The sequence below is a fragment of the Streptomyces sp. 378 genome (assembly GCF_030124145.1).
GTDB lineage: Bacteria > Actinomycetota > Actinomycetes > Streptomycetales > Streptomycetaceae > Streptomyces.
The window spans coordinates 1-47,655 of record NZ_JASKMS010000045.1 but is presented as its reverse complement, the minus strand read 5'-3'; the positions used below and the strand labels follow the sequence as shown (position 1 = coordinate 47,655).

Annotated in this window: 35 protein-coding genes and 6 pseudogenes; 15 read left to right on the top strand and 26 right to left on the bottom strand. The window is 69.6% G+C overall.

What is annotated here, in order from left to right:
* Positions 1 to 101: 101 nt before the first annotated feature.
* A pseudogene (locus tag QNO09_RS36870) lies at positions 102 to 318 on the top strand (TIM-barrel domain-containing protein); the annotation flags it as partial.
* 116 nt (positions 319 to 434) lie between these two features.
* On the opposite strand, the gene QNO09_RS36865 reads toward QNO09_RS36870, so the two are convergent.
* From QNO09_RS36865 to QNO09_RS36815, 11 genes and pseudogenes are all read right to left on the bottom strand, one after another.
* Positions 435 to 1,586 carry an Mrp/NBP35 family ATP-binding protein gene (locus QNO09_RS36865; protein WP_283974592.1) on the bottom strand — a complete coding sequence of 384 codons (1,152 nt, stop codon included), beginning with the start codon at positions 1,584 to 1,586 and terminating at the stop codon, positions 435 to 437.
* Positions 1,587 to 1,643: 57 nt separating this feature from the next.
* Positions 1,644 to 2,711 carry a 2-oxoacid:ferredoxin oxidoreductase subunit beta gene (locus QNO09_RS36860; RefSeq protein WP_283974591.1) on the bottom strand — a complete coding sequence of 356 codons (1,068 nt, stop codon included), beginning with the start codon at positions 2,709 to 2,711 and terminating at the stop codon, positions 1,644 to 1,646.
* Entirely contained in the window at positions 2,708 to 4,648 is a 1,941-nt protein-coding gene (locus tag QNO09_RS36855; protein ID WP_283974590.1) for a 2-oxoacid:acceptor oxidoreductase subunit alpha, read from the bottom strand. The genes QNO09_RS36860 and QNO09_RS36855 overlap by 4 nt, the downstream gene beginning before the upstream one ends.
* Positions 4,645 to 4,983, bottom strand: a complete 339-nt coding sequence (gene fdxA, locus QNO09_RS36850) for a ferredoxin (protein ID WP_283974589.1) — start codon at positions 4,981 to 4,983, stop codon at positions 4,645 to 4,647. The genes QNO09_RS36855 and fdxA overlap by 4 nt, the downstream gene beginning before the upstream one ends.
* Before the next feature lie 61 nt (positions 4,984 to 5,044).
* Entirely contained in the window at positions 5,045 to 5,818 is a 774-nt protein-coding gene (locus tag QNO09_RS36845) for an ABC transporter ATP-binding protein (RefSeq protein WP_283974588.1), read from the bottom strand.
* Positions 5,815 to 6,711, bottom strand: coding sequence for an ABC transporter permease (locus QNO09_RS36840; RefSeq protein ID WP_283974587.1), 897 nt, complete (start codon positions 6,709 to 6,711; stop codon positions 5,815 to 5,817). Before QNO09_RS36840 ends, QNO09_RS36845 begins: the two co-directional genes overlap by 4 nt.
* Positions 6,712 to 6,807: 96 nt before the next feature.
* Positions 6,808 to 8,274, bottom strand: coding sequence for an ABC transporter substrate-binding protein (locus QNO09_RS36835; RefSeq protein WP_283974586.1), 1,467 nt, complete (start codon positions 8,272 to 8,274; stop codon positions 6,808 to 6,810).
* A 12-nt stretch (positions 8,275 to 8,286) separates the two neighbouring features.
* Positions 8,287 to 8,514: a 4Fe-4S dicluster domain-containing protein gene (locus QNO09_RS36830; protein ID WP_027733159.1), complete on the bottom strand. Its 228-nt coding sequence runs from the start codon at positions 8,512 to 8,514 to the stop codon at positions 8,287 to 8,289.
* 12 nt (positions 8,515 to 8,526) lie between these two features.
* Positions 8,527 to 11,273 (bottom strand): annotated as a pseudogene (locus QNO09_RS36825) (fumarate reductase/succinate dehydrogenase flavoprotein subunit).
* A gap of 5 nt (positions 11,274 to 11,278) precedes the next feature.
* Positions 11,279 to 12,064, bottom strand: coding sequence for a GntR family transcriptional regulator (locus QNO09_RS36820; protein WP_283974585.1), 786 nt, complete (start codon positions 12,062 to 12,064; stop codon positions 11,279 to 11,281).
* Between the two features lie 213 nt (positions 12,065 to 12,277).
* Positions 12,278 to 13,303, bottom strand: coding sequence for a LysR family transcriptional regulator (locus tag QNO09_RS36815; protein ID WP_283974595.1), 1,026 nt, complete (start codon positions 13,301 to 13,303; stop codon positions 12,278 to 12,280).
* A gap of 107 nt (positions 13,304 to 13,410) precedes the next feature.
* Between QNO09_RS36815 and QNO09_RS36810 the strand changes: the two genes are divergently transcribed.
* Positions 13,411 to 14,505, top strand: a complete 1,095-nt coding sequence (locus tag QNO09_RS36810) for a YeiH family protein (RefSeq protein ID WP_283974584.1) — start codon at positions 13,411 to 13,413, stop codon at positions 14,503 to 14,505.
* Between the two features lie 194 nt (positions 14,506 to 14,699).
* Here QNO09_RS36810 and QNO09_RS36805 read toward each other — a convergent pair whose 3' ends face one another.
* The 3 genes and pseudogenes from QNO09_RS36805 to QNO09_RS36800 form a co-directional block, all read right to left on the bottom strand.
* Positions 14,700 to 19,931, bottom strand: a complete 5,232-nt coding sequence (locus tag QNO09_RS36805; RefSeq protein WP_283974583.1) for a family 43 glycosylhydrolase — start codon at positions 19,929 to 19,931, stop codon at positions 14,700 to 14,702.
* A gap of 351 nt (positions 19,932 to 20,282) precedes the next feature.
* Positions 20,283 to 20,702: a TrkA C-terminal domain-containing protein gene (locus QNO09_RS40140; RefSeq protein WP_502962394.1), complete on the bottom strand. Its 420-nt coding sequence runs from the start codon at positions 20,700 to 20,702 to the stop codon at positions 20,283 to 20,285.
* Positions 20,703 to 20,716: 14 nt separating this feature from the next.
* Positions 20,717 to 21,116, bottom strand: a pseudogene (locus QNO09_RS36800) (helix-turn-helix domain-containing protein); the annotation flags it as partial.
* 448 nt (positions 21,117 to 21,564) lie between these two features.
* On the opposite strand from QNO09_RS36800, the gene QNO09_RS36795 reads away from it, so the two are divergent.
* Together QNO09_RS36795 and QNO09_RS36790 are read left to right on the top strand one after the other, a co-directional pair.
* A complete protein-coding gene (locus QNO09_RS36795; protein WP_283974594.1) occupies positions 21,565 to 23,058 on the top strand; it encodes a family 43 glycosylhydrolase in 1,494 nt (497 codons plus the stop codon).
* 22 nt (positions 23,059 to 23,080) lie between these two features.
* On the top strand, positions 23,081 to 24,529 hold the full coding sequence (locus QNO09_RS36790; RefSeq protein ID WP_283974582.1) for a family 43 glycosylhydrolase: 1,449 nt from the start codon (positions 23,081 to 23,083) through the stop codon (positions 24,527 to 24,529).
* Positions 24,530 to 24,628: 99 nt separating this feature from the next.
* On the opposite strand, the pseudogene QNO09_RS36785 reads toward QNO09_RS36790, so the two are convergent.
* Positions 24,629 to 24,880 (bottom strand): annotated as a pseudogene (locus QNO09_RS36785) (response regulator transcription factor); the annotation flags it as partial.
* Positions 24,881 to 25,079: 199 nt separating this feature from the next.
* Positions 25,080 to 25,343 carry a hypothetical protein gene (locus QNO09_RS40135; protein WP_502962393.1) on the bottom strand — a complete coding sequence of 88 codons (264 nt, stop codon included), beginning with the start codon at positions 25,341 to 25,343 and terminating at the stop codon, positions 25,080 to 25,082.
* Between the two features lie 156 nt (positions 25,344 to 25,499).
* On the opposite strand from QNO09_RS40135, the gene QNO09_RS36775 reads away from it, so the two are divergent.
* Entirely contained in the window at positions 25,500 to 25,916 is a 417-nt protein-coding gene (locus QNO09_RS36775; RefSeq protein WP_283974581.1) for a hypothetical protein, read from the top strand.
* A gap of 327 nt (positions 25,917 to 26,243) precedes the next feature.
* Here the strand turns inward: QNO09_RS36775 and yjfF are convergent, their stop codons facing one another.
* The 4 genes from yjfF to QNO09_RS36755 form a co-directional block, all read right to left on the bottom strand.
* Positions 26,244 to 27,275 carry a galactofuranose ABC transporter, permease protein YjfF gene (yjfF, locus tag QNO09_RS36770; RefSeq protein WP_283974580.1) on the bottom strand — a complete coding sequence of 344 codons (1,032 nt, stop codon included), beginning with the start codon at positions 27,273 to 27,275 and terminating at the stop codon, positions 26,244 to 26,246.
* Positions 27,272 to 28,357 (bottom strand): ABC transporter permease, encoded by a 1,086-nt coding sequence (locus QNO09_RS36765; protein ID WP_283974579.1) that lies wholly within the window; start codon positions 28,355 to 28,357, stop codon positions 27,272 to 27,274. Before QNO09_RS36765 ends, yjfF begins: the two co-directional genes overlap by 4 nt.
* A gap of 11 nt (positions 28,358 to 28,368) precedes the next feature.
* Complete coding sequence (locus tag QNO09_RS36760; RefSeq protein WP_283974578.1) at positions 28,369 to 29,907, bottom strand: sugar ABC transporter ATP-binding protein; 1,539 nt, start codon at positions 29,905 to 29,907, stop codon at positions 28,369 to 28,371.
* A gap of 106 nt (positions 29,908 to 30,013) precedes the next feature.
* Entirely contained in the window at positions 30,014 to 31,015 is a 1,002-nt protein-coding gene (locus QNO09_RS36755; RefSeq protein ID WP_283974577.1) for an ABC transporter substrate-binding protein, read from the bottom strand.
* A 1,225-nt stretch (positions 31,016 to 32,240) separates the two neighbouring features.
* Between QNO09_RS36755 and QNO09_RS36750 the strand changes: the two are divergent.
* The 3 genes and pseudogenes from QNO09_RS36750 to QNO09_RS36740 form a co-directional block, all read left to right on the top strand.
* Positions 32,241 to 34,061, top strand: a pseudogene (locus QNO09_RS36750) (family 43 glycosylhydrolase); the annotation flags it as partial.
* Complete coding sequence (locus tag QNO09_RS36745; RefSeq protein ID WP_283974593.1) at positions 34,047 to 34,514, top strand: AbfB domain-containing protein; 468 nt, start codon at positions 34,047 to 34,049, stop codon at positions 34,512 to 34,514. The pseudogene QNO09_RS36750 and the gene QNO09_RS36745, both read left to right, overlap by 15 nt.
* 42 nt (positions 34,515 to 34,556) lie before the next feature.
* Complete coding sequence (locus QNO09_RS36740) at positions 34,557 to 35,990, top strand: glycoside hydrolase family 43 protein (RefSeq protein WP_283974576.1); 1,434 nt, start codon at positions 34,557 to 34,559, stop codon at positions 35,988 to 35,990.
* A gap of 266 nt (positions 35,991 to 36,256) precedes the next feature.
* Here the strand turns inward: QNO09_RS36740 and QNO09_RS36735 are convergent, their stop codons facing one another.
* Both QNO09_RS36735 and QNO09_RS36730 read right to left on the bottom strand, forming a co-directional pair.
* A complete protein-coding gene (locus QNO09_RS36735) occupies positions 36,257 to 37,369 on the bottom strand; it encodes an alkene reductase (protein WP_283974575.1) in 1,113 nt (370 codons plus the stop codon).
* Between the two features lie 356 nt (positions 37,370 to 37,725).
* Entirely contained in the window at positions 37,726 to 38,538 is an 813-nt protein-coding gene (locus QNO09_RS36730; protein ID WP_283974574.1) for an alcohol dehydrogenase catalytic domain-containing protein, read from the bottom strand.
* 97 nt (positions 38,539 to 38,635) lie between these two features.
* Between QNO09_RS36730 and QNO09_RS36725 the strand changes: the two genes are divergently transcribed.
* A complete protein-coding gene (locus tag QNO09_RS36725) occupies positions 38,636 to 39,235 on the top strand; it encodes a TetR/AcrR family transcriptional regulator (protein ID WP_283974573.1) in 600 nt (199 codons plus the stop codon).
* A gap of 237 nt (positions 39,236 to 39,472) precedes the next feature.
* Here QNO09_RS36725 and QNO09_RS36720 read toward each other — a convergent pair whose 3' ends face one another.
* Entirely contained in the window at positions 39,473 to 40,012 is a 540-nt protein-coding gene (locus QNO09_RS36720) for a DUF4232 domain-containing protein (protein WP_283974572.1), read from the bottom strand.
* A 254-nt stretch (positions 40,013 to 40,266) separates the two neighbouring features.
* Between QNO09_RS36720 and QNO09_RS36715 the strand changes: the two are divergent.
* A pseudogene (locus tag QNO09_RS36715) lies at positions 40,267 to 40,422 on the top strand (helix-turn-helix domain-containing protein); the annotation flags it as partial.
* A 462-nt stretch (positions 40,423 to 40,884) separates the two neighbouring features.
* Entirely contained in the window at positions 40,885 to 41,823 is a 939-nt protein-coding gene (locus tag QNO09_RS36710) for a transcriptional regulator (protein WP_283974597.1), read from the top strand.
* Positions 41,824 to 41,911: 88 nt separating this feature from the next.
* Here QNO09_RS36710 and QNO09_RS36705 read toward each other — a convergent pair whose 3' ends face one another.
* The 3 genes from QNO09_RS36705 to QNO09_RS36695 form a co-directional block, all read right to left on the bottom strand.
* A complete protein-coding gene (locus tag QNO09_RS36705; protein ID WP_283974596.1) occupies positions 41,912 to 42,109 on the bottom strand; it encodes a hypothetical protein in 198 nt (65 codons plus the stop codon).
* 91 nt (positions 42,110 to 42,200) lie between these two features.
* A complete protein-coding gene (locus QNO09_RS36700) occupies positions 42,201 to 43,217 on the bottom strand; it encodes a hemolysin family protein (RefSeq protein ID WP_283974571.1) in 1,017 nt (338 codons plus the stop codon).
* Entirely contained in the window at positions 43,214 to 44,542 is a 1,329-nt protein-coding gene (locus QNO09_RS36695) for a hemolysin family protein (RefSeq protein ID WP_283974570.1), read from the bottom strand. Before QNO09_RS36695 ends, QNO09_RS36700 begins: the two co-directional genes overlap by 4 nt.
* Positions 44,543 to 45,098: 556 nt before the next feature.
* Here QNO09_RS36695 and QNO09_RS36690 point away from each other — a divergent pair.
* The 4 genes from QNO09_RS36690 (at position 45,099) to QNO09_RS36675 (ending at position 47,306) form a co-directional block, all read left to right on the top strand.
* The gene (locus QNO09_RS36690; RefSeq protein ID WP_283974569.1) at positions 45,099 to 45,317 is read left to right on the top strand and encodes a hypothetical protein; all 219 of its coding nucleotides are present in this window, start codon (positions 45,099 to 45,101) and stop codon (positions 45,315 to 45,317) included.
* 98 nt (positions 45,318 to 45,415) lie between these two features.
* On the top strand, positions 45,416 to 46,414 hold the full coding sequence (locus QNO09_RS36685; protein WP_283974568.1) for a sporulation protein: 999 nt from the start codon (positions 45,416 to 45,418) through the stop codon (positions 46,412 to 46,414).
* Positions 46,415 to 46,502: 88 nt separating this feature from the next.
* A complete protein-coding gene (locus tag QNO09_RS36680) occupies positions 46,503 to 46,958 on the top strand; it encodes a tellurite resistance TerB family protein (RefSeq protein WP_283974567.1) in 456 nt (151 codons plus the stop codon).
* A gap of 87 nt (positions 46,959 to 47,045) precedes the next feature.
* Entirely contained in the window at positions 47,046 to 47,306 is a 261-nt protein-coding gene (locus QNO09_RS36675) for a GlsB/YeaQ/YmgE family stress response membrane protein (RefSeq protein WP_283974566.1), read from the top strand.
* Positions 47,307 to 47,655: the final 349 nt, after the last annotated feature.

The window sequence follows — 47,655 nt, the reverse complement described above, 5'->3', positions numbered from 1 at the left end:
ACCACCCGGCCGTCACCTGGCTGCTGGAGCGCTACGGCTCCCCCGCCGCACTGCGCAAAGCCGGCAGCAACGAGACAAACGCGCCCTGGCTGTTCCCGACCGACTACTGGGTCACGGCGGGTGACACCCCGGCCGAGATCACGGAGGTCTACGCCGGCGCCACCGGCCCTCCGCCCCTACTGCCCGAAGGGGCGGCCGGTTTCTGGCAGTCCAGGCTGCGCTACCGCACGCAGGACGAACTTCCTGGCTGTCGCCAGCGAGTACAAGGAGCGCGGGCTGCCGCTGTCGGTGATCGTCTGCGACTTCTTCCACTGGACCCGGAGGGATTCAGCGAGCTGACCCGGCAGTGGCGGCACGGAATCCGCTCGGCGTACGAGCACTTCTGCACGGCAGCCGTGCGACTCGTCCCACCGGCCTTGACGGCGAGGACGCGGTCATGACGGGCTGACCGGGAGCCTGTGACCGGCCAGGCCACGTCGGCGTGTGGTCAGCCCCTCCGCGATCCCGCGGAGCGCCGCCGCCGCGGGAGCCTCGGGGGCACTCAGCACCAACGGCGTCCCGGCGTCGCCCGCCTCGCCCAGGAGGGGATCCATCGGCACCTGACCCAGCAGAGGGACTTCCGTGTCCAGTGCGAGGGACAGCGAGTCGGCGACCGTACGGCCGCCGCCGGAGCCGAAGAGCCGCGTCGTCGAACCGTCCGGCAACCGCAGCCAGGACATGTTCTCCACCACCCCGGCCACCCGCTGCCCGGTCTGCAGGCCCATGGCTCCGGCCCGCTCGGCCACCTCGGCGGCGGCCGCCTGCGGTGTGGTCACCACGAGGATCTCGGAGCCGGGAAGCAACTGGGCTATGGAGAGGGCGATGTCGCCGGTGCCGGGCGGCAGGTCGAGCAGCAGCACGTCGAGATCCCCCCAATACACCTCGCCGAGGAACTGCCGCAGCGCGCGGTGCAGCAGCGGGCCGCGCCACATCACCGGCGCGTTGTCCGAGGTGAACATCCCGACGGAGATCACCTTCACACCGTTCGCCCGGGGCGGCATGATCATCTTTTCGACGCGGGTGGGGCCCGCCGTCACTCCCAGCATGCGCGGCACCGAGTGGCCGTGGATGTCGGCGTCCAGCACGCCGACCGACAACCCGCGGGAGGCCATCGCGACCGCCAGGTTGACCGTGACACTCGATTTCCCGACCCCGCCCTTGCCGGAGGCGACGCAGTACACCCGGGTCAGGGAGCCGGGCCGGGCGAAGGGGATGTCCGGCTCGTCCGTGTCGCCCCGCAGGCTCCTGCGCAGTTCGGTGCGTTGCTCGTCGCTCATCACGTCGAGCTCGATCCGCACCTCGCGTACCCCGGGCAGCGCGGAGACGGCGGCGGTGGCGTCCGCGGTGATCTTCTCGCGCAGCGGGCAGCCGGAGACGGTCAGGTAGATGCCGACCAGCACCACGCCGTCGGCTCCCACCGAGACCTCCTTGACCATCCCGAGGTCGGTGATGGGCCGCTGGATCTCCGGATCGAGGACTTCGGACAGCGCCTCGCGGACCGTCTCCGTGGTCAGGGCGGCGTGCTCGTGGATCTCTGCGGTTGTCACAGGCGGTGCTCCGAATCCGTGGGGCGCTGGGTGAGGGCGGAGAGGGGAGACGTGACGTCAGCCGGCGACGGTCCAGGTGTCCTTGCCGGCGAGCAGGGACTGGAGGTCGGCGGGTGTGGTGCTCCTGGCCTGCTCGGTCTGGGCGCGGACCTGGTCGTCGTAGACCGGGCGGCTGACGGAGCGGAAGACGCCGGTGACGGTGTGGGCGAGGTCCTGGGAGCACAGCCGCGACAGGGCGAAGGCGTGGGAGGGGTCCTCCAGGGTGGCGTCGTGCACCACCAGCGCCTCCGTCCCCACGTCCGAGACCTTCGCCGTCTGAAGCCCTCCGGAGCCGGTACGGACGACGCCGAACTCCCCTTCGGCGCCGAAGCGCAGCGGCTCGCCGTGGCGCAGGGGGACGAGCCGCCGCTCCCGCTCCCCGGGCCGCCGCAGGACCTCGAAGGCACCGTCGTTGAAGATCGGGCAGTTCTGGTAGATCTCCACGAGCGCGGTGCCCCGGTGTTCGGCGGCGGCGGTGAGCACGCCGGTCAGCCCCGCTCGGTCCGAGTCGAGGACGCGGGCCACGAAGGTGGCGCCGGCGCCCAGGGCCAGCGAGACCGGGTCGAAGGGGGCGTCGACCGAGCCCATCGGGGTGGACTTGGTGACCTTGCCCGTCTCCGAGGTCGGCGAGTATTGGCCCTTGGTGAGCCCGTAGATGCGGTTGTTGAACAGCAGGATCTTGAGGTTCACGTTGCGGCGCAGGGTGTGGATGAGGTGGTTGCCGCCGATCGACAGGGCGTCCCCGTCGCCGGTGACCACCCACACCGACAAGTCGGGTCGGGCCACGGCCAGGCCGGTGGCGATGGCCGGAGCGCGGCCGTGGATGGAGTGCATCCCGTAGGTGTTCATGTAGTACGGGAAGCGGGAGGAACAGCCGATGCCGGAGATGAACACGGTGTTCTCCCGCCTCAGCCCCAGCCGGGGCATGAAGCCCTGGACGGCGGCCAGCACCGCGTAGTCCCCGCAGCCGGGGCACCAGCGCACCTCCTGGTCGGACTTGAAGTCCTGCGGTGACAGCTTCGTCCCGGACTCGGGCACCAGTGCCTGCCCGCCGAGGCCGGGCAGGCCGAGGTCGATGGTGGTCATGTCCGGACTCCTTCGATCACATCGGTGAACACGCCCTGGAGTTCTTCCGCCCCGAACGGCAGACCGGCCACCTTCGTGTACGAGACGGCGTCGACCAGGTACTTGGCGCGCAGTAGCAGCGCGAGCTGGCCGAGGTTCAACTCCGGGACCACGACGCGCTCGTAGCGGGAGAGCACCTCGCCGAGGTTGGCGGGCAGGGGGTTGAGGTGCCGCAGGTGCAGGTGCGCGAGGGGGTGTCCGGCCCGGCGGACCCGGCGTGCGGCGGCGCCGATCGGCCCGTACGACGAGCCCCAGCCCACCACCAGGACCTCGGCCCGGCCGGACGGGTCGTCCGGCACGGCGTCGGGCACGGTGATCCCGTCGATCCTGGCCTGCCGCAGCCGCACCATGCGGTCGTGGTTGTCCGCGTCGTAGGAGATGTCGCCCGTGCCGTCGGCCTTCTCCAGGCCACCGATGCGGTGTTCGAGTCCGGGAGTGCCGGGCACCGCCCAGGGCCGGGCGAGGGTGTGCGGGTCGCGCAGATAGCCCCAGAAACCGCCGGATCCGTCGGGGGCGTTGGGCTCGGTGGTGAACTCGACGCTCAGGTCGGGCAGTTGAGAGGCGTCCGGGACGAGCCAGGGCTCGGAGCCGTTGGCGATATGGCCGTCGGACAGCAGCAGCACCGGTGTCCGGTAGGTGAGCGCGATCCGGGCCGCGTCGAGCACCGTCTCGAAGCAGTCCGCCGGGGTGGCCGGCGCGAGGACCGGAACCGGGGATTCGCCGTTGCGGCCGAACATGGCCTGCAGCAGGTCCGCCTGCTCCGTCTTGGTGGGCAGGCCGGTGGACGGCCCGCCGCGCTGCACGTCGATCACCAGCAGCGGCAGCTCGGTCATCACGGCCAGGCCGATCGTCTCGCTCTTGAGGGCGAGACCGGGACCGGACGTGGTGGTCACGCCCAGGGCCCCGCCGTACGACGCCCCCAGCGCGACCCCGACGGCGGCGATCTCGTCCTCCGCCTGCACGGTGGTCACGCCGAAGTTCTTGTGCCGGGACAGCTCGTGCAGGATGTCGCTGGCCGGGGTGATCGGGTAGCTGCCGAGGAGCACCGGCAGTCCGGACCGGGCCCCGGCCGCGACGATCCCGTAGGCCAGGGCGGTGTTGCCGGTGATCTGCCGGTACGTGCCCGGAGTCAGCGCCGTGGCGGGGGCGACCTCGAAGGTCACGGCGAACGACTCGGTGGTCTCGCCGTAGTTCCAGCCGGCCCGGAAGGCGAGGATGTTCGCCTCGGCGATCTCGGGCCTGCGTGCGAACTTCTGCCGCAGGAACCGCTCGGTCCCGGCGGTCGGACGGTGGTACATCCAGGACAGCAGGCCCAGGGCGAACATGTTCTTCGCCCGCTCCGCGTCCTTCTTGCTCAGACCGGTGTCCGCCAGGGCTCCCCGCGTCAGCGTGGCCATGGTGACCCGGTGGACCTGGAAGGAGGTGAGCGTGCCGTCCTCCAGCGGGTCGGTGCCGTAGCCGGCCCTGGCCAGGTTGCGCGGGGTGAACTCGTCGGTGTTCACGATCACCGTGGCGCCCGGCGGCAGGTCGGCGAGGTTGGCCTTCAGAGCGGCCGGGTTCATCGCCACCAGCACGTCGGGCCGGTCTCCGGCGGTGAGGATGTCGTAGTCGGCGAAATGCACCTGGAAGGACGAGACTCCGGCGATGCTGCCCTGGGGGGCGCGGATCTCGGCCGGGAAGTTCGGCAGGGTGGCGAGGTCGTTCCCGAAGGCCGCGGCCGCCGAGGTGAACCGGTCGCCGGTGAGCTGCATACCGTCTCCGGAGTCACCGGCGAAACGGATGACCACCCGCTCGAGCCGTTCGGTCCCTTCGGTCCGCTGCTCGGTCCGCTCGATGCCTGCGGGGCCGGTGAGGCCGGCGGCGGAGGTGCCTGCGGGGCCGGTGTCGGTGCCGCTCATGGCGCCACGTAACTCTGGACGAAGGGGGTGTCGACACCGATCGGGCCGAGCTCCGCGGCGCCGCCGGGCGAGCCCAGCGGCTCGGCCCGGCCGGGCAGCGGCTCGGTGAAGAAGCGCGCGTTCTCCGTGACGAACGGCGCGTCCTCGGGTGCGAGTTCCTCGATGGTGGCGATGGCCTCGACCGGGCAGACGGGTTCACAGGCGCTGCAGTCGATGCACTCGTCGGGGTTGATGTAGGCCATGCGCTCCCCGACGTAGATGCAGTCCACCGGGCACTCGTCGACACAGGCGCGGTCCATGACGTCGACGCATGCGGCCCCGATGACGAAAGTCATGATGAGGTGACTCCTTTGATGTGGGGTCGAACGACCTGTGGTGGGCCGGGCGACAGGGACTTCAGGCGCCTTCGGGGGAATGCTCGGCGGGCGGAGCATCGCCCAGCGAGGCGAGGATCTCGTAACGGCGACGGGCGAAGTCGGGTTCGAACTGGGCGCCCGGGCGCCGCGGTCCGGGGATGTCGACGATCTCGCGCACGCGGGCGGGCCGGGGGCTGAGCAGGACGACCCGGTCGCCCAGCAGCAGGGCCTCGTCGACGTCATGGGTGACGAAGAGGATCGTGGTCCCGTACTGCCGCCAGACCGAGATCAGCAGTTGCTGCATCTCCGTGCGGGTCTGGGCGTCCAGTGCGCCGAACGGCTCGTCCATCAGCATCACCCGGGGGCGGGTGGCCAACGTCCGGGCGAGCTGCACACGTTGCCGCATACCGCCCGACAACTGGCCCGGCAGGTGGTCGAAGAAGCCCTCCAGACCGACCTGGGCCAGGAGTTCCTCGGCTTCCCGACGCCGATCCCGCCGGGGCACGCCGCGCAGTTTCAGGGCGTACTCCACATTGCGCGCCGCGGAACGCCAGGGCAGCAGGGCGTCCTCCTGGAAGACCATCGCGCAGACCGTGTCGGTCCCGCCCACCGGTTTCCCGTCGACCTCCGCGCGCCCGGCGGTGGGGGTGAGCAGTCCCGCCAGGGCCCGCAGAATGGTCGACTTCCCGCACCCGGACGGCCCGAGCAGGACCACGATCTCTCCGGGCCGCACATCGAGGTCGACCTCGGCGGCCGGCATGTCGCCGAAGGCGAGCTTCAGTCCTTCCAGCCGGACCCGCGCTCCGGCGCTCATCGGGCGCTCCTCGGCAGCCAGCGGTTGACGCGGGACCCGAGCCGCTCCACCAACCAGGCCGTACCCCAGCCCAGGATGCCGATGGACAGCATCCCGACGATCACACCGGAGTAGTCGAGCAGGCCGTAGGACTGCCAGGTGTAGTAGCCGACGCCGAACTGACCGGAGATCATCTCGGCACTGATCACGCAGATCCAGGCCACCCCCACGGAGACGGACAGCCCCGAGAAGATGCCCGGCATCGCTCCCGGAAGCACCACGTGCGCCAGCACGGACAGGCGGCGGGCGCCCATCGTCCGGGCGGCCTCCTCCCATACCTTGGGCAGGGTCTTCATCGCGTGGATGGTGCTCACCACCACCGGGAAGAACGCGGCGAAGAAGGTGATGAAGACGATGCCCTGCTCGCCGGTCGGGAAGACGAGGATGGCCAGCGGGACCAGGGCGATCGCCGGGATCGGCCGGGCCACCTCGATGAGCGGCCGGACCAGGGCCTGGACGACCCGGGAGCGCCCGATCGCCATGCCGATGGCCACCCCGCTCACCGCGGCGAGCCCGAAGCCGAGCAGGATGCGGCGCAGACTGGCGAGCAGGTCCTGGTAGTAGCTGCCGGAGGCCAGTTGTGCCGTGAGTGTGTGGACCACCTCGACCGGGCCGGGCACCTTGTCGAAGCGAAGCCACAGGATGACGTCGTCGGCCGTGAGCAGGTACCAGATCAGCAGGGCCGCGGCCAGCGGCAGCGCCGCCCGCGCGCCGGAGGCCAGCCGGCGCGGCCACCCTCCGAACGCGGTGAGCGGGCGCAGGCCGGCACGCAGACCGGGACGTGATCGCGGGGTGACGGTGATCGGATCACCGGGGGATGTCAGGGACTGCTGGGAGACGGGAGTCGTTGTCATGCGTCCTCTTTCCTGCGATTCCTGCGATTCCTGCGATACCTACTCGGCTCGGGGATGGGTGGTGACGTGGCGCGGCTCCTTGCGAGCGCCGCCGGTTCACGAAGCAGCCGCCAGCGCCGCCTCGTAGCCGAGCCTGCGGGCGCCCGCGTGGTCCACCAGATAGGAATCCGCGTCCGCGGCCACCGCGAACGGCAGCAGCCGGGAGTTCGCGGACCGGTCGGGGTCGAGCACCCAGGTCGCGGCGGACGCGAACATCCGGGTCCCGTGCTTCGCGTCCGGTACGTAGGCGGCTCGTACGTCCCCCTCGTGTGCGGCGATCTGCCGGAGCAGGCAGGTGGGAGTCGCCGCCACCCCGGTCGTCTTCCGGCCGCTGAACCACACTTCCGAGGCGGTGCGGGGATCCTTGACGGGCTCGTGGCAGACCGGGTCCTGGCCGCTGAGCGTGCTCGGAGACGCGGTGCTCTGGCTGGCGGCGTCGTACGAGGCGCCGTAGATCTCGCGGAGATGGCTGTCGTTGACGAACTCGTCGAGGTCCAGGTCCTTGACGGAGCCGAGGTCCTTGAGGAAGGGCAGGTCTTCGGAGAGCGCGTCGACCAGCTGCGGCTTGATGGTCGGGTCGAAGGTCACCAGGCCGCTCGGTCCGTTGTAGAGGTAGACCACCTCGGGTTCGATTCCCGTGACCTCGGCGACCTGCCGGGCGGCGGCCAGCGGGTTCTTGTTGAGGTGGTCCGCGGTGTCGCGCACCGACTCCAGGAAGACCCGCAACACCTCCGGGTGGTCGTCGGTGTACGCCTTGCGGGAGACGACGGCGTGGAACGTCGCGACGCCGTTGGACCCTCCGTCGTAGAGCAGCCTGCCCTGCTTGCGGAACACCATCAGCTGCGGCCAGGGCACGAACTGGGACAGCGCGGCGACCTGTCCGCCCTCCAGCGCCGAGGCGCCGACCGCCGGTTCCTGGTTGAGCAGCTTGACGTCGTCCGGGCTCAGTCCGTTCTTGCGGAGGGCGTTCACGAGCATTCCGTGTGCGGCCGAGCCGACGCTGGTGGACAGGACCTTGCCACGCAGGTCGGTCAACTTCTGTGCCGGGGAGTCCTTCGGCACGACGACCTGGTTGAGCGATCCGCGCAGGTTGTATCCGGTGACCGCGACGAGCTCCGACCTGGCGTCGGGGAAGCCCGCGGTCTTCGAACCGTTGACGAGGACCGGGTAGTCGCCCATGGAGCCGATGTCCACCTTGCCGGCGATCATCTGGGCGGTCAGCGGCGGCCCGGAGGGGAAGTCGTGCCAGACGACCTTGTACCGCACTCCCGAGGTCTTGCCGAGGGCGTTCAGCTTGCGCTCGAAGGTGCCTCGGTCGCGCAGCAGGGTGCCCGCGGTGACGGTGTTGATGGTCTTGGACTGGTAGCCGATGTTGACCACCACGGTCGAGGAACCGCCGCCCGGGGTGTCGGTACCGCAGGCACTGGCGCCGAGCCCCAGTGCGGCGAGTACGGCGAGCAGCGGCCGGCGGCGGGACCGCTGCGGGAGCGAGGGCCGTGGGACGGGGTGCGGAAAGGGATACATGTCAGGCTCCAGTCACCGCAGCAGGAAGGGGATGTCGACCGTGACCGCGTCGACCGGGCAGCGGGCCGCACAGGGGCCGCAGTACCAGCACTCGTCGACGTGCATGTACGCCTTGCCGGTCTCGGGGTGGATGGCCAGTGAGTCAAGCGGGCACATGTCCACGCAGAGGGTGCATCCGTCGATGCACTTGGATTCGTCGATGGTGACCGGTACGTCGACCCGGTGGGATGCGTGTGCCATCAGTGGTCTCCTTCAGCCTGTCGTGGTGTCGGTGGTCGGGGGTTCGCTGAGGTCCGCACGAGCGTCGGACAGGCCCATGCGGGCGAAGGCGCGGACGTCGGCGTCCACGTCGGTGACGGCTGCCTCGAGCGCGGCCCGGACCTCCGGGCGGCCCGCCGCGAGACCCCCGAGGCCACGCACGGCGGCCTTGCGCACGTCGAGGTTGGTGTCCCGGGTCGCGGCGATCAGCGGGGCGACCGCCTCTTGGGGGTCGGCCACCGCCAGTGCCGCCGCCGCCCCCTGCCGGATCTGCCAGGCGGGGTCGGACAGAGCCGTACGGGCCAGGGCCGCCGCCCGCTCGGTGCAGCCGGTGTGCGCCATGGCGGACAGAGCAGCCGCCCGGACCAGGACGTCGGAGTCCTCGGCGAGGCGGATCAGGGTGGCGGCGCCGCGCGGGTCTCCGACGGCCGCCAGTCCCCGGGCCACGGCGAGACGTACCGCGGCGGCCGGATCCCCGGCGGCGTCCGCCAGCGCGTCCAGTGCGTCCAGGGAGACGAGCCCCAGCACGGTCTCGCAGCGCACGGCCTCGTCCGGGTCGGTCAGCAGGGCGGTCAACTCGCCGACCGTGCACAGCCGGTGACGCCACAAAGCGACCACCGCGGCGCCCCGGACGTCGGCGTCCGGGTGCCCGCACGCGTCGCGCAGCGACCGTGCGAAACGTTCGCCGGGCACCAGCACCTCCCGCAGCTCGCCGAGCAGTTCGACGGCGGCGCCGCGGACGGCCGGGTCCGGGTCCAGCAGGGCCGCGGCGAAGACCGCCGACGGCTCCTCCCAGGATTCCGCCGCCTCACTGAGCACGGTCAGCGCGGTGCGGCGCACGTCGGGGTCGGCGTCGGTGAGGAACTCCGCCAGCTCCTCGGTCGTCGGGACCTCCTCGGCGAGTTCGAGGAGCGCCAGGATGCGGTGGGGGCCGCCCGGCGTGGGCGTAGTGCCGGTCATCCCCACACCGCCGCCAGGTCGGCGCCGGTCGGGGCGGGCACGTTCGGCACCCCGTCCGGGCGGATGAAACCGGGCACCGGCACGATGTACGGCGCCACCGGCCGGGTCAGTGTCTCCATCTCGCCCGTCTCGCCCGCGCCCGCCGCGCGGCTCTTGCGCAGGTTCAGGTGCCGGAACCAGTTCGCGTCGTCCTGCTCGGGCCAGTCGGCGCGCTGGTGGTACAGGCCCCAGCGGCTTTCCGTACGGGCCAGTGAGGCGCGCGCGGCCATCTCGGCGCAGTCCCGGATGAAGGTGACCTCGGCGCAGCGCATCAGCTCGTGCGGGGTGCGGGCCCCCATGGCGGCGATCTCGCGGCTCATCCGCCCGAACGCCTCCAGACCGAGGGTCAGATAGCGCTCGGTCTTGGGCGGCTGGAGGTAGTCGTTGACGAACCGGCGGAGCTTGTACTCCACCTGCGGCTGGGGCGGTCCGTCCGGGTGGGACAGCGGCCGGTAGATCAGTTCGTGCGCCGCGGCGATCTGGTCCTCGGGCAGCGCGGGGCGGCCGGCTGAGGCGGCGAAGCCACTGGCGTGCTCACCGGCGATGTCCCCGTAGACGAAGGCGCCGATCATGTAGTTGTGCGGTACGCAGGCCATGTCCCCGGCGGCGTACAGGCCGGGCACCGTGGTGGCGGCGTGCTCGTCGACCCAGACGCCCGAGGCGGAGTGGCCGCTGCACAGCCCGATCTCCGAGACGTGCATCTCGATGTCACGGGTGCGGTAGTCGTGGCCGCGGCCTTCGTGGAAGGTGCCGCGGGTGGGCCGCTCGGTGGTGTGCAGGATGCCCTCGATCTGGTTGATCGTGGCGTCCGGCAGGTGGCTGAGCTTGAGGTAGATGGGGCCGCGGGCACTGTCCAGCTCGCGCTTGACCTCGGCCATCATCTGGCCGGACCAGTAGTCGCAGTCGACGAAGCGGTTGCCGTCGGCGTTGACCGTGTAGCCCCCGAAGGGGTTGGCGACGTAGGCGCACGCCGGCCCGTTGTAGTCCTTGATGAGCGGGTTGATCTGGAAGCACTCGATGCCGGACAGCTCCGCGCCCGCGTGGTACGCCATCGCGTAGCCGTCACCGGCGTTGGTGGGGTTCTCGTACGTGCCGTACAGATAGCCGCTGGCCGGAAGGCCCAGGCGCCCGCAGGCCCCGGCGGCCAGGATCACCGCGCCGGCCGAGATGGTGACGAACTCCCCGGAGCGGGTGTCGAATCCCACCGCGCCGACCGCCCGGCCGTCCACGGTGAGGACCCGCACCGGCATGATCCGGTTCTCGATCGTGACCCGGGAGCGCACGTGGCGGGCGCGCAGCGTGCGGTACAGGACCTTCTTGACGTCGCGGCCCTCCGGCATCGGCAGCACGTAGCTGCCCGAGCGGTGCACCTTGCGTACGGCGTACTCGTTGTGTTCGTCCTTCTCGAACTTGACGCCGTAGCCCTCCAGCCGCTGCACCATGCCGAAGCCGCGGGTGGCGGTCTCGTAGATGGTGCGCTGGTTGACGATGCCGTCGTTGGCGAGGGTGATGTCGGCGACGTAGTCCTCGGGGGTCGCCTTGCCCGGCACGACGGCGTTGTTCACCCCGTCCATGCCCATGGCCAGGGCACCGGAGTGGCGCACGTGTGCCTTCTCCAGCAGGAGGACGTTCGCGCCGTTCGCCGCCGCGGTGAGGGCCGCCATGGTGCCGGCGGTGCCCCCGCCGACGATGAGGACGTCGCAGGTGAACTCGCGGCGTCGTGACTGGGGTGGGATCTGCACGGAGGTCAGCCCCTTTCGGTGGGAGGGTGGTTCAGCAGCGGGCCGGGGGTGCGGTGGAGCCAGCCGGCCAGGGACATCCGGTCGCCGCGGAAGCGAACGAACTCGAGATCGATCGGCCGGCCCGCGTGGGTGTAGGTCAGCCGTTCGAGGAACAGCAGGGGAAAGCCGTCCGCCACGCGCAGCAGGCCGGCGACGGTACGGTCGGCGGCGATCGCCTCGATGGACAGGGCGGCGGCGCCCAGGGGGTGGCCCAGTTCGCCTTCGAGGAGCCCGAAGACGTCGTGCCGCGCCAGGTCCATCTCGAGCAGGGGCCCGCCGATGTCCGCGGGGAGGTAACTGGCGTCCAGCGACAGCGGCTGACCGTCGAGCAGCCGCACCCGCTCCAGGGCCACCACCTCGGTGCCCGGGGCGAGTTCGAGCCGCTCGGCCACGGTGGGCGTGGCGGGCACGGTGTCGGCCAGCAGCACCTGGTTGACCACACGGTCGCAGCCGGTGTCGAAGCTCTCGGCCAGCCCGCGCAGCCGGTCCAGGCCCTGTACGGCCTTTCCCGACACGACGAACGTGCCGACGCCGGGAATCCGGTCCACCAGGCCCTCGATGCGCAACAGCGCGAGGACGTCCCGGACGACGTTGCGGCTGGCACCCAGTTCCGCGGCCAGCTCCGCCTCGGAGGGCAGCGGACGTGTTCCGTAGACCCCCGTGAGAACACGGGTGCGCAGCACGTCCCGAATCCGCCGTACCGGTGCGACACGGCTGCTCGAACCTCTGCCACCAGCGACGATCCCTGTCATGGCCGGAATGCTGCGGAGGGGGTGTTACGCCGACCGGTTGCCGGAATTACGCACTGGTTACGCCAGTCTCATCACGGCCGACGCTCTCCTGACCTGGGAGAACAGACAGGGGCGAGCCGGTAGCGCCAGGGCTGTGGACGGGGCGCGGGGCTTGTGGGCACCCGCCGGCAGGGGGCTCCGGTGGGTGGCGGCCGGTCGCCTGCGGGTCGCCCGCTATCTGCGGGCGGCCAGGGTCAGCAGCGTGGCCGCCGGCCCCACCGGGGGCGTCTCCCGCAGCCAGACGGCCCGGAACCGCCGCCGCAGCAGGGCGGGTTCCTCCAGCGGCACGCTGATCAGCCGGCGGTCGTCCAGTTCGGCCGATACGGCGAGGCGGCTCAGCACGGCAGGTGCGTCGCCCGTGGACACGGCCGACTTGATCGCGGTGGTGGAACCCAGTTCCGCCGCGGGCGGCGCGGGTTCCCCGTCGATCTCCGGCCGGACCGGGTTGACCGCACTTCCCGAGACCGTGGCGGGAGGGGTCCGGACAGAAGACACAGGAGGAGCGGGACCGTCGAGTGCGGGCGGGCGGAGGGGCGTTGTCGCGGAACGGCGGAGGATTTCCCATACGGCGTCGCGCGTGCCCGAGCCCTGTTCGCGCACGATCAAGGGGGTGGCCGCCAGTGTCCGCAGCGGCAGCGGCTGTCTGCGCCTGGCCCACGGGTGCCCCGGCGCGACCACCACGACCAGTTCGTCGTCGGCGATGGTGCGGCTGCGGAGTCCGTCCGGCGCGTGCGGGCCCTCGACGAAACCGAGATCGGCCTCACGGCCGCGCACCATGTCGGCGACCTGCGAGGAATTGCCGACGCGCAGGGCGACCCTGACCTCGGGGAGCCTGGCGCGCAGGGCCATCAGCCAGCCCGGCACCCGGTGATCGGCGATGGTCATCGACGCGGCGATCCGCAGTCGGCCCTGCTGATCCGCGTGGAGCGCCGCGACGCCACTGACCAGCGCACGGGCCGCGTCGAGCACCGGCAGCGCCCAGTCCACGACGGCGGTCCCGGCCGGGGTGAGGCGTGACCCGGTGGGGCCGCGTTCGAGCAGCACCAGCCGCAACTGCCGTTCCAGCGCCGTGATGCGCATGCTCGCCGCCGGCTGGGTCATCCCGTGCCGCGCGGCGGCCCGGCCGAGACTGCCGGTCTGGGCGACGGAGACCAGCAGATCCAGCACTTTGAGTTCCGGTGTCCCCGGCGGAAGGCCCATCAGCACCGCTTATGACCTCCTCTGAAACGGGTCTCTACCGGAGACCGGCGGCACCCGGCGATCGTGCAGATGCAGATCGCCCTGGGGAATGCAGGAAGGGAGACGTCATGGAATCGTCCCACGCCCTGCCGGTCAAGCCGCCGCCACGCGTGCTCGCCGGTACGAGGCGCGCCGGACGCGCGTCGGGTGCCGTACTGCCAGGACTGACGGTGGCGGTGGCGGTCGCGCTGCCGGCCGTCTGGCTGGGCCGTCTCGTCCCGGCCGTGGGCGGCCCGGTGTTCGGGATCGTGCTGGGTGCTCTCGCCGGAGCCCTGCTGAGACGGATGGCCCCCCACCGAGCGGCCGAGCGCCTGCGCCCCGGGGTCGCGGTCGTGGGCAGACAGGTCCTGCAGGCGTCCGTCATCGTGCTCGGGACCGGGCTCTCGCTGAGTGACGTGCTGCGGGTCGGGGTGGGGTCACTGCCGGTCATGCTGGGCACGCTGACCGTGGCGCTGCTCGGCGCCTGGGCCGTCGGCGGACTGCTCGGCGTCCACCCCGAGACCGGGCTGCTCATCGGAGTCGGCACCGGCGTCTGCGGGGCCTCGGCGATCGCCGCGGTGACCGCCGCCGTGGGCGCCGCCGAGGCCCGTGTCGCCTACGCGCTCGGCACCATCTTCACCTTCAACATCGCCGCGGTCATCGTGTTCCCTCCGGTGGGCCATCTTCTCGGGATGTCGCAGGAGGCGTTCGGGCTGTGGAGCGGCACCGCGATCAACGACACGTCCTCGGTCGTCGCGACCTCCTTCAGCTACGGTTCCGAGGCCGGGGAGTACGCGGTGGTGGTCAAACTGACCCGCAGTCTCATGATCGTGCCGATCTGCGTGGCCCTGGTGCTGTGGCGGTCCTTCGGGCGGCGAGACCGGGACGCCCGGCAGGACGAGAGCGCGGGCAGGCGGATCTGGCGGGCGTTCCCCGTGTTCATCGTCGGATTCCTGCTCGCGTCGGCCGCCGCCACCTATGGCTGCATCCCTGCCTCATGGGAGTCGGCGCTGCCCGTGATCAGTACGTTCCTGATCACTCTGGCCCTGTCGGGGATCGGTCTGGCGATGAGGTTCTCCAAGCTGCGCGAGGCGGGTCCGCGGCCGCTCCTGCTGGGTGCGATCCTCTGGGCCGCCGTCGGGGCGGCCGGTGTCGGTCTCCAGTCGATCACCGGCCGGCTCTGAGCCCAGGTCGGACGGGTGTCCGCCTGTCCAGTTCCGTTTCCCGCTGATGAGCAACGGCTGGGACCCGTCTGAGGCCCGGTCGCCGGAGCTTGAGAACGCGTGGGGCACGTGCCGGCCCTCGACACGCGGCCGGTGAGTCATGTCGCGGCATCCAGCCGCCACGACCCACCGGCCGGTGATCTTCGAAGACGGACCTACCGCCGCTGGTGTCCGATGGCGACGACGCCCTTCGTCCTGGCGCCGGACCTGTTGTCGTAGAGGACATCGCCGGTGGACCTCTTCCAGATCTTGATGCGGAAGGTGTCCGGGCCGTCGGTGGCGGTGACTCTGAAGGCGTAGCCGCTCTTGCCGCCCACCGTGCCGGTGCCCTGGTGGACGGCCTGGGAGCCGTTCACCACGAGCCAGTCGGAGGCGGTTGAGCGGAAGGTGAGCCGGGCGGAGCCGAAGACGAAGGTGGCCTTGCCGGTGGGGACGGTGGCTCCCTTCCGGTACTGGGCGCTCAGGGTGAACGCCGCTTTGCCGGTCAGCCCCGGCTCGGCAGGGTAGGCACCGGCCGGTGAGGTGATCACGCCGGCGCCGGCCGCGGGTCCGGCGGCACGGTCGTAGACGATCAGCTCCGCGAGCGTGGTGGTGTCCGTGCCCTCGTCGTCGTCGGTGACCGTGACGACCGGGCGGTGGATGCCCGCGTCCCGGTAGACGTGTGTGGCGCGGCAGCCGGAGTCGGTGACCGTTCCGGTCGTCGGCCGGCTGCCGTCCTTCCAGTCGACCTCGCAGGTCTGGCCGTCGGCCGTGCCCGGGTCGTCGAAGGAGGCCGTCACCACGGCGGACCTGCCCACCGGGACGGGCGAGCCGGGGCCCTCGGCGGAGGTGATCGACGGGGCGGCGTTGGAGACCTTGACGGTCGCGGTGTCGGTGCCGCGTCCGCCGGTCAGAGTGACCCGGAAGGTGCCGTCGTCGGTGCAGGTGAGGGTCGTGCGGGCCGCCGTGTCGTCCTTGACGGCGCACGGGGCGCCGTCCTGGACGGTCCACTTGGGGGTGCCGGCCCCGGAGACGGTGCCGGCGAGCGTGATCGCCTCGCCCTCGGTGCCGGTGGTGTCCGGCCCGGCGTGGACGACGGTGACCGGGTCGATGCCGCCGAGGGTCGGGACGACCTTCTCGATCAGGCCGCCGGAGTCGAACTCCAGCTTGTCGATGGTGGTTTCGCGGTGGGTGCCGTCACCGCCGGGGATGGCGAACCGGTGGTAGGCGATGTACCAGTCGTCGGTGTTCGGGACGTGGACGACGGAGTGGTGGCCCGGGCCCTTGATGCCCAGGGACAGGTCCTTCTCCAGGATCACGCCCCGCTTGGTCCACGGGCCGGTGGGCGAGGCGCCGGTCGCGTAGGCGACGCGGTAGTTCTCGTCCCGGGTGTCGTTCTCCGACCACATGAAGTAGTAGGTGCCCTCGCGCTTGATGACGAAGGCGCCCTCGTTGTAGCCGCTCGGGGTGATGTCCGTGACCTTCGAGGTGTCGATGGAGGTCATGTCGTCGCCCAGCGGGACGACGTAGGCGCGGCCGTTGCCCCAGTAGAGGTACTTCTCGCCGTCGTCGTCGGTGAAGACCGCCGGGTCGATCATCTGGCCGCGGAAGTCACCGGCCTTCAGCAGCGGCTTGCCCAGGGCGTCCTTGAACGGTCCGGTGGGCGAGTCCGAGACGGCGACGCCGATGTTCGCGTCGGCGCAGAAGTAGAAGTAGTACTTCCCGTCCTTCTCGGTCATCGCCGGCGCCCAGGCCCTGCTGTCGGCCCAGCTGACGTCCGGCCCCAGGTCGAGGATGACGCCGTGGTCCTTCCAGTGGACCAGGTCCTTGGAGGAGTAGGCCTTGAACCGCGTGCCGCTCCAGCCCTCGAAGCCGTCGGTCGTCGGGTAGAGGTAGAAGGTGTCGCCGAAGCGCATGATGTGCGGGTCGGCGTTCAGCCCCGGCAGGACCGGTGTCTTCATGATCAGTGCCGACACGGTCCAGGTGCGCTGCGCGCCGTCGGAGCCGGTCACCTCGTACGTCACCGGCTTGGTGAAGTCCCGCACGCTGCCGGAGGCGGGGCTGATCGAGGCACCGTTGGCGAGGCTGAACTCCGGTGCCAGGGCGGTGATGTCCGTGCCCGCCTTCAGCGGCAGGGTGATCCTGCTGTCGGCGTCGTCGATCAGTGCGTCGACCTTCAGCGCCGGGTGGGTCACCTTCGCGATGCCCGTCGTGTTGCCGCTGAGCTCCTGGACCTCCGCGGAGGTCAGGGCCCGGTCGTAGACGCGGAAGTCGTCGACCTCGCCGCCGAAGTAGGGGTCCGCCCCGTACAGCGACCTGCCGATGTAGCCGCTGTGGTCCTTGTCCGCGTCGTACAGGTCGGACGGCTTGATGCCGACACCGGTCGCACGGGCCGCCTCGAAGCCTTCGACGTACAGGACCATCGTGCCGGTCGAGCCGTCGAGGGTCACGGTGACGTGCCGCCACTGCCCCGGCGTGAGCTGCGAACCGGCCGTCACCTTGGACTCCGCCTGCCAACCGGCCTTCGTGATCGCCGAGTACAGCTTGGAGCCGCCGTTGGACGGAGTGGCGAAGAGGTACTTGTCGCTGTCGGGACCCAGCCCGAACAGCCACTGGAAGGCGTCGCCGCCCTTCCACTTGGCGTACGTCGAAACGGTCACGCTGTCGGCGTTCTTCAGCACGCCGTTCGGGATCTTCACGTACGGAGAGGTGGTGGAGCTGCTGGAACCGCCGGACATCTTGAACGAGCCGCCGTGTACGCCGCTGCCGAAGTCGGGGGTGCGGACGTACGTGCCGTGGTGGCCGTGCCCGCTCGCGTCACGGGCGATGCTGCCGTTCGTCTCGTCGAAGTCGTAGCGCAGGAGCAGGTCCGCCGGGACGTCGGAGCCCTCCGCCGACACGGTGACCTCGGCCCGGACCGGAATCGCGGCGCCGTTCGGCAGGCTGCCGGTCACGGTGAAGGTGCCCGGCCGTGCGTACGACGACGCCGGTACGTCCGCCCAGTCGACGGAGACCGGACGCCTGACGCCGTCGGCGTACTCGGCGACGACCGTGGCCGGCAGGACAGGGGCTTCGCCGACCCGCGTCTTCACCGACACGTCCTCGACGCTCTTGACGAGCTGGTCGGGCTGGTAGGCGCGCAGCAGCCGGTCGTACTCGGCCTGGGTGACCGGGAGCACGGTGCCGTGCCGGGGCTTGGCGGGCAGGTCGTAGCCGGTGGAGGGGGTCCAGGTGCCGGAGTCGAGGTCGGTCGTCTCGAACGGGATGTAGCCGCGGCCACCGAACTCGTCGAGGAACGCGTACCACTTCTGCTCGGTGTTGGACTTGAACACCAGCGGTCCCTCGGCGGCGTTCATCGCGCCCTTGCCGATGCCCTCGGCGACCGCGGTCCAGGACGGGTTCCGGATCGAGTCGCTCTTCTCCTGGAAGATGAACTTGCTGTTGGGCGTGGAGGATGAGTTGTTCCGCTCGTCCTTGGACAGACGGTAGTACGTGCCGTCGTGCCGGATCATCGTGGAGTCGATGACCGAGTAGCCGCGGTCGATCCAGACCTTGGGCTCGCTGAAGGTGTGGAAGTCGCGGGTGGTGGCGTACATCATGCGGTTGTACGTGTTGCCGGAGTGGTCGGCGTCGTCGTACAGCTTCGACGCCCAGAAGACGACGTACTCGCCGCGCTCGGCGTCGTAGAACGCCTCCGGCGCCCAGGTGTTGCCGGCGCTGTCGGGTGACACCCTGACCAGGCGCTGGTTCGTCCAGTGCACCAGGTCGGTGGACTCCCAGACCATGATGGACTTGCTGCCGGTGCGCTGGGAGGCGTCCCAGTCGCCGTTGCCGTAGATCCGGAGGTCGGTGGCGATCTGGTAGAACTTGTCGCCCTCCGGGGAGCGGATGATGAACGGGTCGCGCAGGCCCTTCTCGCCGAGGGTGGAGGTGAGGACCGGTTTGCCGTCGTTCAGTTCACGCCAGTGCAGCGGGTCGTTGCCCTTGCTGAGGGCGGCGTAGAGCTGTTCGCCGTCCGAGGTGCCCTCGCCGGTGAAGTAGCTGAACATGTAGCCCTTGAGGGCCGCCTCGGCGGGCAGTTCGGGCACCTTGGCCGTCATGACCCGTCTGGCCTCGGCCTCGCCCTTGGTGACGGTGGCGGTCAGCTCGACGGTGGTGGCGCCGTCGCCGTGCGCGGGGCGGTGCACCTCGCCGTCGGCGGAGACGACGTCCGGTTTCGCGGAGGACCAGGTCACGGCCGTGCCGAAGGCGCCGCTCCTGGGCAGGGTGAGGTTGCCGCGTGCGTCGTCGAGGTTGTGCACCGTGAGCGCCTCGGCCGCCTGCCGGGTGGTGGCGGCGTCGTCGAGCGCGGGCCGGACCGTGACGTCGAAGGTCTTGGTGCCGGTCACGGTGCCCTTCCTCAGGGTCGCCGTGAGCGTGGCACGCCCGTCCGGTGAGCCGGCCTCGGGGCGGGTCACCTCGCCGCTGTCGGACACCACGGACGGGTTGTCACTGTCCCAGCTGATGGAAGAGCCACTGGCCGTGCCGGTCCTGGGCAGGTCCAGGTCGGAGGTGACGCCGCTGGTGTCGCCGAGGCTCAGGGCTTCCTCGTCGTCGGCGACACCCTGCGTGGCGACGGGGAGGGAGAGCTGCTCGACCTCCGTACCGTCCAGTGCCCGGTCGTAGACACGGACGTCGCGTATCCGGCCCTTGAAGAGCTTGTCGCCGTCGTAGACGGACTTGCCGATGTGGTTGGCCTTGGTGATGCCGGAGCCGATGGCGCCGGGCGTGGTGGTCACCGAGGTGTTGCGGCCGACCTCGACGCCGTCCTCGTAGAGCACACCCGTGGAGCCGGTCTGTGCGTAGGTGACGTGCTTCCACACCCCGCGGGTGAGGTTGTGGGAGTCGGACGGCTTGGTGGTCTGCTCGGTCGACCAGTTGCCCGTCGCGACGGAGGTGCGGAAGGAGTTGCCGGTGGTGAACAGGTAGCCGTTGCCGTTGCCCGCGCTGGTGTTGCCGAAGCCGTAGAGGAAGTAGGGCGTGCTCTGAGTCGAGTCGATCATCACGTCCATGGAGACGGTGATCGAGTCCATGCCCTTCATGATGTCGTCCGGCACCTTGATGTAGGTGTCGGATCCGTTGAAGGCGAGCCCCTGACCGGATGCCGACCAGTCGGCGGTGCCGCTGACCGTGCCGTTCCGGCTGTTGCCGGAGGCGTCGGTCACGGTACTGCCGGAGTCTGCGTCGAGCTTGTACCACAGGGCCAGGCCGTCGGTGATGTCCTCGGCTGCGGCCGCCGGTGCCGCCTCTGCCGCCTGTGCGGGAGTGGTGGGTCCGGCGAGGGTGAACAGCATCGACGCGGCGGTCAGTCCGGCGAGATGGCCCGCCCGACGTCTCGCGCGGCTGCGAAGTCGTGCGACGTGCGTCATATCTAGGTTCCCTGCTGAGGCATGGTTGATGACGGACAAGGCGGAGCGCAGAACGAAAAGCCGACGAGACGACGGCAAGTCCTGCCCGTGGACGTGCCGTTACACGCGGGTACCGTGTGTTGCGAGAGTCTCAGTCGACTCCCGGGGCAGCGTCAATAGGTTCCGAACAATGTCCGACAGGTCGAACACGTCCGTCCGACTCGCGGTGGTCCACGGCGGTGAGCCGGGTGACTGTTGATCTGGCCCTTCCTCACGAGACCTCTTCCACGGGCTGCTGATCCGTGCTCTGCCAGAGCGTGGTCGGCCTCTGTCGCCCGGCGGAAGGCCATCAGTTGACGCGTTCCATACGCCTCAGCTGAGTTCGGCGAAGACCGCCACCGCGTGGGTCTTGCCGATGACCACGAGGACGTCGCTCTTCTGCACGACCGTTTCGGCGGTGGCGTACGTGCAGTCCTCGCCGGGGCGTTTGATGCCGACGGCCGTGATGCCGTATCTGGTGCGGACCTGGCTCCGGGCGAGGGGAACACCGGTGATGAGGTCCGGAGCACGGTCTTGACCAGCGAGTCGTCGTCGAACTCGACTGTGTTCGTCGGAGCGGTCCGCTCCCGCGGTAAGCCGGAGTCCGTCAGGACATGGACGGAGAACTCCCCCACGTATGCCGCGTGCCGGTGGCGGAGAAGGCGGACAGCGACCTGATAGACGGCGACGAACACCACGATCGGTACGAAGCCGATCGCTTGGAACAACCGTGGGATCTCGTCGCCGTCCCATTCCGACCCGGACCCCTCGGCGCCTTCGCCCCGGGCGTAGGCAAAGACGTCCGTCAGCGTCCGAAGACGCAGACCGGGACGGTCGGGAACCGCGCACCCCCGGTCGGCCAGGAGCCGACGTATCTCTCCGATCGCGCGGGTGATGGTGGAGCGGTCGACGTCGAACAGCAGCCCGAGCACCGAGTGCGGCAGATCATGGCGCAGACGGATCAGCGTGGCCACCAGCCGGTCGACAAATACCAGCCGGTGACGGGCGTCGGCACCCGCAGCCCGTTTCCTGTCCCCGCCTCGTGCAGCATGAGGCGGCCCTCAGACCGGCCTGCCGCGGAACTGCCAACTCCTCAACCAGGCGAGCGAAATGACGCCGAGAGATCCCAGTGAACGGCCGATGCGCCGGCACCGCCCGATTGACCATGATCGCCACAACCGGATCATGCCACCTGCCTGCTGCGACGCCCCACCCGCCATCACGCACCAACTCGTCAATGCAGAATGCTTGGGTGCTTGCGTGCGAGGGTCATGCAGTGGCGAGCTGGAGGAAGGCGTCGTGCATGTCGTCTCGGGCTTCCCGGCGAGTGCATCGGTCGTAGCCACGACGTGGCCGCAGGGGGCTCGTGCCCCTGTTCCCTCTTCGCGCTCCCGACCCGCAAACCCCGCGACGACTCATCATGACAAAAGCCTGTCGAATCCATTGACGTCCCTGCCACCTCAGCTTTACCTTCTGGCCGAAGTTACGCACAGTGTTCGTGATTTCGAACACGCCGGGCAGGTCAGGAAGCCCGGGCAACGAGCCGCTCTCCCGGAAGGGACTTGTCGTGTTTTCCACCCGCGCCCGTCGCTGGTCCACGCCCCGCCGCAGTCTGATGTCGGCGGCAGCCCTGCTGGCCCTCTTTGCCTCGCTCCTGTCCGTGCAGACCGTCCACACCGCGCAGTCCGCCGTCGCGGCCGACGGCAAGCCGTTCACCAACCCGATCAAGTCCCAGAAGGGCGCCGACCCCTGGCTGGAGTACTACGACGGCAACTACTACCTGGTCACGACCACCTTCACCAACAAGCTGCTCATCCGGAAGTCGCCCACCCTCGGGGGCCTGAGCACCGCCCCCAGCGTGGAGGTCTGGTCGGACACCACCGCCGGGCGCAACGCCAACATCTGGGCGCCCGAGATCCACTTCCTCGACGGCAAGTGGTACCTGTACTACTCGGCCGCGCAGTCCGGCGCCGCCTGCTGTGACACCCAGCGCACGCACGTGCTGGAAAGCTCCGGCACCGACCCGATGGGCACGTACACCTACAAGAACATCCTCACCGACGCCAGCCTCACCCCCGGCCCGACCGCCGCGCAGGGCTGGCTGATCGACGCCACCGTCCTCAAGCACGACAACAAGCTCTACCTGGTGGGCAGTGGCAAGATCAACGGCAGTACGCAGAGCCTGGTCATCGCCCCGATGAGCAACCCGTACACGCTCAGCGGCCCCTTCACGATCATCTCCAGCCCCACGCTGAGCTGGGAGACCCAGGGCAGCCCCGTCAACGAGGGCCCCGAGCCGCTGTACCGCAACGGCCGCACCTTCCTGTCCTACTCCGCCAGCAGCTGCCAGACCGCCGACTACAAGCTGGGCCAGCTGGAACTCACCGGCAGCGACCCGCTGAGCCCGGCCTCCTGGACGAAGAAGCAGACGCCGGTCTTCCAGCGCAACGACGCGGCGAGCGTCTACGGCCCCGGCCACAACGGCTTCTTCACGTCCCCCGACGGCACCGAGAACTGGATCGTCTACCACGCCAACAGCGCGGCCAACGGCGGCTGCGGCAACGCCCGGACGACCCGCGCGCAGAAGTTCACGTGGAACGCGGACGGTACGCCCAACCTCGGCACCCCGGTCGCCACGGGGACGACGCTGGCCGGCCCGTCCGGTGAGACCGCGACGACCCCGACCGCGTACACCATCGTCAACCGCAACAGCGGCAAGTGCCTCGACGTCAACGGCGGCAACACCGCCGACGGCACCAACATCTTCCAGTGGAGCTGCAACGGCGGTGCCAACCAGAAGTGGCGGATCGAGGACATGGCCGACGACACCAGCCGTCTCGTCAACGTCGCCACCGGCAAGGTCGCCGACCTCGCCGGGTGCGGCTCCGCCGACGGCACCGACATCCGCCAGTGGTCCTGGCTGAACAACAACTGCCAGAAGTTCCGCATGGTCTACCTCGGCGGCGACTACGTCCGTATCGTCAACGCCTCCACCAGCAAGGTCATGGACGTCGCCGACTGCGGCACGGCCAACGGCGCCGACGTCCGCCAGTGGTCCTGGCTGAACAACAACTGCCAGCAGTGGCGCCTCGTCCCCACCACCGCCTGATCCCGAAGGGCCGTAACAGAACATGAGACTCCTCGCCAGACGGGTCCTGGTGGCAGCGGCGGCAGCGTTCGCCGTGCTCACCACGGTGACCACCCCCGCCCAGGCCGCCGCCCCCGCGTCCCCGGCCGTCACCTTCACCAACCCGATAGCCGAGCAGCGGGCCGACCCGCACATCTTCAAGCACAGCGACGGCTACTACTACTTCACCGCCACGGTCCCCGCGTACGACAAGATCGTGATGCGCCGGGCCACCACCCTCCAGGGCCTGGCCACGGCCACGGAGACCACCATCTGGACCAAGCACGCCAGCGGTGACATGGGCGCCCACATCTGGGCGCCGGAGATCCACTTCATCGACGGCAAGTGGTACGTCTACTTCGCGGCCGGCGCCTCGAACGACATCTGGAAGATCCGCCCGTACGTCCTGGAGTCCAGCTCGGCCAACCCGCTGACCGGCACCTGGACCGAGAAGGGCCGGATCGCCCTGCCGCTCGACACGTTCTCGCTGGACGCCACGACCTTCACCCACAACGGCACCCGCTACCTCAGCTGGGCGCAGAACGACCCGGCGGTCGGCACCGGCACCAACCTGTACCTGGCGAAGATGTCCAACCCCTGGACCATCAGCGGCAGCCCGGTGATGATCTCCAAGCCCGAGTACTCCTGGGAGACCGTCGGCCACCGCGTCAACGAGGGCCCGGCCGTCATCCAGAAGAACGGCAAGGTGTTCATGGCCTACTCGGCCAGCGCCACCGACGCCAACTACTGTCTCGGTCTGCTGACCGCCTCCGCCACCGCCGACCTGATGAACCCGGCGTCCTGGGCGAAGACCTCCACCCCGGTCTTCAAGAGCAACGCCGCCACCGGCCAGTACGGCCCCGGCCACAACACCTTCACGGTCTCCGAGGACGGCAAGTCGGACGTCCTCGTCTACCACGACCGCAACTACAAGGACATCAGCGGCGACCCGCTCAACGACCCCAACCGCCGCACCCGTTACCAGAAGCTGTACTGGAACGCCGACGGCACTCCCAACTTCGGCATCCCGGTGGCCGACGGCGTGACCCCGGTCCGTCTCTCCTCGTACAACTTCCCGGACAAGTTCCTCCGCCACTGGGAGTACCGCGCGAGGCTGGAGGCCGACGTCACCAACCTCGCCGACTCGCAGTTCCGGATCGTCACCGGTCTCACCGGCAACGGCACCGTCTCGCTGGAGTCGGCGAACTTCCCCGGCTACTACCTCCGCCACAAGAACAACGAGATGTGGGTGGAGAAGGACGACGGCACGGCCCTGTTCGACGCCGACGCCTCGTTCTACCAGCGGGCGGGTCTCGCCGATACCGCGGCCGGCGTCTCGTACGAGTCGTACAACTTCCCCGGCCGCTACATACGGCACTTCAACAACCTGTTCTACAGCCAGCCGATCAGCACGACCCTCGACCGGCAGGACGCGACCTTCTACAAGGAGTGAAGGCGTAGACGCGACCTTCTCCCAGGAGTAAGGGAGCAGGGGTCCACGTAGACCGAGCGGCGCCAGTGCACCGTGCCCTCGCAGGGCGCGGTGCACTGCTCATTCCGGCGGCACGCCCTGGACCAGACCCGACTGGTACGCCATCACCACCAGTTGGGCCATGTCCCGGGCACCGGGTTTGGTCATCGCGCGGTGGATGTGGGTGCGTACGGTCAGGGAGCTGACGTAGAGCCTCTCCGCGAGCTCGTCGTCGGAGTGCCCCTCGGCGGCCAGGGACATCACCTCGCGTTCCCGAGTGGTGAGGGTGGTCAGCCGGTCGCGGGTGGTGAGGCACCAGTTGTCCCGGGTGCCCGGCAGGCACGAGGCATCGGGCTCCCGACCGAATCGGAACCGGTCCGCGTGGCCGTTGGTCTTATGAACTGAGCGGAGTGTCCCGCGGCGGGAAACCGTGCGGCCAGGGCGGCAACCTCAGGAGCAGCACGGTCACGCTCATGGCGGCAAGGAGCCAGGTGAAGGCGCGAGAGGCGCGCAGGCCGTAGCCGGACAGCAGTCAGTACCCCCACAGCAAGCGGCGTTCGCCCTTGATGGTGCCGGTGGTGTCGTGGCGGGGCATCTCGCATTCGCCGTAGTGGAAGTCGGCGGCGCCGGGTTCGTTCTTGCCGTCCTCGAACGCTTTGCGCAACTGCCGGTACAGAGCAGCGACGTCTTCCGGGTCGGGGGTGCGGCGGGGGCGGCGGGGTGTGGTCCGGGACGCCGTCCATGGGGTCCGGGGCCGGCGGTGTGGGCACGCCGTCGCCCATGCGAAGTCCGGCACGGCCTTGACCGTGTCCGTGGCCGTGGTGGTGACCGGCTGCTTCGCCGGGAAGGAAGCGACGACGGGGCGGGGCCGTGCGTACCGCGAATCGCGTGGCCTCCGGCTGGCGCGGGGAGTTGATGCGGCCCGCACGCTGGTCGATCAGCGCGAGTGCGGATGGATGGCGAAGGGACCCTGCCCGACGACGTCGACTACGGACGCCACATGCGGGCCGACGTCGACCACGAGACGAGGACCGGCCAGATCGGAACCACCGCGTACGCGACCACCGACGGCTCCGCCCCGCGACTCCGGAGCGACCACATCGTCGCTGCGACGGTCGAAAAGTCCAGGGTGGACGCCTCGACGGCGCCGTGGCCCTGCACGGGCACCACGGCGGCCAACGGCTGGCGCGTGTTCCACGGTGACTTCACCATCGCTCCGGATACCACCACGTCGAACGGCTGGGTGACGGTGACCCCGTCCGACGGTTCCACGCTCGACGTCGACGTCGTCGCGACCCGCCCACCCGTCGGGGTAGGACTGCGCGAACGGAACCGTCAACCAGAGCTCCGACGACGGTGGGACCACTGAAAGACGCCCGCCAAGATCTGCGGCGCGACCGCCGACTCTCAGTGGTACTCCTTCATCCCCGCCTCCATCCCCCACGCCAAGAGTGCATGACCCTGTCGGAGTCACGAGAAAGGGACATGCAATGACGCGTACGCCCGACAAGCCGCGCCCTCGCCACACCTTCACCGCCCGGGGTCCGTACCGTGACCTGCGGTGACCGTGCTCGGGGAGCAACACCGCCCACGGTCACCGGCCCGATCGTGAGTACGGGAAGCCGTGGGGGAGGAGGGGCGGGGACACCGCCGGCTCGTGAAGGCGCGGCGGTGTATGCAGCCGTGTCCGTGCTGGTCAGGTCCTCCGGCGTGACGTCATGGTGCGCTGGATGAGGATGAAGGCGCACAGCAGCACACCGGTGGCGATCTTGGTCCACCAGGAGCTGAGTGTGCCCTCGAACGTGATGACGCTCTTGATCAGGCCGAGGACGAGCACGCCGAAAAGGGTGCCCAGCACGTAGCCGGAGCCGCCGGTCAGCAGAGTGCCGCCGATGACCACCGCGGCGATGGCGTCGAGTTCCATGCCGACGGCGTGCAGCGGGTCGCCGGACTGGATGTACAGCATGAACAGCAGGCCGGCCAGGGCCGAGCAGAAGCCGCTCACCGTGTATACGGCGATCTTCGTGCCGCCCAGCGGAAGCCCCATCAGCAGCGCCGACTGCTCGTTGCCGCCGATGGCGTACACCCGGCGGCCGAAGCGCGTGTAGTGGAGCACGTAGAAGGCGACGGCGAGGACGACCAGGGCCACGAGGGCGCCGATCGACAGGAAGCCGAATCCCAGTTGCGCCTGGGCCTGGGCCAGGCTGCTCACCGAGGAGTCGCTGATGGAGATGGACTCCTTGCTGATGACCAGGCACAGGCCCCGGAAGAGGAAGAGGCCCGCCAAGGTCACGATGAACGGCTGGATCTCGAAGTTGTGGATCACATAGCCCATCAGGAAGCCGCCGAACGCGCCCACCCCGAGGGCGAGCGGGATGACCAGCAACAGCGGCAGGCCCTGACGTTCCACCATCCAGGCCGTGAACATGGTGGTGAATCCGATCACCGAGCCCACGGACAGGTCGATGCCGCCGGACATGATGACGAAGGTGGCACCGACGGCGGCGACCAGCAGATAGCCGTTGTCGATGAACAGGTTGAGGAACACCTGCGGTTCGGCGAACCCGTAGTTCTGGTACCGGCTGAGACCGGTGATGTACATGGCCAGGAACAGAGCGGCCGTGACCAGGACGGGCAGCCGCCGGTCGCCGAGCAGGCGGGTGACCCCGGACGTGTGGGGCACCGTACGGCCTTCCGGCACCGTGGGGGTCTTGGTGGTCGCGCTCATCGCGACACCTCCATCTTCGGAGCGGCGTCGGCGGCGGGAGCGGCGGGGGCCGGGGTGGCGGCCGGCCCGCGTCCCTTGGCGCCGAAGACCTTGGCCCGGAACTTCGGGGACTGCAGCAGGCAGACGACGATGACGACGACGGCCTTGAAGACCAGGTTGGTCTGGGTGGGCACGCCGATGGTGTAGATCGTGGTGGTCAGGGTCTGGATGACGAGGGCGCCGACCACCGTGCCGCCGATCGAGAACCGGCCGCCGAGCAGCGAGGTGCCGCCGATGACGACCGCGAGGATCGCGTCCAGCTCGATCCACAGGCCGGCGTTGTTGCCGTCCGCGGCCGAGGTGTTGGAGCTGATCATCAGGCCGGCGATGCCCGCGCACAGGGCGCAGAACATATAGACCATGATCTTGATGCGGCGGGACCGGATGCCGACCAGCCGACTGGCCTCGGCGTTGCCGCCGACCGATTCCACGAGCAGGCCGAGCGCCGTACGGCGGGTCAGGGCCACGGTGACGGCCACGACGGCGGCCACCACGAAGATGGAGAAGGGCAGGGTCAGCCAGTAGCCGCCGCCGATCAGCTTGTACGGCTCGCTGTTGATCGTGATGATCTGGCCGTCGGTGATCAGCTGGGCGACACCGCGTCCGGCGACCATGATGATCAGGGTCGCGATGATCGGCTGGATGCCCATGCGGGCGACCAGGAAGCCGTTCCACAGACCGCAGACGACGGCCGCCACCAGGCCTGTGCCCATGGCCAGGAAGACCCCGGCCAGGGCGTTCTGGTCGGCCTGGTCACTGATGTACGAGCAGGTCAGGGCGCCGGTGATGGCGACCACCGCGCCGACGGAGAGGTCGATGCCGCCGGTGGCGATGACCAGGGTCATGCCGACCGCCACCAGGATCAGGGGCGAGCCGAACAGCACGATCGAGACGAGGCTGCCGTAGAGGTGGCCGTCCGCCATCCTGATCGCGAAGAAGTCGGGCGTGAAGGGGACGTTGACGAGCAGCAGGGCGATCAGGACCGCGACGGGCCAGAACAGGTGGTGGTGCGTCAGCGCTCGCCATCGGGAAGTCGTGGCCACGGATGGGGTGCTCACTGGTGTTCTCCGCTCGCGATGGTCTCCAGGATCTTGCTGGTGGTGATCTCCGGCCCGTTGGCGAGGCGCGCGACCAACTTGCGGTCACGCAGCACGCCGATGGTGTGGCTGAGGCGGAGGACCTCCTCCAGCTCGGCCGCGATGTAGAGCACGGCCATGCCGTCCTCGGAGAGGGACACCACGAGCTTCTGGATCTCGGCCTTGGCGCCGATGTCGATGCCGCGCGTGGGTTCGTCGAGGATCAGCAGCTGCGGCTGGGTGATCAGCCAGCGGGCGAGCAGCACCTTCTGCTGGTTGCCGCCGCTCAGCTGGCCGACCCTGGCCTCGGGGTTGGCGGGGCGGATGTCCAGCGCCTTGATGTACTTGGCGACGAGTTCGTCGCGCTGGGCGGCCGGGATGGGCCGGGTCCAGCCGCGGGCCGCCTGGAGGGCGAGGATGATGTTCTCCCGCACCGTCAGATCGGGGACCAGGCCCTCGGTCTTGCGGTTCTCCGAGCAGAACGCGACGCCGGCGCCGATGGCGTCGTTGGGGGCGCTCATCGAGATGTGCTTGCCGCCGATGGTGACCTTGCCGCTGTCGGGCTGGTCGGCACCGAAGAGCAGCCGGGCCAGTTCGGTGCGGCCCGAGCCGAGCAGTCCGGCGAGGCCGAGCACCTCGCCCTTCTTGATCTCCAGGTCGAAGGGGGCGATGCCGCCGGTGCGGCCCAGGCTCTCGGCCTCGACAAGGGTCTCGCCGACGTCGGAGCGCAGTTGGTGGTCGTGCAGTTCCTCGAGCTGGTCCAGGGCCTTGCCGATCATCAGCTCGATCAACCCGACCTGGTCGAGGTCGCGGACCATGTGCTCGCCGACCAGGGTGCCGTTGCGCAGCACGGTCATGCGGTCGCAGATCTCGTAGATCTGGTCGAGGAAGTGCGACACGAAGAGGATCGCGACGCCCTCGTCCCGCAGCCGCCGCATCAGGCGGAACAGTTCGAGCACCTCGTCGCGGTCGAGGCTGGAGGTGGGCTCGTCCAGAACCAGCACCTTGGTGCCGGAGCCCTCGCCGTCGCTGTCGCCGGTGCCCACCGACCGTACGATCGCGACCAGTTGCTGCACGGCCAGCGGGTACGAGGACAGGGGCGCGGTCACGTCGATGTCGAGGCCGAGCCGGTCGACCAGCTCCGCGGCCTCCTTGCGCATCCGCTTCCACTGGATGCGGCCCCCGCGCGTGGGTTCACGCCCGATGAAGATGTTCTCCGCCACCGACAGGTTGGGGCAGAGGTTGACCTCCTGGTAGACCGTGCTGATCCCGGCCTGCTGCGCCTGCAGCGGACTGTCGATGTGCACGGTCCTGCCGTCGAGGGTGACGGTGCCGCCGTCCAGGGAGTGAACCCCGGTCAGCACCTTGATCAGAGTGGACTTCCCCGCGCCGTTCTCGCCCATGAGGGCGTGGATCTCGCCGGGGAAGAGCCGGAAGTCGACGCCCGACAGAGCCCGTACCCCCGGAAACTCCTTGACTATGCCCGTCATCTCCAGGACGGGCCGCGGCTCTGCCATGGCAGCGCTCCTCTTGAAATGGGTTCAGGCCCGCGGGGGAGCCTCCTGGACCGGGTCGTGGTCGTGCCCGGTCGTCCGGAGGCTCCCTGCCGGTGGGTGCGGTCGGTCAGTACTTGCGGGTGGGGAGCGCGTCCTTGGCCTGGTCCTGCATGAAGTCGCTCTCCTCGGTCTTGATCCAGCGCTCGACCTTCTCGCCCTCGTGGACCTTCTTCACGACCTCCATCAGCTGGGGGCCGAGCAGCGGGTTGCACTCGACGATCGCGTTGATCTTGCCTTCGGACATCGCTATGAAGCCGTCCTTCACGCCGTCGACCGTGACGATGAGGATGTCCTTGCCGGGCTTCTTGCCGGCCGCCTCGATGGCCTGGATGGCGCCGAGGCCCATGTCGTCGTTGTGCGCGTAGAGGACGTTGATGTCCGGGTTGGACTGCAGGAAGGCCGCCATGACCTGCTTGCCGCCGGCGCGGGTGAAGTCACCGGTCTGGCTGACGACGATCTCCCAGTCGTCCTTGTGCTCGGCGTCCATGACCTCCTTGAAGCCCTTGGCGCGCTCGATCGCGGGGGCGGCACCGGTGGTGCCCTCAAGCTGGGCGATCTTCACCTTGCCCTTGTGGCCGGCCTTCTCCAGGACCTTCTCCAGGATCTTGGCGGCGCGCCGGCCCTCGTCCGTGAAGTCGGAGCCGACCAGGGTGACGAACAGGGACTCGTCGCTCTCGACGGACCGGTCGGTCAGGACGACCGGGATCTTCGCGGCCTTGGCCTCCTTGAGGATGGCGTCCCAGCCGGTGACGACCACCGGCGAGAAGGCGATGACGTCCACCTTCTGCTGGATGTAGCTGCGGATCGCGGAGATCTGGTTCTCCTGCTTCTGCTGCGCGTCGGAGAACTGGAGCTTGTAGCCCGCCTCCTTGGCGGCCGACTTCACCGAGTCGGTGTTGGCGCTGCGCCAGCCGCTCTCGGAGCCGACCTGGGAGAAGCCGAGGGTGATCGTCTTGCTGCCGCCGGAGGAGGAGCCGTTGGAGCTGCCGTCCTCTTTGGCGCAGGCCGCCAGGGTGCCCGCCGCCGCCACGCCGACCGCCGCGGTGAGGAAGTTTCTTCTGTTGAGCACGTTTCTTCTCCTTCGATGAGCCGGCCCGGGAAGTGGACTCGGTTGCGTGGGTCGCTTCTGACGTTCCATCGGGAACGGCGTCAGCAAGGGCGTTCTCTTGACCGACCAACGTTCGAGTTATCGAACATGCGGCGATGCTGTCAGGGGGGAGACAGGGGGGCGGTTCGGAGTGCGGCGGCGCGATGCGGAGCCGGGGGGCGATGATCGCGGCGTCGGACCGGTGGGTGGGGCGGGCTCGGGCGGGGGACGGGTTGGAAGCAGCGTGCGGCTCCGGTCTCCCTCCTCGCAGAGGGCCTGCCGGCCGTGCTCGGGGCAAGGGCGAAGCGCTCCGCCTTTGTCACGCGGACGAACCTGGCCGCCGAGACGTCGTGAGACCTACGGCTTCTGCCTTCGCCCGGCGTCCACGGGGGCGGCGCCGTTCGTTCTCGGTCATGTCCCGGACACGGTCCTAAGGTCGCGGTCAGGCCCCGGCTCGTCTGCCAGAGGCCCGGCCGTCTGCTCAGGTCCGCAGCGGCGGGGACGGTTCGGCGATCGTCGCCCGGCACGCGAGAGGCGATCAGGTGCGCCACGCCTGCCCGCTGTGCGACATCAGCCATGGTCGGCGGCCGCAGCGCTGGCTGGGCCATGGCCGCACCTCCTTGGCGATTGTCCGGCGGCAGGACTGGAACGTGTTGGGCTTACGGGGGCTACGGGTGACCGCTGGTTGGCGTGGCGGGATGTTCTCGGTGCGCTCGAAGGCGCAGTCCGTTTCCGGTGATCGCGGGTTCTGCTCAACCGGCCGCGGAGGTCTGCTGTGTGCTCGGGTGTGCCACGGCCGTACTCCTGACGCATCGTGTGAATGCGGTGGTCATCATGGCGTTCTTCCGTTCCCGCTGGTCAAGGGGTTGCGCGAAAGCAGGCCATCACGTTTGGGTAACGCGGTGCGGTGGAGGGCGCCGCAGGCCCGTCATCCGGCCCTGAGGTCGCTCGGCTGCCTCGCTCCCATGGCCGACGCCGCGACTGGTCCGAGCGGTCGGGCTTGTTCGGTACTTCGGACATTGTTCGAAAGGTATTGACGCCGACTCACGGCCCCCTTCAGACTCACGCCGCGACGTCCAACGGCGGAATCGTGCATGCCGACCGGGCCTCGCCGCCCTCCCTCCTCAGGCATGTCTTCTTCCAGGGATGTGAGCCCATGCCCAGCGTCGGACCTCAGGGCCGCCGAAGAGCCCGGCCGGCCGTTCTGACCGCCGTGGCCGCCGCCGTCTCGCTCCTGGTGGGCGTCGTCGGCCCGTCGGCCCCCGCCCAGGCCGCGGAGATCACCGACGGCCTGGCCCTCTGGTACAAACTCGACGCCACCTCGGGCACCGTGGCGGTGGACGCCTCCGGCAACGGACGCGACGGAACCGTCAACGGAACCGCGGGCTGGTCGGGGACGGAAGGGCTGACGTTCAACGGCTCCGACACCTACATCAAGGTGCCGGACAACATCATGAGCGGCATGAGCTCGATCACCGTCTCGATGGACGTGCGGATCGACGCCGCCCAGGCCACGCCGTACTTCCTCTACGGTTTCGGCAACACCAGCGACGGCGCCGGCAACGGGTACCTGTTCGCCACCGGCAACTCGCTGCGGACCGCCATCGCCTCCGGAGACTTCTCCACAGAGCAGAACACCAGGACGGCCGCCGCGCTGCCGCGCTCGGTCTGGAAGCACGTCACCTACACCCAGACCGGTACCACGGGCGTCCTCTACCAGGACGGCGTCGAGGTGGCCCGCAACACGTCGGTCGGCATCACCCCCGGCTCCATCGGCTCCGGCACCACGACCGCCGACTACATAGGCAAGTCGCTCTACAGCAGTGACAGGCTCTTCCAGGGCAAGATGCGCGATTTCCGGGTCTACGACCGCGCGCTGACACCCGGCGAGGTCCTCGAAGTCAGCGGGAACACCACGGGCATCGCCGCGGTCACCCACCCCTCCCTGAAGATCGCCGCCCTCGTCGACGACGCCAACAGCAGGATCACCCTGCCGATGGAGGAGGGCACGGACCTCACCGCGCTCGCCCCGCAGTTCACCCTCGCGCAGGGCGCGGCCATCAGCCCGGCCTCCGGCACCCCGCGCGACTTCACCGACCCGGTGACGTACGAGGTGACCGGCTCCGACGGCGCCAAGCGCACCTGGACGGTCACGGCGCAGGTCATGCGGAGCCCGGTCCTTCCGGGGCTCACCGCCGACCCGAACATCGTCCGGTTCGGCGACACCTACTACGTCTACCCGACCACCGACGGCTTCGCGGGCTGGAGCGGCACGCGGTTCAAGGCGTACTCCTCCAAGGACCTGGTCCACTGGACGGACCACGGCGTCATCCTGGATCTCGGCCCGGACGTCTCCTGGGCGGACAGCCGCGCCTGGGCGCCGACGATGACCGCGAAGAACGGCAAGCACTACTTCTACTACTCAGCCGACACGAACATCGGCGTCGCGGTCTCCGACTCGCCCACCGGCCCGTTCACGGACCCTCTGGGCAAGCCGCTGATCACCCGCGGCGCCTACGCCGGCCAGATGATCGACCCGGCGGTCTACACCGACGACGACGGCCAGTCCTACCTCTACTGGGGCAACGGCCACGCCTACGTGGTCCCGCTGAACGACGACATGGTCTCCTTCGACCCCGCGAAGGTCACCGAGATCACTCCCAGCGGCTACAACGAGGGCGCCTTCGTCATCAAGCGCCAGGGCACCTACTACCTCATGTGGTCGGAGAACGACACCCGCGACGAGAACTACCGCGTCGCCTACGCCACCGGCGCCTCGCCCACCGGCCCCTGGACCAAGCGGGGCGTGATCCTGGAGAAGGACCTCTCGCTGGGCATCAAGGGCCCCGGCCACCACTCCGTGGTGCAGGTACCGGGCACGGACGACTGGTACATCGCCTACCACCGCTTCGCCATCCCCGGCGGCGACGGAACCCACCGCGAGACCACCATCGACAAGCTGCAGTTCGACACAGGCGGCCTGATCAAGAAAGTCGTTCCCACTCTCAGCAGCATCGCCCCGGTCTCCGGCGGCGTCACCCTGCCGACCAACACCACCCGCGCGCTCCAGTCCGTCAACTTCCCCGGCCGCTACGCCGTCGTCCGCTCCGACAGCCTCGGCTACCTCGACCCGGTGACGTCCTCCACCAGCACGGCGGTCAAACAGAGCGCCACCTTCACCGTCGTCCCCGGCCTCGCCGACGGCAGCTGCTACTCGTTCCGTGACTCCTCCGGTCGCTATCTGCGCCACAAGGACTTCCGGGTCCGCTTCGACCCGAGCAACGGCACGACGCTCTTCAACCAGGACGCCACCTACTGCGCCCGGCCGGGATCGGCCACCGGCTCGGTCAGCCTGGAGTCGCACAACTACCCCGGCCGCTACCTCCGCCACTACAACTACGAGCTGCGCGTCGACGCCTATCAGGACAACGCCACCTTCCGCGCCGACAGCTCCTTCAGGGCGGTCAGCCCCTGGGCCTGATCCGCCGGCTGGGGATTGCCGCAGAAAGAAAGGAAAAGCCCTATGTCCGTGCTTGTCTCCCGGCTGGCGGCGCTGTTGGTCGCCCTCGGTCTGCTCTTCACCTCCCAAACGCTGACCACAGCCCAGCGGGCCGTGGCCGCCGATCCGGGCTACCTGATGGTGCACTTCACCGGGGAGGGCTCGACCAACCAGCAGATGTACCTCTCACACAGCACGGACGGGCTGCACTGGAACGACCTCAACGGCGGCGGGATGGTGCTGCGGTCCACGGTCGGAACGAAGGGTGTGCGCGACCCCGCGTTCGTGAGATCCCCCGACGGCAGCAAGTACTGGATCATCGCGACGGACCTGTGCATCTCCTGCGGGCAGACGTGGAGCAGTTCCCAGACCAACGGCAGCCGTAACCTCGTGGTGTGGGAGTCCTCCGACCTGGTCACCTGGTCGCAGCCCCGGCTCCTCAACGTCGCCGACGCGATCCCCGGTGCCGGCAACGCGTGGGCGCCGGAGGCGATCTGGGACCCGGCGAGCAATGACTACATTCTGTACTGGGCGACGAACGCGCCGCTGAACGGCGTGACGAAGCACCGCATCTACTACGCCCGCACCTCGGACTTCCGCAGCATCACCACTCCGCAGGTCTACATCGACCGGCCCGGTAGCCAGGGCATCATCGACACGCAGATCATCGAGGTCCCGTCGGGCGTGGGCAACTACCGCTACGTGCGAGCCTCCGGCGACGGGCAGATCACGCTGGAGGGCGGCAACTCGATCCTGGGGACGTGGACCCACCTCGGTAACCTCTCCGGTGTCGGTCTGTCCGGCTCGCAGGTCGAGGGACCGATGTGGATGAAGTTCAACGGCACCGACCAGTGGGCCCTCTACCTCGACCAGTACGCCACCGGCGGCGGTTACATGCCGGTTCTGACGAGCGATCCGTCCAACCCGGCCGCCTACCAGAAGCAGGCGTCGAGCAGCTACAACATGGGCGGCACGAAGAAGCGGCACGGCTGGATCATGAACCTGACGGCCGCCGAGGAGAGCCGCGTGCTCGCACGCTGGCCCAACACACCGGCCAACCGGCTCCAGTCGTTCAACTACCAGGACCGGTACGTGCGGCACTCCAACTTCGACGTGCGCATCGACCAGAACGTCAGTACCAGCCCGGACTCCCAGTTCCGGATCAGGACCGGCCTCGCGGGCACGGGTACCGTCTCCTTCGAGTCGGTGAACTTCCCCGGGTACTTCCTGCGGCACTCCAACTTCGACTTCCGACTCGCTTACAACGACGGCAGCAGCCAGTTCGCCCAGGACGCGACCTTCCGCCGGGTCGCGGGGCTCGCCGACTCCACCTGGTCGTCGTTCCAGTCCTACAACTACCCTGACCGCTATATCCGCCACTACGCGTTCGAACTGCGGCTCGACCCGATCGCCAACGCGACCGGGCGCGGCGACGCCACCTTCCGCGTGACGAGCTGACCCACACCGCCAACGCCGGTGCCCTCTCCACCCTCCCCGCACGCAACAGCGGCGGGGTGGCCGGGGAGGGCACCGGCATGCCCGAGCGGCAAGCCACCCGGCATCCCGGCCCTCTTCCAGGGCGACCCGGTGCGAACCGAGCCCGGGGGAACCGATGAGGGCCGACTTGCTGCTCGGAATCAGACGAGCCGCGGCCTGCCCCGTGCCGGAGTCGGAAACCTCCGCAGGACACGCACCACCCAGCCGATCTGACCAAGCCCTACTGGCTAGGAGGCGGTCACGGTGGGGTAGTCCGTGTATCCCTCGGCGTCACCGGCGTAGTACGTGTCGTGGTTGCCGGTGGCAAGAGGATGACCGTGGGTGAGCCGGTCGACGAGGTCCGGATTGGCGATGAAGGGGGCGCCGAAGGAAACCGCGTCAGCCAGCTCTCGTTCGAGTAGCTCGTTGCCGCTCGCCTGCGTGAAGCCGAGGTTGGCGATGACGGCGCCGCGGTAGTGGGCGCGATAGCGGGTGAACGCGGTGAACGTGTTGTCGGTGCCCGAGTCGGGTTCCGGGCCCAGGAGGTGGAGATAGGCCAGGTCGCCGTCGCTGAGTCGCTTGAGGAGAAGGTCGTAGTCGGCCAGCACCTCGGCGTCCGCGACGAAGGCAGGCCCGCGGTTCCAGTAGGGGGAGAGTTTGATGCCGACGCGGTCGCTGCCCCACACGCCGCTGACGGCATCGATGACGTCGAGGAGGAACTGCGCCCGCTTGTCACTGCTGCCGCCGTAGGCGTCGGTGCGCTGGTTGAGGCGGGGGTTGAGGAACTGGGCCACGAGGTGCGATGCCTGCGCGTGGATCTCCAGGCCGTCGAAGCCGGCGCGCAGGGCGTTGGCCGCGGCCTGCCGGTACGTGCCGATCGTGGTGGCGATCTCCGCTGCGGTCAAGGCGCGGGGTGTGACCGTGTCCTTCGGGCCGTTCGGGGTGAAGGACGTCTCTTGGGGATTGATCGCCGAAGGGCCGGCGGGGAGCCGGCCTCCGTGGTGATCGGGGTGGGAGGCGGCGCCGACGTGGCCGATCTGCGAGACGATCCTCCCTCCCGCGGCGTGCACGGATTCGGTGACCTTGGCCCAGCCGGCGGTCTGAGCGTCCGTGTAGATGCCGGGGACGTTGATGAAGCCGATCGCGTCCGGGCTGACCCAGGTTCCTTCGCTGATGATCAGGCCGGCACCGGCGCGCTGCGTGTAGTAGGTGGCGTGCAGGGCTGTGGGGGCCAGTTCGGCATTGGTGGCCCGGGCTCGCGTCATGGGAGCCATGACGACGCGGTTGGGCAGTTCGAGCGCGCCCAGGCGAACGGGCCGCAGGAGGGGCTGGGTGCCAGTGGTCGAGGTCGGGTCGGACATGACTATCTCTTTCGTGAGGAAAGGCGCTCCTCGCGGACACGTGGAGCACCAGCAGGTGGGTGGGGTCAGTCCTGCTTGAGGGCGTGGAGCCCGCCCCTTCGCGCGGTGCATCGCACCCGATCCCCGCCACGAGGCCGGGCGCCAGGTGCTGTTCCTCGTCGGCGACGACGCGGACGCCAAGAACACCGTGAAAGGCCTGGGCAGGAGTCGTGGCTGCCGCGCGTGCGCCGAGTCCCTCACCAGCGGAGCCAGGGAGGCGGGTCCCCGGCTGTTGCTGAGCACGACCTCGTGCCCGTGGCGGATCGCGTACCGGGTCATGGCCTGGGCGATGGTCCCGGCTCCGAGCGTTCCGACCTTCATCGGGCGGCCCCGAGCCCGGAGTCGGTCGCCCCTGGTGTGGTGAGCAGCACGGTTCCGCTCTTGGCCGGGCGGCGGGCGTGCTGAATGGCCGTCTTGAACTCGGCGAGGTCGTAGCCGGCCGCGACCTCGAGCAGGTCCGGTGTGTTCCGTGCCAGGTCCCATGCGAAGCCGACGTCCTGGGCCCGCTCCTCCTGCTCCCGCCAGTCGTCGTCGCAGGTCGGGACGACGGGCAGCGTGGGGTACCGCGTTCGCACCCTCTGGGCACCGGTTTGGCTGCGTACGAGGTTGATCAGGGGCAGGTCGTGCCGGACCGCGGCCGCGCTGACCAGACGGCCGACGGAGGAACCGGCGGCCGTCTGGACGACAGAGCCCTTCTGCCCGCGCAGGGCACTTTCCAGCGCGCGGTACAGCATGAGCAGCGTCAGCGGATTGACCAGCATCAGGGCCGCGGTCTCGTCGCTGACCTCGTCCGCCACCGGCACGGCCCAGTCGGCTGCGACCACGACGGACTCGGCCCACGTCCCCGGCGCCGGGAAGACGGCCACGCGTTGACCGGGACGCAGCGGGTGCACGTCCGCCCCGGCGCTCTCGACGACGCCCATCCCCTCCACTCCGGGGATCCGGGCCTCCGGCTGCCGTTCCGTGGGCCCCGCCCGTGCCTCAACACCGGCCAGGTCGCCCGGATGGACGGGCCGCACCAGCATGCGGACCAGGACCTCCCCGGCGCCGGGACGCGACCGATCGGGCCGTTCTCGCAGCGTGAGTACCTGTGCGGGTTCCCCTTGCCGGGTGTGCATCACAGCGCGCATGGCTCCTCCATCCGCCTTTTAATGATGACCAACATCAAAACAATGATGAGGGGTAACCTTGAAACGGTCAATCACAGTCCGATGCCGGAGGGCGGGCATGCCGCGGATCACCAGGGAAGACAAGGCCAGGAATCGGCAGAACATCGTCGAGGCGGCCGGGCGCATGTTCCGCGCACAGGGCATCGACGCCGTCGGGATCGCAGAGCTGATGAAGGAAGCGGGCCTGACCCATGGCGGCTTCTACAACCACTTCGCGTCCAAAGACGATCTCGCCGCCGAGGTGTGCAGCGCCTCGTTCGCGGCGTCTCTGGGCGTCCTGGAACAGGCTGTCGCGGAAGGGGGCGATCCCGCCGGCTCACCGCTGAGGCGAGTGGTGGACGACTATCTCTCGGTCGCCCACCGCGACGCCCCGGACGGCGGCTGCCCCTCCGCCTCCCTGGTCACCGACGCCGGACGGCACAACGACACGATCCAGCGCGCGTACGCGGCCGGCGTGGAGGGGTATCTGGCGGGCTTCGCCGCGGAGCTGGCCCGTGAGCAAGACGAGGAGAGCACTCCAGACCAGGTCCGGGACCGGGCCGTGCTGTTGCTCAGCACGCTGGTCGGGGCGATGGTGCTCGCCCGAGCGGTGCGCCACGTCCAGCCCGAACTGTCCGACGAGATTCTGCGGACCTGCCGCGCTCACGCCCTCGACTGATCAGCTTCAGTGGCACGGCCACGGCCACGGCAGCGTGCCAGGACGCTGCCCTGGAACCGGGTCACCCGTGGACCGGGTGAGGGTGGCTGCGCGGTGGAGTGCGGGCTGGCCGGTAGGCAAGACAGGCAGCAGCACGGGTGCACGCCCGTGACGTCGCTCCGTGCGCGCGGTGCGCCTTTCGTGCTCCGCGTCCCACGGCACCGCGACCACGCGCGGTGCCGTGGAACGCCGGACGGCTCAGCCGAACAGCGCGTCGTACACGTCGCTCTGCCAGTAGGTCACGAAGGCGGAGCTGTTGAAGTACGTGCCACCGTCGGGCAGGTTCAGCGTCGCGGCGTTGCCGACCGAGCCGTTCGCCTCCCTGTTGGCGAAGGACACGCCCAGGGTCTTGGCGGTGTGACCGCTGTGGCCGTCGGGGGAGGAGGTCCCGATGCCGGCGTACCCGGACTCTCCGGGAGCCAGCGTCACGACGGCCTGGGGCTTGCTGGACTCCAGCCACTGGAGGGGAGCCTGGGCGCCGACGCCGGCGCCCAGGTACGGCGCGTAGTAGAGGTTGCAGGGCTTGGTTCCGGTGTTGGTGGCTGTGAGCAGCAGGTGGTTGATGGGCCGGCGGACGTCCTCGACGGTCAGCTTCGTGTTCTCCGTGGTGCAGGCGGCCTTCGTCGGGGTGGTGGCCGAGGCGGTGTGGGCGGTGGCCTGGACACCGACGAGTGCGAGGGCGGCGGCGACCAGGGAGGAGGCGGCCACGCGGGTGGTGGAGCGACGTGCGATACGCATGGGTGAACTGCTTTCTTCTGAGATTCAGGATCCGATTGATGGTTGCCGGCCAGTCAGATTCGCGGCCGAAAAGGGAGGTTGCGATCCGCATCACCGCCCTTGAGCCGGGCGGCGTGCTTGGATGACCCAAGCCTGTGCCACGCTCCGTCCCAGTCGCCATTCCAACCGGACCTTTTGGAACGCTGGGATGGCGGCATTGGCTCTGAACAGGGGGAATGTCCCATGCGTGGGATGTCGAATGAGACGGAGGACCGGTGGGGGCGGCTGAGGAGACAGCTGATTTCGCGGCGCTTCTACGCGAGTTGAAGCAGCGTTCCGGGCTCAGCTACGAAGCTCTGGCCAAGCGGGCGCACATGAGCACGTCGACGCTGCACCGCTACTGCAAGGGGGAGGGGGTGCCTGCCGACTACGCGTCGCTCTCGCGCTTCGCGCGGGTGTGCAAGGCGACCCCGCAGGAAGTGGTTGAACTGCACCGTCGGTGGGTCATGGCCGACGCGGCACGGGAGCGCTCCCGGCGAGCCGGGGCGGACAGGGCGGAAGGGGCGCCGGCGTCCGCGGGCCGGGACCGCGTGGCGGAACCCCGCTCCGAGCCGGAGGGTGCATCGGGAGCGAGAGCGGGATCCGGAGCGGGAGCCGGGGCCGACTCCGAGCCGGCCGTCCTGCCCGGGTCTGCGGCGGCTGTGGTGCCGGGGACCGGGGACGGCGCCGTGCCGGTGTCCGGGGCGGGAGTTGCCCCGGGGTCGAGGGTTGAAGTCCTGCCGGAGTCCGGGGCCGCCGATGCGTCGGAGCCGGGGACGGCGGACGTGCCCGGGCCCGTATCGGGGACCGGGGACCTGACCGGAACCGGGGCGGAGTCGTCGGCGGAGGTGGGGGTGCCAGGGCGGTATGCGGTACCGCGCCGCTCCTTCTTCCGGAAGCGGCGGGTCATGGTCGCCGCCAGCACCCTCGCCGTGGTCGCCCTGACGACGGCGGTTCTGGAAACCATCGACGCCGGCGCGTCCCCGGGCGGCCGACCGCGGGCCGCGACCCAGGCCACCGATTCCTGGGAACCGCGCGAGGTGGCGTCCCCGCCCACGTCCCCCTCCGCGCGGCCGAGCCGGTCGCCCGCCTCGAAGTCGCCGAGCGCGAATCCGTCGGCGTCGTCGGCGACGACGGGTGGCGGTGCCGCCGCGGCCCCGGACCGCGCACCGGACGCCGCCCCGGACGATGACTCCGTGCCGCTGACGGTGAGCGCGCGAGCCCACGACTGGGAGGACTACTGCGGGACGCACTACCTGGTCGACCGGCCACCCTCTCAGGTCCCCCTGCCACCGTCGACGCTGCAGGACGCCGCGAAATGGGCGAGCGACGCCGGCGCCGTCTCCTCGGGCAGGCATCGTGTGTCGCTGACCGTCCAGGGCACCGGGGACAAGGCCGTCGTCATCACATCGCTGCATGTCCGCGTGGTCGGCTCGGGCGCGCCCTTGGACTGGAACGCGTTCGTGATGGGGGTGGGCTGCGGCGGAGGGATCGAACCCAGGGAGTTCGGGCTGGACTTCGATTCGCCACGGCCCACCGTGCGGCCGAAGGGGGGCCAGCGCGGCTTTCCCTACAGCGTCAGCCAGTCCGACCCGGAGGTGCTGTACATCACCGCCCACACCAGCAGCCGCGATGTGAAGTGGTACCTGGTGCTGGAGTGGAGCAGCGGCGGCCGCCAGGGAACGATAGAGATCAAGGACGGCGGAAAACCTTTCCGCACCGCTTCCATGACGGGCCGTCCCCTCTATGGCTACCTGCCCGGCAGCACCGAGTGGGAGAAGCAGCAGCCGTAGCCGTAGCCGTCACCGGGCACGTCGGCGCCGCAAGCCGTGGGCCGGCCGGCCGGGAAGTCCGGCCGGCCCACTGGCGTGCTCGCGGTCCTCAGGAGAAGGGCACCGCGTCCGCGGCGGAGCTGTGCCAGTTGGTGACGACCGGTTTATCGGCCGTGAACGGGCCGACCCACAGCGAGACCGGGTTCGGGTCGTCGTCGCCGATCGCGACGACAAGCGTGCGGCCAGACCATCTTCGGCGGCTGACGGCACCGGAGACCGGCACTGACGGAACAGCGGGTTCGTCCACATCGAGCGAGCCCTGGTGGAATAGACCGCCGAGGGCTCCGAGTTGGACGCCCTGGTCAGGGGGCGCTGATTGATGACCGGTGCCGGTTCGATCACGCGGCGGTCGGACCGACTAGTTCGGACAGGACGTCTTCCATGGTGACGAAGCCGATGACGGTGCCCTTGTCGCCGGTGACGGCGGCGAGGTGCGTGCCGCCTGCTCGCATCGCGGTGAGGGCGTCGTCGAGCGGGGTGTCGATCTGCACGCGGGTGATGGGGTGCAGGGCGGTTCGGGGGAAGGGCTTGTGCCGTTCGGGTACGCCGATGGCGTCCTTGATGTGCAGGTAGCCCATGATCGTGCCGCCGGGGCCCACCACGGGCATCCGGGAGTAGCCGGCACCTGTGGCCGCCTTCTCCAGCTGGGCTGGGGAGACGCGGTGATCGACCGTGCTCATCTTTGCCAGCGGTACCAGGACCTCGCCGACCGGGCGGGTGCCGAGCTCCAGGGCGTCGCGCAGCCGTTCACCGTCGGCAGGGTCGAGCAGGCCGGCCTGGCTGGAGTCGGTGACGAGGCGGGCGAGTTCGTCGTCGGTGAAGACGGCGGAGACCTCGTCCTTGGGTTCGACCTTCAGCAGGCGCAGCAGGGTGTTGGCGAAGGCGTTGATGCCGAAGATGACGGGCTTGAGCGCGCGGGTGAGCGCGACCAGCGGCGGGCCGAGCAGCAGCGCGGTGGGTGCGGGGGCGGCCAGGGCGATGTTCTTGGGGATCATCTCGCCGAAGAGCATGTGCAGGTACGTCGCCAGGGTCAGTGCGATGACGAAGGCAATGGGGTGGATGAGTCCCTCGGGTACGCCGATGGCGTGGAACGGCGGCTCCAGCAGGTGGGCGATAGCCGGCTCGGCGACCGCGCCGAGGACGAGGGAGGAGACGGTGATGCCGAGCTGGGCGGTGGCCATCATCGCCGACAGGTGTTCGATCCCCCACAGCGTGTTCCGGGCGCGCCTGTTGCCGGCCTGGGCCTTGGGTTCTATCTGGCTGCGGCGTACCGAGATCAGGGCGAATTCGGCGCCGACGAAGAAGGCGTTGGTCACGAGGGTCAGGGCGCCGATGAGTAGCTGGATGGTGGTCATCGGGTGATCTCCTGTCCGGCGCGGTCCGCTGCGGGGGCGGTGAGGATGAGGCGGTCGGCGCGGTGGTGGTCGACGTCGAGGACGGTGATGTCCCATCCGTCGAAGTGCACGGTGTCTCCGGGTTCAGGGATGCGTCCGAGGAGGGTGGCGGTCAGGCCGGCGAGGGTTTCGTACGGGCCGTTCTCGGCGTTCAGGCCGATCTCGGCGAGCTCGTCGGTGCGGATGCTTCCGTCGGCTTCCCAGACCCGGCGGCCGTCTTCGGCGGGCCTGGGAAGCAGGTCGGGGGCCTCGTCAGGGTCGTGCTCGTCGCGGACCTCGCCGACGACCTCTTCGATGATGTCCTCGACGGTGGCCACGCCGGCGGTGCCGCCGTACTCGTCGATGACCACGGCCATGGTGCGCTCCGCGCGCAGCCGGCCCAGGAGTGTGTCGACGGGCAGGCTGTCGGGCACCAGCAGCGGCGGCGTGGTCAGGTCGGTGACTTGCGTGCCGTCGCGCTTGTCCTCGTCCAGGGCGAGGACGTCACGGATGTGGAGGGTGCCGATGATCTCGTCCAGGCTGTCGCGGTAGACGGGGAAGCGGGACAGACCGGTGGCGTGGGTGAGGTTGACCGCGTCCGCGGCGCTGGAGTGGGCTTCCAGGGCTTTGACGTCCACCCGCGGGGTCATGACGTTCTCGGCCGTCAGCTCCCCCAGGTGCAAGGTGCGCACGAACAGCTCGGCGGAGTCCTTCTCCAGCGCGCCCTGGGCGGCCGAGTGCCGGGCGAGGGCCACCAGCTCCTCCGGGCTGCGGGCGTGGGCGAGTTCCTCGGCCGGCTCCAGGCCGAAGCGGCGCACGAACCGGTTGGCGGTGTTGTTCAGGTGCTCGATGAAGGGCCCGAAGACGGCGGTGAAGCCGCGCTGCGGGGTGGCGACGACCTTGGCCACGGCCAGCGGCCGGGAGATCGCCCAGTTCTTCGGCACCAGCTCACCCACCACCATCAGCACCACCGTGGACACAGCGACGCCGAGGACGGTGGCGACGGTGGAGGCCGCGGCACCCAGGCCGATCGCGGTCAGCGGGCCGCGCAGCAGCGTGGCCAGGGACGGCTCGGCCAGCATGCCGATCACCAGCGAAGTCACCGTGATGCCCAGCTGGGCACCGGAGAGCTGGAAGGTCAGCCGCCTGACCGCCTTCAGGGCGCTGTCGGCGCCACGCTCACCAGCCTCGGCGGCGCGCTCGAGGTCGGCGCGCTCGACCGTGGTCAGGGAGAACTCGGCCGCGACGAACACCGCGCACGCGAGCGTCAGCGCCAAAGCGAGCAGGAGCAGCAGCAACTCGGTCACCGCGCCACCCCCCGTTCGCAGCTCGTCGGGCGGGGTATGGCACGGCTCGTACTGGGAGGTTCACCCATTGCGGGTCTGCTGCTCCTTCATCACTCACCCGCCCCCGAGCGCGGGGACGGAACGTCTTTCGGCGGGAGGGGAAGTCTCCCTCACCCCACGGTAAAGGACCGGTGAAACTCCTTTGAGGCGGCTGGTCGCGGTGTGTTTCCGGACTTTTAACGCTCCGGTGGCCGGGGAACGTGCCGCGACCCGCCGGTCCGGCCCTATGCTTCTACAGTCGTGTAGAAAACGCGAGGGACGGTTGGGTTATTCCCGGCCGACCCTGGGTGCACACATGCCAGCCGGGAGGCGGTGAGCGGTGAATGATGAGCGGTCGACCGGCCCTCGCGGGCGACCGGCGCCGCCGCAATCCACCGCGCCGTGCCCGGCCGGCCGGTCCTGCTCAGGTGGCTCCTCGTCGGCACGACACCGGTGTTGTCGCTTCAGGCGGCGACTGCGCGGCCCGGCGGGGCCGCGAACCCCTGGTTTAACCCGTTATCGGCCTGGGAGGGCTTACGTGGCTTCGATCGATCTGGACAAGGTGCTGGACAAGGCGTGGGCGGACAAGCCGCTGAACGAGATTCTCGCCGCCCCCGTCGCGGCGCTGAAGGGGGTGTCCGACCGTGATGGCGAGCTGCTGAAGGAGGCGTTCGGCGTCACCACCGTCGGCGGGCTCGCCGAGCTGAAGTACGTCCGCTGGGCTCAGGCGCTGGCCGCGCTGGATGCGGCGAAGTAGTCACCATTCTCAGGCGGCGCGGTGCCGAGGGCCCTTGAGTTGAGAAGCCCGTGGCACCGCGTCCCGCAGATCTAGCACATGAAGGAGTGAACGCCGCGATGGTGTTCAAGAAGTTGCTCGGCGCGCTCGGCGTGGGCGGCCCCACCGTGGACACGGTCCTTGACTCAGGCGCAGTCCTGCCTGGCGGCAGCCTGACGGGCCAGGTGCGTCTGAAGGGCGGCAGCGCCGACTTCGACATCGAGCAGATCACCCTGGAGCTGGTGGCCCGGGTGGAGGCCGAGCAGGAGAGCGGTGAAGCCGAGGGCGTGGCCGCGTTCGGCCGGTTCACCGTCGCCGGCGGCTTCCGCCTGATGGAAGACGAGCAGCGCAGTGTTCCGTTCACGGTGGCGCTGCCGTGGGAGACGCCGATCACGGAGCTGTACGGGCAGGCGCTGGGCATCGTGCTCGGCGTGCGCACCGAACTGTCGGTGGCCGGCGCGAAGGACAAGGGCGACCTTGACCCGCTCACCGTCGCCCCGCTGCCCGTGCAGGAGGCGGTCCTCGAAGCCCTGGGCCAGCTGGGCTTCGGTTTCAAGACGACCGACCTGGAGTACGGGCACATCCGCGGCACCGGCCAGCAGCTGCCGTTCTACCAGGAGATCGAACTCGCCCCCGCACCGCAGTACGCACACGCCATGCGGGAGCTGGAGGTCACCTTTCTGGCCAACCCCGGCGGCATGGAAGTCGTCCTGGAGGCCGACAAGCCCGGCGGGTTCTTCGCCGGCGGCCACGACGTCGTCAACCGGCATGTCGTCAGCCACGACGGCGCCGACCAGCGCGACTGGAACACCGTCGTCGACGCCTGGATCCGCCAGATGGTCGCCAGCCACGGCCACCACAGCGTCCCCGCCCCCTACGGGCACGCAGACACCCCCTACTCCCACGGCCACCACGATGATCACCATGGCGGTCACCGCTCCGGGCCTGGCATGGGCACCGCCGTCGCCGCGGGCGCGGCCGGACTCGCCGTCGGCGTGGCCGGCGGCTTCGTCGCCGCCGAAGTCGTCGACGAGGTCGGCGACTTCTTCGAAGGCGACGACGAGGACGACGAAGGCTGACCCCCACCACTCACCACGCCTACACCACGCACGGGTCCGGGCCGAGCAGCCCCCCGGGTCCGGACACCGCACAACGAAGGAGCTGACCGTGGCCCTGTGGGACCGCATCCGGGAATCCGCATCGACGATGCAGACCCAGCTGATGGCGAAGAAGAACGACCTCACATCCGGCGCCTTCCGCGACGCCTCCATGGCGATGTGCGCCCTTGTGGCCGCCGCCGACGGCACCATCGACCCCGCCGAACGCCAACGCGTGGCACAGCTGATCGCCACCAACGAGGTGCTGCAGAACTTCGACGCCGACGACCTGCGCCGACGCTTCGAGGACAACCTGGCCAAGCTGACGGCCGACTTCGCCTTCGGCAAGGTCAGCGTGCTTCAAGAGATCGCCAAGGCCAAGAAGAAGCCCGCCGAGGCCCGCGCCGTCATCCAGATCGGCATCGTCATCGGCGGCGCCGACGGCGACTTCGACAAGACCGAACAGGCCGTAGTCCGCGAGGCGTGCTTCACCCTCGACCTACCGCCCCACGAATTCGACCTGTAGCCGTACACCGCGCCGGCCACGTGCACGGTGCGTGAGCACACGGCGGGCGGGCACCAGAGTAGCGAAGGACTTCGAGGAAGGGACGGCATGGAGATCTCCGGCATCATCACCGCCATCATCATCGGCGCCATCATCGGCGTGCTGGGCCGGCTTGCCCTGCCCGGCCGCCAGCACACCGGCATCTTGTGGACCATCGCCGTCGGTATCGTCGCCGCCCTGATCGGCACCGCCATCGCCGCTGGCTTGGGCGTAGCCGACACCGGCGGCATCGACTGGATCGAACTGGCCATCCAGATCGCGCTCGCCGCAGGCGGCGTCGCCGCCGTCGAACGCCTCAAAGGCCGCTGACCACAGCCCACCAGCGTCTCCTTCGGGCCGCCCGGTAGTTCCCGGGCGGCTCTCGCACACCCAACTTCGCACCATGGCTCGCTACCGCCGGCGGGCCGGTCAGCGGTCCCCTGCGCCCGGGCGGCCGACCGTTCGCTGCGGGTGAGCGGCAACCCTGGGTACGCCAGTGTGAAGCGGGAGCCACCCGGTAAGAGAACGCTCACCACCTTCCGCGACCGCAACGACGAAGGGCTGCCGTGCTCACCCTGCTGACCGATCTGTGGCCGTTGACATGGAGCGTGGGAGTCTTCCTTGTGGCCACAGCCGTGACCGTGGTGTGCAGCATCCGGCTCGCAGGGCTGGGTGACAC

Bases quoted from the DNA above. Each gene is read 5' to 3' on its own strand.
- QNO09_RS36815 (WP_283974595.1), bottom strand. From the start codon at position 13,303: ATGGGCCTTCCGCCGGGGACACCGGAACTCAAAGTGCTGGATCTGCTG.
- QNO09_RS36840 (WP_283974587.1), bottom strand. From the start codon at position 6,711: ATGACAACGACTCCCGTCTCCCAGCAGTCCCTGACATCCCCCGGTGAT.
- QNO09_RS36720 (WP_283974572.1), bottom strand. From the start codon at position 40,012: ATGCGTATCGCACGTCGCTCCACCACCCGCGTGGCCGCCTCCTCCCTG.
- yjfF (WP_283974580.1), bottom strand. From the start codon at position 27,275: ATGAGCGCGACCACCAAGACCCCCACGGTGCCGGAAGGCCGTACGGTG.
- QNO09_RS36845 (WP_283974588.1), bottom strand. From the start codon at position 5,818: ATGAGCGCCGGAGCGCGGGTCCGGCTGGAAGGACTGAAGCTCGCCTTC.
- QNO09_RS36835 (WP_283974586.1), bottom strand. From the start codon at position 8,274: ATGTATCCCTTTCCGCACCCCGTCCCACGGCCCTCGCTCCCGCAGCGG.
- fdxA (WP_283974589.1), bottom strand. From the start codon at position 4,983: ATGACTTTCGTCATCGGGGCCGCATGCGTCGACGTCATGGACCGCGCC.
- QNO09_RS36860 (WP_283974591.1), bottom strand. From the start codon at position 2,711: ATGACCACCATCGACCTCGGCCTGCCCGGCCTCGGCGGGCAGGCACTG.
- QNO09_RS36830 (WP_027733159.1), bottom strand. From the start codon at position 8,514: ATGGCACACGCATCCCACCGGGTCGACGTACCGGTCACCATCGACGAA.
- QNO09_RS36795 (WP_283974594.1), top strand. From the start codon at position 21,565: ATGTCGGCGGCAGCCCTGCTGGCCCTCTTTGCCTCGCTCCTGTCCGTG.
- QNO09_RS36810 (WP_283974584.1), top strand. From the start codon at position 13,411: ATGGAATCGTCCCACGCCCTGCCGGTCAAGCCGCCGCCACGCGTGCTC.
- QNO09_RS36725 (WP_283974573.1), top strand. From the start codon at position 38,636: ATGCCGCGGATCACCAGGGAAGACAAGGCCAGGAATCGGCAGAACATC.
- QNO09_RS36775 (WP_283974581.1), top strand. From the start codon at position 25,500: ATGGATGGCGAAGGGACCCTGCCCGACGACGTCGACTACGGACGCCAC.
- QNO09_RS36740 (WP_283974576.1), top strand. From the start codon at position 34,557: ATGTCCGTGCTTGTCTCCCGGCTGGCGGCGCTGTTGGTCGCCCTCGGT.
- QNO09_RS36790 (WP_283974582.1), top strand. From the start codon at position 23,081: ATGAGACTCCTCGCCAGACGGGTCCTGGTGGCAGCGGCGGCAGCGTTC.
- QNO09_RS36685 (WP_283974568.1), top strand. From the start codon at position 45,416: ATGGTGTTCAAGAAGTTGCTCGGCGCGCTCGGCGTGGGCGGCCCCACC.
- QNO09_RS36855 (WP_283974590.1), bottom strand. From the start codon at position 4,648: ATGAGCGGCACCGACACCGGCCCCGCAGGCACCTCCGCCGCCGGCCTC.
- QNO09_RS40140 (WP_502962394.1), bottom strand. From the start codon at position 20,702: ATGGGACGGCGACGAGATCCCACGGTTGTTCCAAGCGATCGGCTTCGT.
- QNO09_RS36730 (WP_283974574.1), bottom strand. From the start codon at position 38,538: ATGCGCGCTGTGATGCACACCCGGCAAGGGGAACCCGCACAGGTACTC.
- QNO09_RS36760 (WP_283974578.1), bottom strand. From the start codon at position 29,907: ATGGCAGAGCCGCGGCCCGTCCTGGAGATGACGGGCATAGTCAAGGAG.
- QNO09_RS36675 (WP_283974566.1), top strand. From the start codon at position 47,046: ATGGAGATCTCCGGCATCATCACCGCCATCATCATCGGCGCCATCATC.
- QNO09_RS36700 (WP_283974571.1), bottom strand. From the start codon at position 43,217: ATGACCACCATCCAGCTACTCATCGGCGCCCTGACCCTCGTGACCAAC.
- QNO09_RS36805 (WP_283974583.1), bottom strand. From the start codon at position 19,931: ATGACGCACGTCGCACGACTTCGCAGCCGCGCGAGACGTCGGGCGGGC.
- QNO09_RS36735 (WP_283974575.1), bottom strand. From the start codon at position 37,369: ATGTCCGACCCGACCTCGACCACTGGCACCCAGCCCCTCCTGCGGCCC.
- QNO09_RS36820 (WP_283974585.1), bottom strand. From the start codon at position 12,064: ATGACAGGGATCGTCGCTGGTGGCAGAGGTTCGAGCAGCCGTGTCGCA.